Here is a 57671-nt window from a genome sequence, read left to right as displayed (position 1 = left end):
GGCTGGACTCTCTTCCCGCGCTTCGCGTCCGTTACGGAAGACAACGGTCTCAGAGGGGTAGAAGATCAATGATGAATCACACCAAGAAGGGGCTGCTGTCCACTGCTGCCGCAGTGCTGGCCCTGGGACTTGCTCCCGGCACTGCTCTTGCCCATGGCGGATCCGGGCACGGCGGCTCGGACCACAGCGACGACTGGCGGAAGAATGACGATCAGCGCCGGCTGGTCAGGGTCCTCCGTCACGTCACCGACGACTACCGCTGGCTGGAGAACGCGGAGGCGGACGGCTACAAGAAGATCACTGAGTGCATCGACAACCCAGGGGTCGGGGCCATGGGCTTCCACTACGCCAAAGAGGAACTGATCGATGACAAGACCCAGGCCCGCAAGCCTGAGGTGCTGGTGTACATGCCCAATGAGTACGGGCGGTACAAGCTCGTAGCCGCTGAATTCATCTCGACAGCGGCCGAGCGGCCTTCGATCGCCGGCCTGGACTTCGAGGACGGGCCGTTCCCCGGCTCCTTCGCGCTCCACGCCTGGGTGTGGAAGGACAACCCGGACGGCATGTTCGCAGCGTTCAACCCGGACCTGAGCTGCCCGAAGAAGTAACCACTCACGAGTAGGCCTGACGCTCCTGCCTTCGGGCGCAGGAGCGTCTGCGTGCAGCCCGTCGTCGTCATTGTCCGCCCTCCGCTGTACACTCAGTCTATCGAACATAAATTCGAATAAAGGTGTGTTGTGGGCGTTATTATCGGTCCCCGTGTGATAGAGGCGGGCCTGTCGTTGCAGCTGGCGTGGCTGTCCCCGCTGCCGGTGGCGGCCGGCTATCCCTCGCCGGCGCAGGACTACTTTGATGGCCGGATCGACCTGAATGCGCACCTGATCAAGGACATCACCAGCACCTTCGTGGTCCGGGTCACCGGCGATTCCATGGAACGGGCCGGCATCAGCGACGGCGACGAACTCATTGTCAACCGCGCCCTTGAGCCCAGGGACGGCTCGGTGGTGGTGGCCGTCCTGGACGGGGAACTGACCATCAAGCGGTTGCGGATCACCGCCACGGGCGTGGTCCTGCAGGCCGAAAACCCCAAGTATCCGGACATCAGGGTGCCTGCGCTGAGTGAGCTGACCATCTGGGGCGTGGCCACGAGGTGCCTGCACCATGTCTGAGCGGCGGCCATGAGCAAGCCGGCAACCATGCGGCAGATGCCCGAGATCGCGCACGTGGACGTCAACTGCTTCTACGCCAGCGCCGAACGCGTGTTTGACCCGTCGCTGGAGGGAAAGCCGCTGATCGTGCTGTCCAACAACGACGGCTGCGCCGTCGCCCGCTCCCCGGAGGCCAAGGCCCTGGGCATCCAAACCGGGGAGCCGTGGTTCAAGCTTGCACCCCGGGCCAAGGAATGGGGGCTCATTGCCAAGTCCAGCAACTACGAGCTCTACGGGGACATCAGCGCACGTGTGATGGAACTGCTGGGCCGCTACTCCGCCTGGCTGGAGGTCTACAGCATCGACGAGGCCTTCCTGGGCGTCAAAGGCACTCCGGAGCGCCTGCTGGAACTCGGCCGGACCATCAAGGCCGCCGCCGCCCGGAACGTCGGAGTGCCCGTCTGCGTCGGGATTGCGCGCACCAAAACCCTGGCCAAACTCGCCAACAAATGGGCCAAACACAATCCCGCGTTCGGCGGAGTGTGCCGCTGGGACTCGGTGCCGCCCCGTCAGCAGGAGGCCCTGATGGCCAGGCTCTCCGTGATCGAGATCTGGGGTGTGGCTACGCGGATCACCAAGCGTCTGAACGCCATGGGCATCCACTCCATCCTGGACCTCCAGAGGGCGGATCCGGTGAGGATCCGCGAGCGCTTCTCCGTGGTGATGATGCGCACCGTCCTCGAACTGCAGGGGACCCCGTGCATCCCCATGGAGGAAGCCCGGATCGGCCGCGACCAGCTGATCTTCTCCCGCTCGTTCTCCACGCCCATCACGAGCACGCGTGACCTGCGCCAGGTCCTCAGTGTCTACGCCCAGATGGCCAGCGCTCGGCTGGCCAAGCATGAGCTGCAGGCCAAACTGCTCACCGCCTTCGCCGGAACATCGCACTTCAACGCGCGGCAAACGGCGTTCCCGTCCGTCTGCGTCCCGCTTCCCATGCCGACGGCGGACCCCGTCATCCTCACCAAGGCCGCCCACGCGCTCCTGCCCTCCATCGTTGAGGGCACCCGGTACGCCCGCGCCGGCATTATGGTCACGGACCTGCGTCCCAGCGGCAACCAGAAGCCCCTGGAGCACTTCGAAAACCCGCACGAGGAACGGCGCATCGGCACCCTCCTGGAAGACGTCACCAAAAGGTACGGCCGCGGATCCATCGGACTGGGTCATGCAGGGATCCGCGGCGGACCGGACTGGACCATGAAACGCGGCATGCGCTCACCCAGGTACACCACCCACTGGGACGAACTCCCGCGGGTCAAGGCAGCATGAGGAACTAGAGTCCCTCCGCGGCGTCCTCCTCCTCGACCTCCGGCTCCTCAATCAGCAGCGCCGTTCCCTGGTACGCGCCGAGTTCAATAAAGAAGCTGTGCAGGTCATCCACCTGGCCCGCCGTCTCGTCGGTAAACAGGTCCCGCACTTCCGCGCCGGGCACCAAATGCGTGGAGTTGACGCTGCCCATGATGCTCTCACCCGAGAAGTTCAGGACGCTGACCTGGATCTGCCCGGAGGCAAGCCGGTGCACCATCACCAGCAGCCCCCGCTGGGACACCTGCGGGACATCCAGGAGCACGCCGGTGGCAATACCCCATTCCTCCCGCACCTTCAGGATCTTCTGCAGCCGACGGGCGAAGGAGCCCTCGTCCTTGAGCTGTTCCGGCAACGGCCCGTACAGGCTGCGCGCCCGCGGCATACCGGACGCAGAGACGGTGGCCTCGGCGTTGACGCCCATCAGGTCGTGCGCGCCGCGGTTGATCCACCGGGTATCGCCCTGCGACGTCAGCTCGCGGACCTGCGATCTGTCGAGCGTGGTCATGCCCACCATGTCCCAGCCCGACAGGGCAAAGACGCCGGGCTGCAGCGCGTTGTACATGGCCAGCAGCAGGTGGGCCTCACGCACGGTATCGATCTGCTCCGCGGTGAGCGCGGAAATGTCCTTGATCCCCAGCGCCGCGGTAATCACGCTGACCGTGGTGCAGGCGATGCCGTTGGTGGTGAACACGGCGTTGTACGGCCCGTTCTCCCCTGTCAGCGCGTTCCGCAGCGTCTCCTGCACGTGTTCGGTGAGTTCGGTGCCGGTCAGCTCGGCACCTCCCAGCTGGAAGACGTCGTCCTTGTGCCGGGTGGCGAAGTGCACCAGCTCGTATGTCAGTTCGTCGTGGTTCTGCAGGGCGTGGACCAGCGATGCCTGGTCCACGCCGATCTCCATGGCCAGCCGCAGGGTCAGCCGCAGGAACTCGGTATCCTGCGTCACCAGGGCGTAGTGGTAGCCGGGGCGGGTGATGAAGTCGTAGGACAGGTCGGGCCCGGTCTCGGAGGTGGCCTTGATGTCGTCGATGGTGAGGTTCAGTTCCTGGAAGGAAAACCCGCCCACCTTGCGCACCATGCTGCCGATCAGCTGGTTGGCCGCCTCGGAGAGCGGGTGCCCCTCGGACCAGCCGGGCTGTTCCTCGGCGCTCTTTTCCACACCGAGGAAGCCGTTCGCATCCAGCCGGAGGGCACCCGTGCCCAGGTCGAGTAAGGAGTGCAGCGCGTCGCCCACCACCAGGCGCATGCCCGAGAACGTGGGATCCAGCCAGTTGATGGACGGCTGCCCGGCCTTGAAGTAGTGCAGGTAAACCCAGCGGCGCTTCTGGCCGTTGGTGTCCACAATGGCGCGGGTGGCGCTCCAGTTGGTTTCCTTCACGCCCGGTTCGTAGAAAATGACCCGCTGCAGCCGGCCAATGATGTACCCGGCCTTCTGCAGCGCCTGCTCAGCATCGGGGCTGATGTTGACCGAGTCTTCGCCCGGCGGAACGTCCGGCAGCAGGTGCCAGTCCGATTCCGGGATGTCGATCATGTGATAGATGCCGGGGTAGTCGCGGTAGTTCATTTCGGCCAGGCGGAAGTCCGCGCCCTTGCCGGTGTGCCCGGGCACGATGTCGTCGATGATGGTGCCCTCATGGTCGCCGGCCACCTCGCACATCCGGCGGAACTCGTCCTCGGAGCCGAACAGCGGGTCGATGGCCATGCTGATCCGGTCAAAGTGGCCGTCCACGCTGGGGGTTTCCGCCCAGCCCTGCAGGCCGCCGGCCTTCTTGACGGGGCCGGTGTGGATGGCCCGGATGCCGATCTCCCGGAACGTTTTCCACAGTTCCGGATCACCGAGTGCGCCCAGGAACGACTGCCCCGGGGTGGTCATGTAGGAGAGCGGGTAGGCGGTGAACCAGACAGAGGCGCGTTCGACGGCGGCACGCGGGTTGGGGTGCGCGAACGAGTGCTGCCACATACTCGCCTGGCCCGAGAGCTGGCGGGCCAGTACGTTGGCGTCGCCGAGCATGGCCTGGTTCCGCAGCCACTCCACGTAGGTTTTGTTGAGGCCGTCCAGTTCCAGCGATGGAGCGTTGGCGAAGTACTGCCGGCGCCGGGCCACGGGCCGCAGCGCCTTGGGCCGGGCCGGGTAGAACTGCTCGTCGAAGGTGATTTCCGGGACTTCCGGCGCCTCCGTGCCCTCCGTGGGCTCCGCCTCCGTGGATTCCGCGGGTTCGGTAGCCTCGACAAGCTCCGCGCCAGTCGTGCCGCCGGTCCCGCCGGCCTGTTCAACTGCATCGCCCTCAGAGACGCTGGCGGTTGCTTTTCCCAGATCAGACACTGAGTTCCTCCCTCAACTCGACTGCAACCCACTCTGCCACGATTCACGCGCGCGCCGAATGGCGCCGGCCGACGAATTTAGAGGAGGGTGGCGATGCGGCAAATCTATAACGATAGAGAGATGGCTGCCGGCAAAGAACCCGGGAGGCCCGTGCGCGCCGTGGAAGCACCTTGACACCCTCCGTTGTGAGCGCTGACAGTTGAGGAAGCAAAATCCCATTCCCACTGAAAGCTGACTTTTGAAGAACTGGGCAGGAAACCTGGAATACTCCTCAGCGCGTGTTGAACGGCCCGAGTCGGTGGCCGAACTCGCCCGGATCGTGCAGCAGGCGGGGCGCGTCAAGGCCCTCGGGTCCCGGCACTCCTTCAACCGCGTGGGGGACACCGACGGCGTGCATGTCCTGCTCGACGCCCTGCCCCAGCAGATCGAACTCAATCCGGAGCGCGGCACCGTGAAGGTCAGCGGGGGCGTCAGCTACGGAGCCCTGTGCCGCGCGCTCGAGCAGTCCGGCATGGCCATCCACAACCTGGCGTCCCTCCCCCACATTTCGGTGGCCGGTGCGGTCCAGACCGGAACCCACGGCTCGGGGGTGAACAACCCGTCGCTGGCCGGCGCGGTGCAGTCCATCGACCTTGTCCGCCCGTCAGGGGAATCGGTCACCCTGACCCTGGCGGATGGCGACGAGTTCCTCGCAAGCGTGGTGGGCCTGGGCGCCCTGGGCATCGTGACGGGCCTGGAATTGGCAGTCCAGCCGAGCTACCGGATGCGCCAGCGCGTCCTTGAAAACCTGCCGTGGGACCGGGCACTGGACGGCTTTGCCGGGATCGTTTCCAGCGCCTACAGCGTCAGCCTGTTCACCGACTATGCGGGTGAAACCATCAGCCAGGTTTGGCTGAAGGCACTGGACCCGGAACCTGCGCTGGCCGACCTGTTCGGCGCCACGGCGGCCGCCCGCCCCCGCCATCCGCTGCCGGACATGTCCGCGGAGAACTGCACTATCCAGCTGGATGAGCCGGGGCAATGGCTGGACCGGTTGCCGCACTTCAGGCACGAGTTCACCCCCAGCAACGGCAACGAGCTCCAGAGCGAGTTCATCCTGCCACTGGATCATGCACCCGCGGCGCTCCTGGCGGTCCGCGCCGTGGCGGACAAGCTCTCGCCCCTGCTTTTTGTCTCGGAAATCCGCACAGGAGCTGCAGACGAGTTCTGGCTCAGCCCGTTCTACCGGCAGCAAAGCGTGGCCCTGCACTTCACCTGGAAGCCGCTGCAGCCAGAGGTGGAGGCATTCCTGCCGGAACTCGAGGAGGCGCTCCGGCCTTTCGGCGCCCGGCCGCACTGGGGCAAGCTGTTTTCCGCTGCCGGCCACGACTGGGAATCCCTGTACCCGCGGTTTGCGGCTTTCCGGTCGCTGGCCTCCGGGCACGATCCCGAGGGGAAGTTCCGGAACGGTCTGCTGGACACTGTCCTCGGCGTGCCGGCCGCGAGCGGCCGATAGCAGGCAGCTTCAGCGGCTACTGGTCCTGCCAGCCGGGTGGCGGCGCCGCGTCCAGGAACGTGGTGACCACGTCCAGCACCAGCGCCGTCCTGGCCAGGCCGAAGAAGTGTGTTGTGCCGGGAAAGACGGCCAGCTGTGACGCAGGCACTCCCTCGAAGTCGCCGTTCACGTCCCCTCCGCGCAGCTGCAGGAACCGCACGGCATGCTCAAGCTTGACCATGTCGCAATCGCCCACGGTGACCAGCGTCGGGGCGGCGATGCCACGGATCTCCTCATCACTCCAGCCACCCGAGCCGGTATCGTAGCCGCCCAGCTTGTCCAGCAGGCCCTGCAGATGTTCGCGGTCCGCGTGCGGTGAAACAGCCAGGTAGCGCTGTTCCATCGGAGTGCCGGCGATCATGTCCACCGTCATGGAGGCCACCGCCTCCGCGTTGCCGCCGCGGTCACCGTCGGGACGGAATGCCACCGAGGAGACAACGAGCTTGCGCACCAGTTCCGGATGCTTGACGGCCAGGTGCAGCGCAACAGCTCCCCCAACGCTGAAGCCAAAAACGTCCACCTCGCGGACGTCCAGGTGGGCAAGGAGTCCGACGACGTCGGAGGCCAGGTCCGCGGTGCCCAGGGGGCGGTCGGTGTCGTTGGTCCGGCCGTGCCCCTGGAAATCCGTGGCGATGACCGTTCGGCCTTCCGACAATCCCGGGATCAGGGCGCCAAACTGCTGCTCGATATCGAACAGTCCGCCGTGCAGGAGGAGCAGCGGCGTGCCGCCGTCACCGTGCACTTCGTAATACATCTGCAGTCCGTTTACGGGGGCATACCCTGCCTCCCGGGCGGCCGCCGGTCGCTCAGCCATCTGGTGGTCCTTCGTCCGTTGTGGGGCCATCCTAATCCGGCGCCGGCGTCCGCGGGAGGGCGCGCTGCCGCCTCATTGTTAGGGTGGAACCATGAACCGCCGCCTTGCCGCCCTGTCCGCCGCCCCCCTGATGCTGCTGCTCGCCGGCTGCGGTGCGGTGGAGGAAGCCGCCTCGAACGCGGCCAGCGACGCCGCTTCGAAGGTTGCCACGGCCGCAGCTGACGAGGTGAACCGGCAGATTTGCGCCATCGTCCAGGACGGCCTGGTGAGCGTGGAGGACAAGCGTGCCCTGGGCGGACTGGTGTCGGCGGCAAAAACCGCCGGGGTGCCGTCTGAAATTACGACGCCGCTGGGCCAGATCGCCGAAGCCGGAGACCAGGTGCCGTCCGAGTCCGTCCAGGCCCTGAAGGATGCGTGCACGGCTTAGCGACACTGGCCGCACTGCCCTAGCACTGCCCCTTTTGGCCGCCGCGTCCTGGTGCTACGGTGAAGAGACGAACTAGTAAGCCTGTGATACTAAATTCACGGAGCGAAGGAGATCGTCATGGCTGAACGCGGCAACACCAAACACGGCCCGATCCTGGATGACGAGCTGAAGCACGAAACCCAAGGCGCGGTGCATGCGAACCAACCTCCCCATGCGGAGGAATGGCGCGAAACAGAACCTTTCCCGGACGACACGGACCCGGCAGAAATCCAAGAGGCCCTCAACCCCGTGGCCTCCCCCGATTCCATCAGCGATGAAGAGGGGGAACAATGACCGCCAGCTTGAAAGAGCACGCGGACCGGATGCGGCTTCCCGGGCCCTGGTGTACGGCTTACGTGGACGCCGCCACCGGCACCGTGGACACTTTGGAGGCATCGGATGTCCGGCCCGGCAATGTCCGCGCCGCCCTTGAAGCCCAGGGCGCTTCTGCTGCAGACCTGGATGCACTGGAACAGGCCTTGCAGCCGGAAGCAGGGGTCCCGGGCCCGGTATCACGGTTCGTCCTGGTCCATCAGGGAAAAGTCGAAATCAACGAGGTCCTGCCGGGCGCACGAGTACTACCCGAGCGGGTGTCAGTGGACCCCGTCCCCGACCTCCTGCCCTTGGTGAAACACCGTCCGGAGGAGTTTCCTTACCTTGTGGCCGAAGTCAGCCGGGAACATGGGGAAATCAGACTGCACTACGCCGGGGCTGGAAGCCCCGCCAGTGCCGAGGAAGTCCAAGGTGAAACCCAGCACATCAAAAAGTTCCAGGGCGGGGGCTGGGCACACCTCCGCTTCCAGCACCACACCGAAGATGTTTGGCGCCGCAACGCCGACCAGGTGGCTGAGGAGATTGACCGCGTGGTGGCTGGCAGCGGAGCGCGGCTGATTGTCCTGGCGGGGGACATTCACGCCCGCAGACTGGTTCAGGAGCAACTGTCCAAGGCCAGCCAGGCAATAGTATCGGTGGTCGATTCCCACACTCACACCGAGGGTGCCGACGCCAGGCTCCTTGACGACCAGGTGAACCAGAGGGTCGCGGAACAATGGGCCACGGAACAGCAGGACATCATGGACCGCCTGGCCATGCAGGAGGGCCAGGCCAACCCCGAATCTGCAACCGGCGTGGGGGCTGTGGTGCATGCCCTTCAGCAGGCACAGGTGGAGGTACTGATCCTGGACGATGCCGCACTGGCAGAACGCACCCTGCTGGCCCTTGACGCCGAGCCCTGGGTAGCCACCGCGGAGGAGGAGTCCCTGGGGGCGAACGTGCTGGGCAAGGTTCCGGCGCCCGCGGCCCTGTTGCGGGCAGCGGCGCTGACCGACGCACGGGTCCTGCTGGTTCCGGGCCCGGTCCTTCCCGAGGGCACGGACGTGGCAGCCCTGCTGCGCTGGCCCACCGGGCCGACAGTGCCGGCGTCGTAAACCTCCAAGACCATAGCAGCACCGGAGCGGAGACAGGAAGGAACATTATGGCAACCGCACATGACGATGGGGACGTTGCCCCCGGCGGCGTCATCATCCCCGAAGAGGACGCGCTGCCCGCACCTACGCGGACGGGCCACGGCAAGATGCCGGAAAACATCGACGATGAGGCGTACCAGGCCGCGGTTGAGCAGGAGCGTGTTGCGGCCGGCCTCGCCGACTATGCCCCCAGCGACGTCCCGCCGGCAACTGATCCCTTGCCCGAGGAGGCGTCCGACGCCGCTGATCTGGCCCAACGAGGACTGCTGGAGAATAACGAGGCCTCCGGCGACCAGGGAAGCGGGGGACGGGGCGACAGCTGACAAGCAAGTGCAACAGTGAAGGGCAGGGCCGGGCGGCCCCGTCCTTCACTGTTTGCCCTGCTTGCAGTTTGTGGCCCTGCTCGCTTCCCTCGCAGCAGGGCCACGGATTATTCCGGCTGCGGCTGGTCCCGCCCCCGCAGTGGCGGGCCGCGGAAGCCAAGCGCCTTGCGCGCCGTCCTGTGCTCGGGCGCCACAAAAGGAACCACCTCCTGATCCCGGCCCGGCGGCACCGCCCAAATGAACTTGGTGAGTTCATCCTGCAAAATCTTCCAGGAAATGTCGGGATCGTTCGGATAAGCGTCAACTTCGGCCTGCTTGGCCGCCTCCAGCGCGGCCCTGCCGGCTTCCGTGAGCTCCACCTTGAACTGTCTGCGGTCGGTGGAATGGCGCGTCCTGGAGATGTGCCCTGAGCCTTCGAGCCTCGTAAGTACCCTGCCCAGGGTCTGGCTCTGTACCCGGACTACTTCTGCGAGCTGCTCCTGGTTGAGCGGCCCCGCCGTGAGTCCCTCAAGGGCTATGACGGCTGCCCTGGTGAGGCCCAGGGGGGCCAAAGCGTCATCCTGACGTCGTTGGACCAGACGCGCCGCCACCGTAATTAGGCGGTAGCTGTTCCGCGCATCCGGATCGAGGTTGCTGGTCATCGGCCGTGGCCTTCCTGTAGGTGGCGGAGTGCGGGTGTCACCCGTTCATGCGTCGCTACCTACCTACAATAAGCATGCTTAGCATCCGGTTTGCAAGTGGGCTTACTATCGCCCCGCCGGGCCGGCGCCCTCAGCGAGGCTCTCGGCACAACCCCTTGCAATCTAAATGGGAAGTGTGCTTAGTATCTAAGTAGTAACCCTGCTTACTAAAACAGCCAGCACTGCTGGTTCTTGATCGCCAGCTGACCCTTTGCGAAAGAGAGCATGATGACAGAGAACCAATGGCCCCAGACCCCCAACCCTGCTATCCCGGAGCCTTACGCTTCCGAAGTGGGCGTTGACGAGACGTACGCCTCAGCCGCTGCGGGCACCACTGGCACCTCCAAGACCGAGGCCGCCAAGGAACAGGCTTCGAACGTGGCCGGCCAGGCCGCCACGTCAGCCCAGGGCGTAGCGCACACGGCCAAGGAGGAAGCAGCCAACGTTGCGTCCGAGGCCAAGCACAGCGCCCAGGATCTGCTGGCGCAGGCGAAGTCCGGGTTGTCAGACCAGGCGGGCACGCAGCAGCAGAAGGCCGCCGAGGGCATTCGGAACATTTCGAGCCAGCTAGTGAGTATTGTCCGGCCCTGGGCATCGAGAGCGCAGACGCCGACGCTGACCGTGTCCATGACCGTGCCAAGGAGGTGTTCTCGTTCCTCGCTCGCTCTTAGTAGCTCCTGAACCTCGGTTTGCTGCTTTTCCAGCAGACGTTGCTGGAGGGAAAGTACGTTGTGAACCGTATGAACGGTGAGTGCGATGGCCGCCAGGATAACGGGCAGGAGCACTATCCGCACGAAGTCGGCCCGGGTGATTCCACCGCCCAGGATCATCGGGGGCAGGACGGCGCTGAGGAGGGCCGCAAGAATGGCGATGACGACTCCGCTGCGGTGCCTGGTGGCGGACAGCCAGATGACCGGAAAGACGAGGAGGTAGCCCAGCACGGCAAGGTATTGATCCGCCGCCCCGCGGGTGAGTCCAACGGCCAGGCAGTCCAGGACAGGGATGATAAACACTGCCCGTCCCGGCAGCCTTTCCCACGGCACAAGAAAGCAGCCGACGAGTAGAAACAGATGTGCCACCAAGCTGTACCCGAACGGGCCGAACCACTCGAGTCCTGGGTGTAGGAAAGTCACCAGGACGGTGACCAGCAACATCGTTACGGACAACGGAAGCTGGAACAAAACCATCCGCCCACGAGGCCCCCGCCCCCGGAAATACCGCTCCACCGTCACAACAGGCATGGCATTCCTTACCCCAGCTTTCAAACGCTAATTATCAAGCCTACTTACCATTATTAGTGCCCTAATTGTTTGCGCACGAATCATGCTATCTTGTGTTCGGATCCATTCCGGCGGGCCCCACCCCCCAATGCGGGCTCGCCGGGGTGGATCACCTTCATATTGCGCGCAGTCGGAGGCTGGCGTTGGAGCGCTCCGGCGCCTCTCGTGCGGTCGAGCGACCCTGCTCTCGGAATTGAACCTGTCGCGTCCGCGACTCCACGTGATGCTCGGCCTGCAAGTTGCTGCTTCCCCGACATCAGCACCGCATTTCAAGTACCACAGAAGGATGAGAAGAAAGATGATCACGACCCTCCAAGCGGAGAGGACCTACCACGTCACCGGGGACAATCCCCAGTCCATCCAGGAAGACCTGGACTCCGCCGTCGAACTGGTACGTCAGCAGGCCATGGAAGAACGCCGGCACGGGATCCTGGTCACACGCCTCGGCACAGCGTCCTTCATAGTGACACTCAGTGATCAGGTTCCCTACGGAACCACCCAAGAATCGTGCCACATCGAGACCCTGCAGCGGTGATAAAAAGCCAGAAAGCTGCGTCTAGGGAACGCAGCCTTTCCAGCGCACAAGTAAGTTCACCTGTACGGTCAAGACCTCCTGCGCGCCGACGCCCCTCGCCACCGGACAGACAATTGGAAATTGAAGCGGGTATGCATTGTTAGTCATACCCGTCCTCACGCTCCGGCCCTTGGTCCCTTCACTGAACGGCGAAGTCGGTGAGTTTTGAAGACCAGGCCCCGTCCAGCGCAGTTCTGAGCGGGGCACAAAAAGTCGCTGTGGTTCTAATGCAACTGAGTCCATCCAGCGCCGCCTCCGTGTTTGCTCAGTTTTCCGAGTCCGAGGCCGAGGAGATCGCAGCAGAAATCATGCGGCTTCGCAAAGTCCCGCCCCTTGTGGCCAGCACAGTCATCAACGAGTTCCACGAGCACGTCGCCAGCGGCCGACGCGCCGCCCGTGGTGGCCGAGACCTCGCTGCGGGACTTCTGGAAGCCTCCTTTGGCGCCGATAAAGCTGCAGGCCTAATGGAAAAGGTTGCAGGCGCGATGGTTGGAAAATCCTTCGACTTCCTCGAACCCATGTCAGCGGAACAAATCGCGGCACTGCTCGACGGAGAGCTGCCACAAACGACCGCCCTGGTCCTGGCGCATCTGCGCCCAAGCAAGGCCTCAGTTGTTCTGACGACCCTCGATGAGGAGCATGCCGTCGATGTTGCCAGCCGCATCGCCACTATGGGACAAGTGGCACCGGAAGTAATCTCTACCGTGTCCGACATCTTGAAACAACGCGCCGGTGCCGTCCTGATACCAGGGAAATCCAGCGAGAACGTGGGAGGTATACGTCCACTCGTGGAGATCATCACCCGGACCGACGCCAGAACCGAGCGCAACGTCTTGGACGGGCTGGATCGTTTGGACTCCGAACTCGCCAGCGAGATACGCGCCCAAATGTTAACGTTTCAAGACATCGTCAGGCTCGAACGACGTGACCTCCAGCGCATTTTGCGCGGCGTAAGCCCCCAAATTCTGGCGACCGCTCTAAAGGGCGCGACCTCCGTCGTTCTTGAATCCGTCCAAAACAACATCTCGGAGCGAAACAAGGAAATCCTGCTTTTGGAAATGGCTAATTCCGGGCCGCTACGGGCATCGCAAGTCGAGGAAGCCCGGGCGCAAATTGTGCGCTCAATCCGGGAAGAAACCGCTATCGGGACCATCAACATGCGACGGGCTGACGAGGACTACATCCAATAGCACCCCGCCCCGGCAGGCGGGCCAAGGGTTCTTCCGGGCCACGTCCGGCGGCCTGCGACGCCCACGTGGACTGTGCGGGCAGGGCAAGTCGGAATAAGCACCCGGAACGGCCTCCGCCAATCCCAGTTCAGCGCCAAACCGCGACCCTAGAGAAGCTGATCCTTGGAGCCATCCCCGCCCACTTCGGCAGCGTCCTGGCCTGCTTCTATGTGACCAATTTGTGCGGCGTGGGCAAGATTCGACATGGTCTTGTGGAGCTCCTGAGCCTCTTCGCGGCTGAGACCCAGCTTGCCAAGCATAATGCCGGGAACGTCCAGCGCCCTTTTTCGAAGGGCACTTCCGGACGGCGTTAGGCTTACGGCGAGGGAACGCTCGTCATTGGGTACGCGCTTGCGGGTGACGTATCCGGATGCTTCCAGGCGCTTGAGCAACGGCGAAAGGGTTGCCGGGCCGAGTAAAAGCTCCTCGCTTATGTCCTTGACCGAGCGGGGGCTGCGCTCCCAGAGGGCCAGCATCACGAGGTACTGGGGATGGGTAAGGTCAAGCGCCTGTAGTACAGGCCGGTAGGCGCTGATGACCATTCGAGAAGCCAGAGTCAATGCAAAGCACAGTTGCCGCTCAAGCAAAAGATCATCGTCGCTCCCTGCATGAGAAGACATGCAAGACATGATATCGAGATCGTGACCGGTGACGGCCATTGAACGAAAGGCCTCAGCTACCAGCCATGTGAGCGAATTATGTTGAACGTCTCAGCCCGGCACCTCTGCTCATCCTGTACGCCGTTAAAGATGGTGGCCGTGACTACGGTTGAATCATTGGACACCGGTGACGAAGCGGCGACTAGGAGCAGCGCAGCACCCACGCTTGCACACAGGCCTACTGCGACAACGGAGAACGCGAGAACAACTCCGGCCGCGCTGAACACCCAATTAGCAACTATTGTTGGACGGCGGCGGTATGCGAAAGCTGATGGCACGAAGTCAAGCTGCAGCACACCCCAACCTGACGTCAGGCAGCCCTCAAATAGCGTCAGAATAGGGTGCGAAAGCCAGTTTTTGCACATGTCCAGCGTCAAGTCTTAGATTCAAACCTGACCGCAGTCCTTGTGTCGGCGGTGCCTGGCAATTGTGCAACAGCCTGTTGCGCAATTGTCCAGAGGCCGTCTGGACAATTAAGAGTCCGAGCTGTAGGGGCTCCTCTGTCCGAGTCCTGCGTGTCCTCGAATCTGCGCAGTAGTGCCACAAGCTGTAGCCCTTTTATTAGCGGTCCACCATCCCCCCGCGCCCAGCTTCGATACCGGTGCCACAGTTATCGTCTAGCGCCCCACGTGCCCATCATGATCGGCTCCTCACACCTCTGGCATCCAAGGCCTGAGCGTGAGAGCGCACTCACGGTGAGTCATGTCGTCGCTACACGTGCAGCGGATGAACCAGCGTGACCAGCAATGTATGTGAAGAGTGCCGCAGTGTTTTCGAACCCGCACGCAGAAGTCAGCGCTTCTGCTCTACACGCTGCGCCAACAGGAGTCGGAGCCGACGACGTCGGGGCGCGCCGGCCACGGCGCGTGGAACGAGCTTGAGCGCGCCACATCTAAAAGCGCAGTTACAAGCGACTAAGCGTCGGCTGGAGTCAGAAAGGAGCTCCTGCAACCGCCAACGCGCCATGTTTCAGTCCAAGCTCCGCTCCCAGGCGTCTGAGATTGAACGACTTGCTGCCGAGAACTCGGAACAGCGGCAGAGCATCAACCTCCTGCAGTCAGAGGTCGCCCGCCTCAAACGAGCCCAACAGATCAATGTGCAAGACCTCGCACATATCGCAGCCTGGCTCGTCTCAATTTCCCGCGCGAAGGGAATTGCTCTCGACGTTCGCACCTTAGAAATCATGCGGCGCAGAGGATGGGATCCGACGAGGCGCCAAGCAGGAGCCCCACGGCCATGACCATGTCTATCGCGAGGCTTTCGGCACAATCAGGCCTGCGTTACCTGTTCAAGACCACCATGATCGACGACGTCTCGGCTACTCCCCCGGACGCCACGACGTACTACATGAAGGCAGGCACTCCAGAAGGGCGTTGGATCGGCAAGGGGCTCAAGGGAATCAACAAAACGGAAGGTGACGCCGTCACGGAGACCGACGCACGGGCCGTTTTCGACTTAGCAGCCCATCCCGACACCGGCACTCCCCTGGGCCGCCCGCACAACCGACCAACCGTCGTCGAGAATAAGAACGCCCCAACCACCGTGCGTCACGCCGTAGTCGGTTTCGATCTAACCTTTAGCGTGCCAAAGTCCGTGTCCGTGCTCTGGGCGCTTAGCCCGCGGAGCACGCAGGACCGAATACTGCGAACCCACCACGAAGCCGTCGCAAACACACTTGCGTGGCTTGAGGAGAACGTCATCCATACACGGGCCGGACGCAACGGAGTCGCCCACCTCGGCACGCGCGGCGTCCTCGCCGCCTCATTCGACCACTGGGAATCACGCACCGGTGATCCGCAGCTCCACACCCACCTGGTGATCGCCAACCGTATCCAGCGCATCACGGACGGCGCCTGGGTCACCTTGGACTCCCGCACCCTGTACAAAGCCGCCGTCGCCGCTAGCGAACACTACAACGGACTCCTCTTCGACGCCCTTCAACAGGAACTCGGAACCGACACCGACATCCGAAATCCCGTCACCACCACGTACAACCCCAGCCAACAGCTCACCGGCATTGACGAAGAACTCATCCGTGAATTCTCCAACCGGTCCCGCCTCATCAATTTGGAGACAGACCGACTCGTGGCCGAATGGATCACGGAACACGGCCATCCCCCGACAGCCACCACAACCATCAAGCTCCGCCAGCAAGCCACCCTGGCTACACGCGTCCCAAAGACCGAACTCCCCACGCCATTGCAACGGCTCTCCGAACAGTGGCGGGCACGTGCACTCGCGAAGGGATTCCAACCGTCCGAAGTCCTGGTTGCCACCATCAACCGCTCGCAGTCTTCGCCATTCACGACCAGCGACTTCACCTCTGACTGGATACAAGCCGTCGCAACGCTCGCCAGGGAAAGAGTGGCCGCAAGGCGTTCGACCTGGAACCGCTGGAATCTGCTGGCCGAAGCGGAACGGGTCTGCGCCCAGATCCGCTGCCGCACCGCATCGGATCGGGCGAACCTGATGGATGCAGTCGCTACCGCAGCCGAGCAACAGTCCGTCGCCCTCAACGAATACCGCTACACCGTCCCTCCCGACGCGGCGCCAGACCTGAGGCTGGGGCAGCAGAGCTGCTTCGACTTCCAGGGGTCACGGCTCTACACGGACGCGTCGACGCTCGCCTGTGAGGACGCGATCATGGCAGCAAGGAACGACGACGGCGGCCCGGCGGTCCGCGCGGACGTCACCTTGGATGCGCTGGACATTGCCGAGCGCTCGAAGAAGCCAGTACTGCACACCGACCAGCGTGCCGCCGTCGCCGACGTTGTCCTAAGCGGTAACCGCCTCGACGCCATCGTCGGCCCCGCTGGCACGGGAAAAACGACGACACTCGCGGTGGTCAAAACAGTATGGGAAGCCGAGTTCGGCGCCGGAAGCGTCATCGGTTTGGCCCCGGCGGCCGCGAGCGCTGAGGTGCTGGGTCGCGAGCTAGCGATGGCCACAGAGAACGTGTCGAAGTGGCTGCATGAATCGGTGGGTCACGGTGTGGGCACGAGAGCTGGGCGCTTCCTCGACGTCCAGGCCCGTTTGGCCGAGGCTCCTATCGGCGAGCGCCGGAGCATTGCCTACGCTCAGGAAGCGGCCCGCCTTGCTGCCACCCAGCACCGGTGGTCGTTCCATCAGGACCAACTCGTGATCGTCGATGAGGCTGCCATGGTTTCCACGTTTCAGCTCGCGGCGCTTGTTCAGCAGGCCCAGGATGCCGGAGCGAAGATTGTGCTGGTGGGTGATCCCGGCCAGCTGGACGCGATTGACGCCGGCGGTGTCCTCGGCTGGCTGGACTGGCAAGGCAAGACCACTCGGCTCAGCACCATCTGGAGATTCCATGAAGAGTGGGAACGGGCGTCATCCCTCAAGCTGAGGACGGGAGACTACTCTGCGATCGCTGACTATGAGCAGCATCAGCGGATCCGGCACGGCACTTACCTGGACATGGTCGACCAGGCGTACATTGCATGGCAGGCCGACACACGGACGGGCAAGTCGGCCATCCTTATCGCCGCGGATAACGAGACGGTCGGCTTGCTCAACGAACGCGCTCAGGCTGACTTGGTGGCCCAGGGGACGGTGGACGCCGAGCTGACAGTTCAGCTCGCCGATGGCTTGCGTGCCGGTTCGCGCGACAGGATCATCGCCCGCGGCAACAACCGCCGGCTGGTCGACAGCGACGAGGACTTTGTCCGGAACGGAGCGCTGTACGACGTCGAAAGCGTCCGACGTGACGGTTCAGTTCTAGCAGTGCGACGGGTGACAGGCGCACGCGTCGTACTTCCGCGAAGGTACCTAGAGTGCCACGTCGAGTTGGGATATGCGACTACGGCCCACCGCTCTCAGGGCATCACGGTCGATACGGGGCACACGGTAGTGACTCAGAGACGGCTTACCCGGGAACTGCTGTACGTCAGCATGACGCGCGGCCGGTCCGGCAACTTCGCGTACGTCAGTGAAGGCGACGACGTTGACTACCCCGCCGTCGACCCTTCCCTCCAGCTGTCCTGGCGGGACATTCTGGCTGAGGTCCTGGCAGCCGAAGGCGCTGAGCGAACCGCTCATGAAGTGCTCGAAGCGGAGCGAATGAAATCAGACAGCCTTGAGCGGCTCTACGCCGAGTACGACTACTTGGCGCAGATTGCGGCAAGTCACGATCTTCTGCAGTGCCTGAAGAAGCACTCCCCTGATTCGTTACCTAAGCTGGACCAGTCACCTTCGTGGGGCGCTGCTGTAGCGGCTTGGCGCAAAGCCACAGCGGTCAGCCGCCAGTATGCCGAGGCCGTTTTGGCCCGGACTCTCCGAAGCACCGCTACAGCCAAGGATCCCGTTGCTGTCCTCAGCATGCGGCTACGTCAGTCCTCAGGAGGAATGCCGACGGCGGCAGCGGAAGCTTTGCTTGAGGTACTTGAAATCTCTCGCCCCGACTTGGCTGCGCTGGTTGATCAGGTCCGCGACCGGATACGGCAGCGGACGGGAAACGTGATAATGGCCGCCTTGACACAGGAACCGGAGTGGAAGATCTGCTTGGATTCGCTGGTTGGCAGCGGTGGGATGCCCGGCGATCTGATTCGGGAGATTGCCATGTATCGAGACAGATGGGGAGTATCGCAGCCCGACCTTCCGTTGGGACCCAAACCGGCCGACTACGAGTGGGAACAGCACTCTGAATGGGAAAGACTCCAAGTAGCCATCGATGGCGTTCGACAGTCTTCAGAGACGTCTGAACCACCAACAAACGACGTCGACTTTCCCCTTAGCGGCCATGCCCTCCTTACTACTGCCGGCTGGCAGCTCTAAGCTGATCTAAGAGGCAAAGCAATGGCTACGAATCCTGTAGTGAGGCCAGTAGTTGCGACAGCCGGGCTGGTAGCGGCCAGTGCGACTGCCCTCATCCTGCTTGTCGTGACTCTGACATACATTCCTGCCGCAGACCTACCACTCTCGATGAAGATTCTCATCGCTGCAATCCCCCTAGCAGCGTCTCTGTACGTGGGCTGGCTGTGGTGGAGGCGGGCCAATCGACGGCGTACGTGGGAAGCTGCTGCAGCGGAACATTGGCGGTCCTTCTACAACGCGAAGCTGGCCGGCGGCACCACCGCCGAACTAACACTCCTCAGCGTTGACGCTGTCCAACCCACTGGTTCCTGGGTCACCGTCGCGTGGAACCGTTTCAATCACGTCCAGCCGGCATGGCTGGAGTCGCTCCCGGAACCGATCTGGCCTGGATCAGTCCTGCTCATCGCCCCCGACCCAGCGCAGGTGATGCCTGGCGCTCCATGGCCCGACACCTACTTCATCCGTGCCGCCGATTGCTTGGCTTGGGCACCCGCAGAGGGGCGCCCTTCCACACTGGAGCCGCCGTCGGCATTAAGGGCGCGCAACTCTTGAGTCAGGCAGCGCGGTAGCTACGACCCCAAGCAGGTATTCGAACGTATGTTCTATACTTGTCGTCGTGATCAAGTCCGGCTCCCCCGAAGATGTTGAGCGCATGATGGCTCGCATGGATGCCGAGGCGAGCCGTCCTATTGATGATCCCGCTCCGATCCGAGACTTTCCCAAGTATGGTCGGCCATTGGTTTTCGTCGGAGGCATCTATGGCAAGGCTGTTGGATGGACTCAGAAGTACGGCCTCATCGAGTGGCTCGATTCCTCCGGCAAGTACCACATGGGCTGGGCGCACTCATCAAGCATCAAACGTGTGAAACCGGAAGAGTGGAAAGGCAGCAGCCGGCTATAAGTCAGCGGGGAACGGCCCAGCCGGCCGGTCCTGCCAAGACCATCCTCCGTGAACACAAAGCAAGGCCTGGTTCCTCACGAAACCAAGCCCTGCTGTGGGTGAAGCGTGGGCTCGACAACGACGACGATGACTTTGACCTCGACGCCGGAGCGTTGGTCAGAGAATAATTTCAGTCCGTGCCGGGCCGCCAAAAGGGGACGCAGTCACCGGCCCCTTCGTGGTGACGCTGTAGGGGGCCGCGGGCTGGGCTGCCTCAGGGGCGGCCTGCAGACCGGCGCCAACAGTAGCTTCGGGTCCGGCGGCACGTGCTGAGCGCTGGTAAGCAGCTGTCCCGAAACGGAGATCGGGGCCGATCGTCTCAGCGACAATGCGGCGGGCCTCCCTCCGCTCCCCATCCTTTTCGAAGGAACGGAACTCGAGTTCACCCGACACTGTGACAGGGTCCCCCTTCTTCAGAGAGTTTGAGGCATTTTCGGCGAGCGCGCGGAACGCTGACACATTGTGAAAGACAGGCTCGCCGTCGTGCCAGGAACCGTCTGCACTCTGGACCCGCTGATTCACGGCGACCCGCATCTTGGCGTGTGCCACGCCGGACTCCCCATAAGTGAGGTCCGGGTCTGCGACGAGGTTGCCGGCGATGTTGACCGGGATCTTGGTACTCATATCTGTTTCCTTTCTTTCGCAAACGGGGCTCTCCCGTCCAACGCTTGTGAATGCCTTACGGGCCCTCGATCTCTAGTCCGCGCGACGGCCCCGGTTGGTTCATGCCCGCGTAAGAGTCTTGGCTGTCGACTCGCGGAGCGGCTTCAACTGACGGAACCTTTCCGCCGGAGCCCGGAGGATCAGTTGCTTCGAGAATCTCCTTGCTCGCTGCAGTGACGCGCCCAAGCACCGACTTCGCAATGTCCACGCGAGAGGCAGGCGTCTTGCCGGAGGAAGCGTCGGCGGCTGACTGCTCAGCCTCGATCACGGCGTCCGCCCAGCCTGACAAGTAGCTGGCTGACTGGGGACCGCGATCGGTCCCATGAGCTTTCAGCACGGTGTAGGCAACCGACTCGGCCTCGACTTCGGCCAGCCCACGGTGGTCCACGCTGCTTCCGTAGAGCTTGCCCACCTTGTCGTCCGGACCGTGAAGCAGCACATGCCCGAGCTCGTGTGCCAGCACGGCGGTACGTTCCTCGGCGTTCAACCAGCCGCCCACCCGAACCTTGCGCTGGGCAAAGTCGGTAAAGCCGCTGGTCAGCCCATACTGCGCATCGGTCACTTGGACCGAAAAGCCGTGCGCCCGCGCAACTCCAGCCAGTGACTCCCACAGTTGGGGAGCCAGCGCCGAGGAAACCCCGGTCGGCTTCGGGACCAGCAGCGGCGCTCCCTCGGTCTGCGAAACATCAAAGACCGCCTGGCCCCGCCAACCAGTGATGAGCGTCTTCTTTCCTTCATCGATGGCACCAAGAGGAGGCTTGTCACCGACGGGGACGCGCTGTCGCGTGCCATCGGGCAACAGCAGCTGTTGAACGCGGGCCGTCCTGGGTGCGATAACCCACAGAGCATATTCCCCGCGGAGGACCGTACGGCCGTGCCGCTCCCATTCCTTGTAGCCAGCCACCAGCGTCGGCTCCTCAGTGCCGCGCTGTGCCATCTGCATCATCAGCAGGGCGACGTTGCCCCCTGAGTAGCGCCACAGGTTAGCGGAGGCATCGAGCAGAACCTGCCAGCGCAAGGGAGACTCGACGGTCTCTTCGAGGATGGAGTGCAGGCCGTCCATCAACAGCGCAACGCGCTCTTCCGGCCGCAGGCGCCGGGTTTCCAATGCGGAATTTAGGTCCGGCGAGGTGCTCGCGGGAACCTCAGGTACAGCGGCCACGACAGCCACCCTTCTGCTTCTTGGACCGCAGCATTGCTGCGAAGACACCCGTTCATGGCTGCAGGTCCCGTGAGCGACATGATTCAGAACTCGGGAACCAGCTGATGGGCGGCCTTGCACCATTCGAGGAAAGCAGGGTCGTCGTTGGCCAGGAGACGCGGGGAAGGTTCCTTGTGCGACTGCAGCCCGACGCATCCTGCCGTCCTGGTGTGCATCCTCAGGCGTTCGACGGCGTGCGGAAGCCTTTCGTGAAAGGCCAGCGGGCCGAAGCCCGGGTCATCCGGGGTGAAGGAGGCAAGCTCCGCCCGCTGCAGTGCGTATAACTCAGCCACGATCTCTGGGTGCTTCCACCAACAATCCGGCACGACCGACGTCGTGAATTGATAAGTTGCCACGAGCCAGCGGACCCAGGCATAGAGTGACCGCCACACGTCCTGTGCCTGCTCGGCGTTCATGTCCCGCCAGCGGCGGGTCACGCTCTTCGGGGCGGCCGGTGAGGTAAATGCGGATCGAAACAGCTGTGCAGTGATTTCGTCGTCGCCAAAGGAACCTGCGGATGGAACATCGAACTCATCAGTGCTGTCATGGCTGCGCATCCGGCCCCTCCTCAGTCTTCTGCTGGCGCTGCCTGTGGCCGTCCGCCAAAAGTGTCTCCATCTCGGCTTTGAGGCGGCGCAGCTCCCCCGCGTCTTTGCGCTTGTGCCACTCCAGCAGGTCGAGCAGGATGGGACGCGTTCGTCGGCCAAGCATGAGAGCCGTTCCGGCGGGTAAGCGCCGGATCTCGTCGAGGGCGATCACCGGGGTTTCACGTATCTGCTCACCGTCCTGGCGGCCCTGGGACGACCAGGACCGCGTTGTGAGCGTTAGGCTCCGCTCCCCGAGCAACCCGGCGAGGGAGCGAAGATCTCGCTCGTCGGATCCACCGCCGAAGATGACCTTGATGATGGCCGAGTCCCAAATCGTTGACGCCTCATCGATGGACCAGCCGGAACGTGCCTGGGACAGAGACTGCAAAACGACCAAAGTCGAGATGCCGATGCCGCCGCCATCCGACAGCGCGACTGGTAGTCCCGGCCAGGGTGCCAGATTGGCGATTTCATCAAGGATCAGGGATAGCGGTGGCTCCAACCGGCCGCCTGGGGAAACGAAGGCCATTTCGCGTGCTGCGTTGTCTATGTCGTCGATCAGCGCGGACAGGTAGGGGCCCGCAGCGGCCGCTCCCGCACGCGTTCCGATCAAGTAGAGGGTGCCGCGCTCGCGGATAAAGGTCTTGGGATCGAACTCTTCAGACTCATCCTGTGGGTTCAAGGCAGCCAAAACTTTCGGCGAGGACAGCGGTGCGACGGCGGCCGAGACACCGATCCATGAGTTGGACGTATTGCGCGGGTCGTCTTCGAGGATGCCCATCAGGTCGGCCTGCCACCCCATGGCCGCGTCCGGGCGGCCGAGTACCTCGAGCGCCTCGCGAGCCAGCACGGGGCTGGAGGACCAGCGCCTGAATGCTGCCACTCCCTCACCGCACAAGGCAGCAGCGTGAAGCAGGCACTGAAGTACTATCAGCGAGCGCTTCTGCCACGCTGCGTTCTCCCCCTTCATCTCCGTATCCGCCGTAATGACCAGCGCTCGCCGGGTGGCAATGTCCGGGTCCTCGCAGCCCCGGACGGGCGACCAGCGAAGTGAGGATGGAATGCCCGACATGCCCTGCGGGTCAAACACCGTCACGGGCCTGCCATCGGACGCACGCGCTTTCATTGTCACCACCAGGTTGTCTGCCCGCGTTGATGTGGTGACCACGGCTCCGGGCGCATCAAGGATGGCGTTGATTACCACGTAGAGCCCCTTGCCGGACCTCGGGGCGCCCTGAATCACCATCGACTCTTCCGTTGAGACATTAATGGTGACCCCGCGGGAGCGGCCAAGAGTCCATGAGACATCCTGCACCGACGGATTCACGAGACCCGGGCGCGTGAACTTGCCCCGCTTTCGAACAGCCCTTGCCCCGAAGTCATGGAGGATCTCGGCCCGGCGTGCGACGCCGTCACGGTTCAGGATGTCCTGCCGCAGCCAGCCGCCGGACTGCTTCCAACGCCGCCAAGCGACCAGCGCGCCGACAGCGAGCGCGCTGGCCACAACTACAGTGGGCGCGAGAACCCACCAAACACTATCCGTACCAATTGCACAGCCGGGCGGATGGGCGACTATCCAGTCCATCCTGTTGGTCAGGAGTCCGACGGCGGCCGCTGGGTTGAATGGGGACGGCGGCACATTGCCGCATCGCCACGAGACGATCACGTGCGCCGCCGCCTGAATCACTGCACAGAGGCTCACGTAGGCCGCCGCCACGACCAGCCCCGCCGTCACCAGAGGATTGTCGACGACAGCCCGCGAGCTCCCCGGCCTTCTCATAGCATCCTGTCGTCTGTGCCGAAGACGGCAAGCTCGTCAGTGGTCACCCTGTTGGCCACGATGAAGGAGCGGTTGCCTACTTTCCAGAGCCCGACCCCCTTCGGCAGGTTCTCCACATGCTCACACTCGGCTTCAGTCAGGCCGAGCGCTTCCTTAGTGAGGCGCATTGCGTCGTGCTTTTGCCGGTAGATGATCCTGGTGTCAGCCTCAGTCAGCAGGCCAAGGGCTTTCTGCCGGTGTCCGCTGGTGCTGTCGCCGATTTCGTTGAGGTCAGCTACCTTGTGCATGATCAGCAGGTTGGCGATTCCATATGTTCTGGCCAGCCGCCACTGCTCGCTCATCTTTGCCAACATGTACGGGTCGGCGAGCATCCGCCATCCCTCGTCGTACACGACAAGGCGCTTACCGCCGTCGGGATTTGTGATGGCGGCTTCCAGCCAGGTAGCGCCGCAGGCGGCAGCCAACGAAAGGGCCTGCTCGGATGCGCCGATCAAGGCGGAAGTGTCCATGACCATCATCGGGGCGTCCGCGTCGAAAGCTACCGTCGACGGGGCGTCGAACATGCCTTCGAGGTCGCCTGAAACTGTTCGCCGCAGGGAGTGGCTGACGGCGGTTCCACCCTCCGTGCCCACCAAGGCCACCATCTCCTTGGATGGCCTCAGCAGGTGGTCCAGGACCATCGGGAGCGTGGGGTTCGAGTTCTCCGCCATGGTTTCCATGAGGGCGATGTCCAAGGCCGTGTGCTCCACCGGGCGCAGTGGTAAGCCCTGGCGCATGAGGGAGACCAGCGCCACCAGAAGATAGCGACGCCGTTGCCTCACGACAGCTTGCCACTGCGCCTCCGTGAGGGCGACGGAACGCGGTCCTGCATCGAGCGGATTGACCCTTGCAGGACGGCCAGGACCTACCGAGATGACCTTTCCGCCAACAGCGTTGGCGACGGCGACCCACTCGCCTTTTGGATCGGATGCGACGGCGGCCTTCCGCCCTAGGGTGATCGAGCGCGTCACCAGCGACTTCCCGCACATAGACTTCCCGGTGCCAACTGTTCCGATCACGACGATGGAGGGTCCGCTAATAATTCCTTTCTCATAAAGGATCCAGGGATCGTAGGAGAAGGCTCCGGAGCCGAATACGTCGGTGCCGATGTAGGTGCCTTCGTGTCCCAGTCCCGACTCGGTGAGGAAGGGGTACGCGGCGGCGAAGGTCATGGTCGAGGCCCGGTGCGGCGCGGGGCGGAGGCGGTGTGGACCGCCCAACGAGTTTGGCTCGCTGCTCCCCCAATCACCTGCAACGTGAAGCCCTGGAAGTCTTAACTGGTCTTCCCCGGCCTGCGCGTTCGTCCACTGGCCTGCCAATGGCGCGGGCCGCCGTCGTGCTTTCCGCTTCTTGCCCGACGGGATGTACTCGACACGTTTTGTTGTCTGCTTCACCGCAGTCCCCTTCCAAGCGGGAGTCCCCCGGCGACGAATGCGGCCCATTGCTGTCCGTAGAGGAGCCGAAGTTCAACGAAGGCTCCTGCGGCGGCGGACTCAAGTTCCTGGCGGTGCCGCGCCAGATCTTCCAGCGACGTGGCCGTGATGGTGATGTACGCCGCGGGCCGCACGTCACCGTGGCCGGCGACAATCTCTTCCTCGCGCTGGCTGACTTCTTCCTCCTCGGCCTTTTGCTCGCGGGTAAGCGGCCGGTCAAAGCGCGCGTTGATCCGGCGGCGAGTCTCGTGTGCCTCCTGGGCGGAGCGGATGTCCCGCAGCGCTTCCGCGGTGGGCACTGCCCGTATCACTTCAGTGAAGGTGTGGCGGAACTCGCCGACGTAGATGAGCGAATGAAGGAAGCCAGGAAAAACCTTCTGCCGAGGCCACTCGGCAAGCCAAAAGGTCTGGTGGAACCCGGAGTCAGTCTGCAGGTACGTCCAGTGTTCCTCTACGCCCATGGGGCCTGGACCTTGAAGGCGTTCCTGATCCTGGTTTGTGGCGCGGTCCAATGGTGCGGGCGAGTTGGATGGCCTCGGCGGCGGAGGCGCACCGGGATTGAATGCGCTGCGCATGATGCCGAGCAGTTCAGGTTCCCCGATCCACTCCTCGACCTTGACGTTGTGCGTGCCCAGCGAGGTCTTCATCGCCTCGACTTCAAGCCGGAGAACGTGCTCAAGGCCAACCAGTCCCCCGCCGGACTCCCTGATGCGACGCCGAGCCTTGCTGGTATCCAGAACGAATGACACCAGGAGTTCATGGCTCATGGTCGAGCCGGCAGCACCTAGCAAGTCTTCATAGGCGCGTTGTCCCCACGTGGTGGTGTTGTCCGTCTCCGCCCCCGCGGCGTTGTCCCGGTAGTAGTCCCAGAGCGCCGACGATGGGTAGGGCACGGTGTAATCCTGGATGGCGATCCGGGACACGCCTGGCCGTTGAGCCAGGCCTGCTTGAACCCGTGACCATGCTTGCACAGCCCAGGCTTTGTCGTCGGCGTCCAGGAGGGCGAAGGATCTCGTGCTGCACCGCAGAACTGCGATCGCTTCCTTTCCGTAGCTGTCGACCAGGAAGCACGCTCCGCTGGCGGTTGATCGGAGCTCCAGATTGCCCAAATCGCCTGGCAAAGCGAGCCGACCGGTAAGCCGCGGGGATTCCGGCCTGGCGAGGAACTTTGTTTGCCCCGCAGCTGCCCGATAGAAGAACAAGACGATCTGCTTCGCCCATGCGGGGAAAGGGATCCGTGAATACTGGAGGAGCCCGAGGAGGATCAGCCCAAGCCACATGGGGCCCGAGGCGAACAGACCCGCCGGACCGCGACTGGCTGAGGCCACAATGGCGACGGTGACGCCGAGTGCCACGATCAGCAACTGGTACCACTTGAGCCCGAGGAAGAACCCACGGCGCTCGTATCTCGGGAACTTGACGGGTTCAAGGGCCCGCGAATTTTCAGACATTCGGTGTGCCTCCCTTTGGAGGGTCAATCCTTGGTGGTTGAGGTTTCGGAGGCTGGACCCGGGCGGACCCTCCGGGGCTGGCCGGCGGCTGCGCTCGCTGTTCGGCTACAGCCTGCGTGGGTTGCTTTGCAGATGCCGGTGCTGCCCTGCGTTGCTGAGGAGGGCTCATCGGTACGACGCCCTGTGGCTCTGCACCCTGGGCAGCCTCCGTGGACCCGGTGGAGGGCCTCGCGCCCAAGGCCCGTTGTTCTCCGCGGCGACCCATTGAAGATGCCCCTGTCCCTGCCGAGGAGGTCACGGCCTGCGTCGGGAAGACACTTCTGCTTGAGCTGATGGGGCGGGTCATGGTGGAGCGGCCAACCAGGTTCGCGAGTACCAGACGGCCGCCAACCTGACGACTGATCTGCCGGGCGGCCACGCTGCTGCTGCGAGACAGCACGTGACCGCCGCCCGCAGTTTGGGCTGCAGCGGCGAGCTCGCCCCCGGCGAAGCTCACCAGACGCATTGCCATGAGGGGTGCGCCGCAGGCTAGTGCCATTCCAACAGTGCCAGCCGCCAGACCCGCGAATGACTTCGATTCGGCGAAGAGTTTAACCGCGACGGCCAGAACCGTTGCGGCCAAAGGCTTCGCAATGACCAGGGCGATGACTACCTCGCACCAACGGCGAGCCCAGGACTTTGTCTTGTCCCACGGCAGCAGCATGAGGGCAACCGGAGCGACGGCGGCCAGCACCACGAGCGCAAAGGAGCGGAAGATCATCGAGCACATAAGGATGAAAGCAAGAATCCAGACGATAATGACCGCCATTACCGTCACCACCACCGCACCAACCGGGCCCCCGGTCGCCCCAGGCGCCAGCGAGACCAAGTTCCATTCCCGCCCACTTCCTTCCGGTGCGCGTTCGAAGCCGAACAACCTCATGAAAACCAGGTAGGGATCGGAGCCGATCGATTCGAGCAGAGCGGCCGCCGCGAGGTCGGTTGCTCGCGTCAGCTGCCGGACGAGAAAGACTGCTGCCCCAACCATCGGTATCGCAGCCGCTCCTCCGAGCAGGGCGCGCCCAATCCTTCGCGGCTGTTGGCTGATTAGCCCCGAAAGCACCTGGAGAATCATCACGACGACCAGCGGGGTCAGCATGACCACCATCCACCAGCTCGTGAGTCCTTCTATGGATCGCCACTGGGAGTCGTCAACATCCGACACCGTGAAGGCGCCGGTGATGAAGGCCCAGAGCCAGGCCGCCATATTTTGCAGGATGTTGGCGAAGAGCGAAGAGACTGCGCCCATGGCGTTGTCGTTCGCCTGTGAGACCAAACCGCAGCCCGGTGGCCACCAACCATTGAGATCGCACTCAACGGGCATGATCTAGAACCCGAGTGGGAACGCTGTCTGTGACCAGAGGATGTAGCCGTTGATGCCGCCGAGTATCGCGGCAACCGGGCCTGTCCAGAGAAGGATTACTCCGCCGCCGGAGGCAAGGCGGGAAGACTGGCTAAGCTTTCCGGCCAGCAGCATCGCGGCCCCGATGATGGCCACGATGGCAATGATGATGAATGCGCCGACGAGTATGCCGCCGCCAACCTGTTTGAGCGATTCCAAGAAGGGAAAGCTCGCGTTTGGGGTAATTCCAGGGTCTACCGCTGCAAAGTACATGGTTGGTCCGTCCGTCGTATTCCATGGAGTGAGCAGATGAGCTCACGGGTTCATGGAGATAGCGGACAGCAGCGACATGACTTCTTGGCCTAAACCAAGGCAGTTCGAGACCGCCCAAACGCGAATACGACGATACGAGAAAATTCACAGCAGTCTGTAAAGCGCCTTTTAACCCGACATAGTTACTGGTAAATCCGGATCAATCGGCAGGCGTATGGAGCGGGAGGGTCGGGCGAAAGCGCCGCCGCCCGCATTGACGAAGGCTCCTAAACGCTCAGATGTACCGTTTAACTGGAGGCCCAGAAAAGCCTTCAGGGCGAGTACTGCGCACCAAGTCCTCCAGTTGTTCCTATACCCACGCACTACTAGGACGTCGTGCCGCAAAAGTGTTCAGGCAGGTCTTTGATGAAGCCGTTATTTTGATAGGCCGAACCAGAGCAGCAGAAGGGCGACAATCATGCGAGACACATCCATACGTAGGAGTCTGAAATGCTGACCCTAGCTACAAGTGTTCACGAGGCCGCAGGACGGCCAGGCGGGTTTGACCCACTCGCCACTTGCCTGCGAGAAGACATGCTTGTGGACCCATAAATTTTCCAACATCCGTTTATGGGGAGTGGGAGCCACGTGATAACCCCGTGCGGAACCGCGAATATGTCGATGTCGAGCTGGCCACCGGTTCTGACACGCTATAGGCGGGGATTGCTTGCAGCGAAAACAGTCTGACGGGTCTGCGAATCGGTGCCGACGATCATCGGCTGCAGGGGCCCAGTTCTTCAGCGCCTAGTCAGGTCGAAGTAGGCCGCGCCAGAATTCCAGCTCACGGGATGCAGCAGCGTCCCTACCGCAGGGTTCAAAGCGCTCCACATCATTCCGTCGCCCGCGTAGATGCCGACATGGCCCCAGTTGTCCGGTCCCTGCGGATTTTGGACAACGAGATCTCCCGGTTGAGGATCCTCGGTTCGGACACCGACCCGCCACTGTTCTACTCTGGGCAGCTCGATTCCGGCCTGCCTGTAGATCCACTGCACAAAGCCAGAGCAATCCCAGGCTTTGAAAGCAGTGCCTCCCCACACATATCTTCCGCCCAAACCTTCCTGCGTGAACCTCAAAATGTCCTGCCGCAGCTGGCTCAAGTTACGGGAAGATGCCCCAGGCCGCGGTCCGGAGGAGGAATCTGCACAGGAGGCTGGAGCAGTGCCACCCTCAAGCGCAGCAACGATTGCCGTGGCCGCCGGCTCCCAACGCGCATACAGTTCGGGAAAAGCAGACACCTGGACTGCTTGGGCCGCCAGACCTTTGTCCATTCCCTGCCAACCGGGAATGTCCAGGAGCCCTCGAGGACTGCCGCCGTTCGGTCCCGACGGACCGCCAAAGAAGGCACGCGCGTTGTATGAGGCGTCCATCAGCTGCTCAACCGTCCCCCAACCTGCCGCCGGACGTTGCTGGGCTGAACCGATCGAGTCGTGGTCACGTCCAACGCCGTCATTGGGGAACTGTAACGAAGCCGGCACGCTGGGGTTCGCGAGCATGCGCAGGCTGGACTCCTGCAGCGCCATCATGATGGCGATGATCTGCCCGGAGCGTGGTATTCCAAGCTGCTTACCGACCGCGATGTATGTCCGTGCAACGCTCTCCTGCCGAGGCGTCAGCTCGTAGAGCAAGCGCCCAGCGTTCCGAACTTCCAAGCCGGCACCGGTGACGTTAGGGGCAGCGGCCACCTCGGTTCCCCCTGGTGTACAGGCAACTGTGGATTGGCGCGCCATACCAGTTACCTCCGCCACGCTTCCAGCAAATGCCATGGCGCCAACAAGCAGAGCGGGGAAAGCGACCGCCGATACGACCTTCAACAATGCACGGCGCCGCATGAGGTTTGCGACGGCCACCAGTGCAGCCACTAGTAGACGATTCTCTCTGCGGTTGCGTAAAAGGCAACCATGGCGCAGTGCCCAGATGGAGCGGTGGTGGCAGGAGGACAGTTGACCATCACCGTGACGGGTGCCGCATAGGCGATTCTGCCGTTACTAGACTCGTCCACAACTTGCACGATCACCGTGCATACGTGAAGGCCCTCCCACGGGGCCGGATACTCCTGGACTTTGGCCAACTCTAGATCGCAGCGCAGGGACTCGGCGATGCTGCTTCGACGAGCGGACTGGTCTGCCAGGGCGGTGAAGGTCCCGGCTGTCACGCCTGTCCCTTCAAGCTCTCGAACCAGCACAGATAAGGGATTCGATCCATCAGGCAGCAACTCCCACCACGAGCGCACCTTGGCATATACATCCGAGTACGACGACGAGCGGCTGTCCCAGCTATAGATTCCCTTGGCTGCCGCTACAGCGAGCGCCCGGTAATCGAGCGTACGTGGCAAACCATCCTGCATTGTCTCTGGCGTAACCGGCTCGCCAGGAACGCCGAACGTACTGCCCGGTGCAGTGGCAGTGCCTGATGGCTTCACTGTCGAAGGCGCGGTTGCGGAAGTGGTCGGCGGGACCGGTCCGCTGGGGCTACCGGCAGGCCAAAATAGAAAGACTGCACTAATCATGAGCAGGGCGATCAGCCCTGCCGCCAACCATTCCCGGCGGCCAACTCTACGGAACCAATTCATAGCCAACTCCGGTGAACGACAACCACGACCTACACAGCCGGCCTGTTCACTTCGTGCTGAAGCACGCGCCAAGCTGCTAGATACAGCTGCCGAGCAAATCCGATATTCACAGCGATGTACCTCTCGGTGACGCCGAGCTCGCGGGCAAGAGCAGCCATCTGAACGGACCTATCCAGTCCTCGCAGGCCCGGACGGACAATAGTTTCCGCGACGCTCCGCAGGACGTTTGTGGGAAGGCAGTTGGCAGCGCACTGACAGAGTTCGTCGACGCCTAATCCAGGTTCGGGATGGCAGTTCAATGCAGTGTTGATTGTTTTGGCCGTCTGCCGAACGACGGTTACGGCATGCCATCGACGCCGGTCCTTAGGAGACGGAGGGCCGTAGTGTCTCGGCCCTGTGAGGCTGGACACGGCAAGCCTCCAGGTTTCCTCACTGACGCTGCGCTGAATTAGGCCCAGCATGGCGTGTGCCCACGCCTATCGACATAGTTCTCGGCGTCGTTTCCTGCCGCCCCAGCCTGGACGACAGCAAGAAGCTCGGGCGAGCTCTCCGTCGTCGTGAAGTCAACAAGCAAGGGCAACGTTTGATGGCTAAGCTCGCGCCGGATATGGGCAGCGCAGATCTTATTGCAGACACCTTGGACCCACGCTTCAAAGGGGATGCCGGGCAGCTCCCGGTAGCGTCCCCGCGCAACCCCGTCCCAGACGGCGACCCGGATATCTTGCATGACGTCGTCCACGTCGCAGGCTCGCCCGATCCGTGCGAGCCGAGAAACGACGTAACGGTGCACGCCATCAACCGCGACCATAATTCGATCGATCTGGACGACGGGCTCTCCCGGCGGAGGTGCGCTTCGCAATGAGACGTCAACGTCAGCGACCGTCTCTGATCCCTTTGTAGATTGATACGCCCTGGCTTCAATTTCCATGGCTTCACCGCTTTGAGTGTTCAGATCGAGTAGTTCGCAGAGTCGCGCAAACGGCCACCCCAGTTAGTGGATGCGGAGATCCAACAACGACCAGAAGAAGCTACAGGAATTATTGTCGAAGATAATTAAAGTATCGTCAAGAGTGCGGTTCTTACTTTTTGCACCGCCTTCGGGAAGAATGACCTTATGCCGAGAATTACGCAGCCCCACGACGCCGCTTGGTCGGCCGACGTCGAGGCTGCCGTCGCAACCTTCGGCAACCGCGCTCGAAACGAGATTCTTCGATTCCTCACGGCCACTGGGCCGGCGACGCGCGGGGATATCGTCGCTGCTGTCAGCGCGGGCGATCCCAGCGTTGCCAAGCATCTAGCGGCGCTCGAAGAGGCAGGTGTAGTGATGGTCGACGTCGAGCCTGGGCGTAGGCACGGACGGTCACCGCGGTATTCGGCGAACCCTGTCCGGATCAAGGAACTGCTCGACGCTCACCTTAAGTACTTGCTAGAGAAGTAGCCGCGGTGTGTTGGAAAGATGAGCCCGTCGTTTAGTCTGCGCGCTCGGGCGCGTCATCCGCGTCCAACTGCGGACTGGCCTCGGCCCTCTCCCCTTCTGGCCGGCGGCTGATGTCCTTGTTCAGGTACTCCGTGATCGCCCGAAGTGTCTCTGGAGACACGTCACCAAGAGTCCGAGCCGCGAAGGTCTTCACTCTCGCAGCGCGGAGAGACTTCACAAACTCAAGCTGAGAATCAATACGCGCGGGCAGATCTGCGGCGCCGCTGCCCAGCAGATAGGCCGGGTCCACATTGAATATGTCGCACAAGGCGCCTAGTAGCGCCGGGTCGCTCACCAGCCTGCCTGTGCCGTCCTTCATGTAGAACCAGCGGGCTCTGGAAAGCTTAATGCCCTTCTCCGCCAGCTTTTGCTGGACTTCGCGGAACGTAACGGGTTGTCCTCGCTCTGCAACGACGACGTCGAGCAGCAGGTTTAGGCGGCGTGCAAGTTCGGCTTGGGGAGAGAGTTCCGCGCCTTTCAGACCTTCTTCGTCTCCAGACACGATTCACCTCCCAGGCCAGACCTGGCTATCGTCGGCGGGTCACTAATTGTTGCCCAGTATTGCCTTGGCCAACTCCACTTGCAAGAAGCGGGGCTTCTTCCTTCCATCCGTATGTGGATGAGCGTATCGTTTTGCTGTAGACCCGTCTACAGCGGGCCGCACAAGATTCCCTCGTCACCTGATGGTGGTCTCCATGGCGAACATCTTGATGAACCGGACGCGAAGCCGCCTCATTCGCTATTTGATGACCCATGGCCCGGCGACCTACCATGAGGTTACTGCAGCCCTCACCATTTCTGCTTCCTCTGTCCGCAAACACCTCAGTCTTCTATGCGAGGCAGGCGTTGTCATCCTCGATTCGGGAACGTATAAAGCGCGGCCGGATTTGGTGGAAAGGGAACTTGCGGACCTTGCTGCCACGTTTCAGTCAGCGGGCAGCGACTTCAGGAAGCGCGTAACGGACGACTCCCACCTCTCGGTATCGGCGTTCCACTCGAGTGAATGCCCCGGAACATCGAAGCGAACCAACTGAACGAGGTCTGGTCGTAGCTCGGCGAATCGCGCAGAGACTGCCATCGGTGTCGATTTATCGTCGATCCCATGCAATATGAGGGTCGGCGTCTTGAGGTCACCAGCGCGGGTAACCCAGTCCAGCGCGGAGAGGTCAATGGATTGCTTGAGGCCCGTGACCCAGCGGCCGGCATTCGAACCCAACATCATCAGCCCGGCCCTGACTATAACTTCCGGCAACCCAGTGGCGCTCCCGTTAGACGTCAGAGTCTCAGTCCAATCCAGGACGGGAGCCACGAGCACCAGGCCGATGATCCGATGAGAATGGGCTGAGAGGCTTGCTGCACGCAGAGCCATGGAACCGCCGAGAGACCATCCGAACAATACGAGCCGTTCAGCGCCGTGGTCCACGGCGTACCTAATGGCCGCTTCGATGTCTAACCACTCATTCTGGCCCAACGAGTACCGAGAATCGTTCGACGGCGGCGCTTCGCCATCGTTCCGGAATGACACGACCAGCGATGTGATGCCGAGTCTGCTCGGAACAGGAACACCGCGAAGGGCGCCGGCGCGTTTCCCACCCATCCCATGCGCGTGGATGGCCCATGTCGAAGATCCCGGACCGTCGGCCGTGGGCGCGAATCTCCATGCGGGTGCCATACCGCCGTCGACCTGAATTTCCACGTTCTCAAAAGGCAGGCCCAGTTGCTCGGGTTTGGAGTAGGCGTACCCGCTCCAGATGCCGGCGGTAGCAGCGTGTAGGTCACCGGAGTCGACTCGCTCCACGAGCCGAGTCAATGTTCCCTTATGCATCTCTTCGTCTACGACAGGACCGATGCAGGCGTGGCCTTTGCCGTTGCCGAACCACAAGCTGTATCGGCCTGGGGCTCTCGTTAATGGGGTCGCTGGCAGTTCAACCCTCAGGGATCCATCGTCGCCGGACAAGACTTGCCTGATGGAAAGATCCTCCCGACGTGTGGTGCTCGGCACCACCACCCTGCGCGCAAAGTAGGCAGCGCCAAGGAACGTCACTGCTGCTACACCTACGACTCCTAAGGCTAAACGGCCCAGCACGCTAGGAGCTTTCATCTTCGCCATCCCCGGCATGCTTGTCGATTACATCCCGAAGTCGGGCGAGCGTCTCAGGGGACAAGTCCTGGAGTTGCCTGGCCGCAAAGTTCCTAACCCGAGCCTCACGCATGGACTTCAAGAGGCGCAGCTGGGCTTTCACCAGTTCGGGTAACTCTGTTGAGTCATCCAGGAGGTAGCGGCGATCCACCCCGAAGAATGCCGCGAGGTTCTGCAGCAGTTCCTGGTCCATAGCCAGGGAGCTGTCACCGTTTCGCATGTAGGCCCATCTTGACCGCGACAACGGCGTGCCATGCTGAGCCATTGCTTCGCTGACTTCCTTGTAGGACAAGGGACCTGTTCCTCGAGACTCATACAAATCCAGCAAGAGATTGATCTTGCGAGCGAGCCTGGCCTGGGGCGACTCCGAGGGTTCTACGGCATCATCTGCCACTTGAGTTCTTCCCCCTCCCCCATCGCGCAATGCCCAATCGACTACCCTGCGTGTCCCTATGGGAGGCGAGATAATGCTCTGTTCGAGTCAATGTTCGAAAATCAGCTTCATCCAGCAACTTAGCAGCAGCGGGATCCATCAGGAGAGCATCCTCGATTTCGACGAGCATCCGATGGAGCCTCCGCGTCTCTGGGTCTCCCCGCTCGATGACACCAGTGGGCGTCGCCAGGCGTCCATCCTTGCGGGTAACTGTAGCTTTCTCCCAAGTGGATGTGAGGTCCAGGAGCAAGCCTGATTGAGTCCTCTGTTGCGTTCGCTGAACGATCCGGCGCGCTACTGGTGGCAGGGCCAGTCCAGCACACAGGAACAACATCGCCCCGACAAAACTGGTGTCGTATATAGCCGCCAACTGCTGCATGGTCGACTGGTCTCCGAGAAGATGGGCAAGGTCCACTCCCAAGACTGAGAACACTACGACGAGAGCCAGGAGGCAGCCTAGGCCAATGAGGGTGAAGGCGACACGGAAGTAGGAAGCGGCCATCCGCCGTCGGAATCTGAAGCACGTATCCGGTGACGCCGACGACCACCCCGATGTAAACAAACTGGATCGCGGAATAGAGGGCGGCAGCTGGCTGGTCACCGTAATCCGACATGAATTTGGTTGAGGACGCCGGTGCTTCAATGCCGAGGAATGCAAGGACCAGCCCCACGGTGACCAGGCCCAAAATCAGGAGGCCGCGACGGTCTCTGCGCAGAGGTGCATCGGTGAGCTCTGCGGCCCGGAGGATCGCCTGGGAAAGGAAGTAGATTCCCACGACCATCAGAATGTTTGCGAGAAGATCCAGGAGGTTGTGGCTGCCGAGGGCTTGATCACCCGCGAGATAGATTGGATCGACATTCAAGGTTAGGGCGGTTGCAATCGCAACGGCGGCAACGAGGATGCTGTGATCTTTCCTCGTTCGCAGGCCGGGCAACAAGCACAGAACGAGGCCCCAGATGACCGCAGCCGTGACTGCCTGGATCACCCGAAAACCTGTTCAAATGACCTTGGCTCCAAGGTGCTGTCGCGGATAGCGCCGGCAAGTAGATCCGCGAGAGTCTCAGCTGCGGCCTCCAGATCGTCGACGAAGCTGCTCCGCGCCAAAGCTCGTGACACCATCTCCCCGTCAAGATTTGGGAAGAGGCTGCCTGCATAGTCGGAGGAAATCCCCAACTCATCGTGGCGCAGGATCATATGCCCAAGTTCATGAAGGATGAACTGCTGCCTATGGAGTGCTGAGTCCGTGACGGCGTGCAGAATGATTTCCCGAGTATCCGTCGACAACCAGAGACCGCAGACGGACGTGCCGTTGAGGATCGTCGTGGCTTCGATCTCGATTCGACGCCGACGTCGGGCGGCCACGATGGCGATCAGCCTCTCCAGCGTCAGGTGGTTCGGTAGCCGCAGTGATGCGAATGCCTCGGCCGCAACCTGAACTGGCCCCTGTTCTTGCGATTTTTGCTGGTCCATACCGCCCCCTCCTTGCAGCGGACAGCAAGTTGTGACTGCCATTGACGGCGGCCACGGGAGTGCACCAGGCGCCCCAATTTCAATTGAACGCCTCCCCTCTGGACATGTCCAGAGGGGAGGCGTTCTGATGCTCGATTCAAATCCAGCAGGGCTGTCCTAAGAGTTGGCTGGACAGATACCGTCAACCCCAGCGCCTGGGCGCGTCCCCGTGGACATCAGTGCCGCGAAGGTTTGATAGGGCAAGCTTCAGCCGGATGCCCTATTCATGAACCACTTAGCTGACCCCTAAAGCGTAGGTGCGAGGCCGCGAGCCTCGGTCACAAAGCCAGCGCTTCTACGAGTTGATCTGCGGCAGTGCTGTCCTCAAGGTTTATTGTTTGGGCGATTTCTTCCAGTGGGTGCAGCAGCGCATCGATTTTGTCTTCGCTTTCCCTGCCTGTCCATTCGGTTATAGCTATGAATTTCGTTCTAGGATCTCGCAGCTGGACGGCATCTCGCCTGCCTTTGAAGCTGAATACGGGGGTGTCTCTAAGCGGAACTTTCTCAATGATGCCGCCCTGGCCTTGCTGAACGCCGAAGTCAAACCTGATGCGATGGACCGGGCCGCCGGGTGTCCAAAGTCCCTCCATCTCCACGTTCTCCTGCGGCGTGATATTGGCAGCACGGAAGAGCTTCCTTACCCGGCTGTCGAAGTCATCACCCGGCTTTGGAGCAGGATCGGCGACAAGTTCTCCGAAAAGACGAGCTGTGAAAGCTTGCCAATTCGTCTCTGTCTCAAGCTGCACCCCGCCCGTCGATATGGCGAAGTTATGCGGTCGTCGCTGTTGGAGAGTCAGCGCGTCCTCCCACGTGTCTGATTCCGCCGAACGCCGGTAGTACTTCACCCATGATTCGAAGTAATCGCGCTCCAGCTTAAAGCTCTTCAACTTATGACCGTCGAAGCCTCCGTCCGGACGTTCACCGACGAACTGAAGGTGCCATCCCGCCGGAGAGTTAACAGCTATACCGACATTCCGGGGCTCATGGCGCCGCAGATCATGGGTGTACTGAATGAGGAACCATTCTGCGTGCAGGGGAAACACCTCCAACGTTCGTTAGTAAGCTACAGCGTAATCGAACACACGTTCTAATGGAGCGGCTCAGTGTATGCGCCACCCGGAAGCGGAAAAGATTCGGGATGAGCCCTTAGCTCCAAGCTGTGCTCCACTAGCTTCGCTATGTTTTTGGCGCGCCGCTCGAGGAAGTTTAAGTAATGAGCTTTGGCGTCCAGCGTCAGCAACGCTCGAGTGTGGCAGATGTCCAGCGCGTGAGCAGCAATGGCCGCGCCTTGCCGTGAAATAAGCTTCGTCCAAGCCGAGCAATCTTCAGGTTTAAAAGCTATGGCCTTGCGGCCCGGATAGAGGAAACCCTCATCCGCAAGTTCGTTGAGTTCCGCCGGGTCACTCCGATGCTCGCCGAGGAATGCCCCCTCGTGGTCAATGGGCCACAGACCGATGTTGGGGTGCCAGACGAGATTCTCAGAGACCCTATCAGGGTTGTATATCCAGACGTCGAACACTGCTACGCCAGCCATTATGTGGGGTTCTTTCGAGTAGACCTCGCTGAGATCGGGGGGACCATAGAACTTCCCCGTCCGCCCTGCTACGGCGGATGTCCATGCCTCGCGACCGTTCATCACGTCGGACACTTCGCCAAAAGGGACGGGTATACCAAGGGAGTTGGCGAGTCGAGCCGCCAGGAATTCATGCAGGATCAAAGCATGCCCAGCCTTTCGCGGCGCTTTCACAAACACCTGAGCACGGCCCTGCCATAAGTCCTTTGAGCCATGGTCCGAAGTGACCAGATCGAGAACCTTTAGCCCAGGTTTAGCCGCCTTTTTCCCCAACTCATCCCCCTATGCATTGGTCCGAACAATATCATTTAGCTCCCCCTGTTAGCTTGGGAGCCCATCTGCCGCCGGTTCTACGGCTGCCGCGGCCTGAGCGACCCGGGGTTGGCAGCCCGTCTACTACCATCCGTTTACACGCGGACGGGCGGAGGGAACCTTTGATGTTGTCCGACGACACGGTCGAATATCTCGTGATTGTTGGTCGCCTGTGCGCTCATCCTGAGCCCCTATTTGACGGCCGGCGCACCGTTTCATGTCTGTCTTCGGCCCAAGTAAAACAGCCCAACGCTGCCCTCCGCATATGAAAGCAAAGACGCCTGGCCGACTCGCCACCGCCGATGGATTTAGTTGCAGATTTCGAGAATGCCGACAATCGCGTCATGTTCGGCTTTGGTGACCCATAGGCTGTACTTGGCCTTGACCTCAGTTTGGCGGGCCACGTACTCGCATCGAAAAGCTTTGTTCGGCGGAAGCCAAGTAGCTGCATCCTTGTCACCCTTGGCACTATTGGTGGGGCCATCGGTAGCCATGAGGTTCAAGGGGTCGTTGGCGAGTTCCTTGCGCTGGTCGTCGCTGAGTTGCTGTCCGCCCTTCTGCCAGGCGTCGCTGAGCGCGACGATGTGGTCGATCTGGACGTCGGAGCTCGTGTCCTGGCCGCGCGTGAAGGTAATCGTAGTGCCGGTGTACTTATCGGCCAGGGTTCCTGTCATGACCACACAGTTGTTGGTGCCGGGCTTGAACGTCTCATCGGTCACGTCTCGGGCGAGAATGTCATTGCGGGTGTCGCAGCCGTTTCGGTCAACGTCAGCCCATGCCGGTCCAAACTCGTCGCGCGTGTATCCGGTCTTTGGTGCGCGACCCTTCACAGGAATGCTTTCCAATTGGACGAGGGCATCGGCAGCGTCACCCACCAACGCCGGGTCGAGCGGGGCAGGCCCAGCGGCAGCGCTACCTTGAGCAGACTCACTGGCCTCAAGAGCGTTAGCTGCAGCGTCGCAACCTACTAATGACCCCGCCAGCGTCAATGCGGTGACAGCGGTCAGGATTCTGGCCGGAGAACAGGTGGTCTTCATGGTCCTTCGGGATTTCGACGGTCGTTCAACGCTAGCTTCTACCAATGCCTGCCGAGCGTAACCGTGTCCGTGGTGCCTGCCACATTTCGTTTCCTCTGGCCCACGTCGTCCGCTTAGTGTGGCCGCCTCGCCGAAGCGATTGTTTATACCCAGTTGCGACGCGTATTGGTGCCCCGCTCAATTCGCGGTGGCGAGTCTAACTTTGGAGCGGGTACCGATGAGCCGTTCCTTCGTCGCGTGCCCACTCGCGGAGAGCGACGAAGCAGTCTTGGCGGGGAGGACCTCACTCAACTTTGCGATTTCCAGAATGTGTTCGGAAGTGAAAATGATCTTCCCCTTTCCCCAGCATGCGTGCGGAAATCGTCCACTGGTGGCGCCGTCACGGAGCCATGACTCTGTGCAGCGCATCAGTGCGGCGGCTTCAGCAGGTTCAAAGAACTCGATCTCCACGGGATCTCCAATATGGAAGGGGTGCTTTCCCCTTCCATGGACGTATGGAGACCAATCGACATGACGTAAGCGCGAGTCTGGGAATCAACCGGGACAGAGGTCCGAAGCGCCCGGTGCTTGCACTACCGCCGTCATTGAAGAAAGGCCGTAATGGAACGCTCAGTCGCGTCAGCACCAGCCTGAAGCGCCTCCGGCATCAAGTGCCCGTACACCTGCTCAGTAGTCCTGGTAGAGGCGTGGCCGAGCCTGCGCGAGATGGTGAACAAGGGCACGCCGTCCTGGATCAGCCAGGATGCGTGCGTGTGGCGGAGGTCGTGAATCCGGGGATTCTTCGTCAGCCCAATGGCCTGGGCGGTGTGAACGGCAGGCACCCAGTAGTGGTGCCAGTAGAGCTTGTGGATGATGCGCTCACCCTTGGGCGTCGTAAAGACAAGTTCCTTCCCGGGCCTGCTCGCCACCAACGGGATCAGCAATTCCACAAGCGCAGGGTTCAACCCTATGGTTCGCTTGCCGGCCCCTGTCTTCGTCGCCCCAATGTAGAACTGATTCTGGCCGTCCCGTTTCCAGGCCTTGTTGATCCGGGCGGTGGGCGGCTTGGAGAGCAGGTCGACGTCGGCCACGGTAAGGGCGGTGGCCTCCCCAAAGCGGGTACCGGTCATGACCAGGAAGTTGGTGAAGGCCTTGTACCGCTCCCCCATCCCCTCCATGATGAGGCTGAACTCTGCATGGGTGAGGAACATGGCCTCATCCTCGGCCTTTTCAATACCCGGAAGCTGCACGCCACGGCAGGGGTTCCGCGTGATGTAGCCGAGCATCTCCGCCGTATTCATCGCTGCCGAAATCAGGCCATGCACGTTGTGGATGGTCTTCGGCGCCTTGCCCTTGGCCATCATCGACTTCACCCAGTGCGCGATCAGGCGGTAGTCCAGCTTGTCCACCGGCACGTGGCCGACGATGTTCCGGATATGCAGGTCCAGCATGGTCTGGTATGTCTTGGTGGTTCCGCTCGACGGCCGGATCAGCAGGTCGATGTGCTCCTGAATGACTTCAGCAACGGTGGGTGCGCGCTTCTCGTTGGAGAGTATGGCATGCTGCGCGATTTCGAAGGACTGGCCGTTGGCGTCCAGAAGCCTCTTGAGGGTCTCAGCTTCGACGATCGTGGCAACTGTCAGGCCCTGCTGCTCGCGGCTCTTCGGGTCCCGCCACAAGACCATGCAGGACGACGAGCCGTCCTTTTTAGTGCGTTTCCGAATGCTTGCCACACAAAAAACGGTACGCCGCTGTCAACACTTTGGGCGGTTTTGTCAACACCCAAAGAGGAAACAGGCCTCTGACCTGCGGAAACATTGTGCCCGAGGTGGGACTCGAACCCACACACCTTTCGATACCGCATTTTGAGTGCGGCGCGTCTGCCAATTCCGCCACTCGGGCGCGGAATACATGGAGCAAATCAGTACGCCCACAGCTGATTGTGAGCAACGCGATCGCTTCACGTACGCGGAATTACTCTACATGCAGATAGGCTGAATTCCAGAATCGCGCCGCCGTCGCCGCACTAGACCATGCAGATCAAGTACCGGACCGGGCGCACCTAAGATAGTGATGTCCCCGCCGTACCTTTCCAAGGAGATCCCGTGACTGAACAGACGGAGTCAAAACCATCGTCCCAGCCGGCGCGCCGCGTCGTTGTGGCCGAAGATGAAACCCTCATCCGCCTCGACATCATCGAAATCCTGCGCGGCGAAGGCTATGACGTCATCGGCGAAGCAGACAACGGCGAGAAGGCCGTCCAGCTGGCGGAAGAGCTGAAACCGGACCTCGTCCTGATGGACGTCAAGATGCCCGTGATGGACGGCATTTCCGCGGCCGAAAAGATTGTGAAGGCCCGCATCGCCCCCGTGGTGCTGCTGACCGCCTTCAGCCAGAAGGAACTCGTGGAGCGTGCCCGCGACGCCGGCGCCATGGCCTATGTGGTGAAGCCCTTCACCCCCGCCGACCTCATCCCGGCCCTGGAGATCGCCCTCTCCCGCCATGAGGAAATCAAGGCACTCGAAAGCGAAGTCTCCGACCTCCAGGAGCAGTTCGCCACCCGCAAGCTCGTGGAGCGTGCCAAGAGCCTGCTCACCACCAAGATGGGCCTCACTGAGCCGGAAGCGTTCCGCTGGATCCAGAAGACCTCCATGGACCGCCGCCTCAGCATGCGCGAAGTCGCCGAGACCATCATCAACCAGGTCAACTAACGCCGGCAGCCCGGCAGGTAACGCCCGACGGCGGCCTGCCGGGCTCCTGCCGCCCGGCACCACCGGGAACATACAAGAGCACAACGAAAAGGACCCCCGCCAACCGGCAGGGGTCCTTTTCGTTGTCAGAAAGCCTAGGCCTTCTTCTTCTTTTCCGGCCAGGGGCCGAGCTTTTCCTTATTGCTGGTGACCTCACCGGCGCGCGTGGAGTCGGCGAGGTCGCCCACCTTGTGCACCTTCAAGGAGTTGGTCGAACCGGCCTTTCCGGGAGGGGAACCGGCGGCGATGACCACCAGGTCGCCGTCTTCGACGAGTCCCATGTCCGAGAGGCTGCGGTCCACCTGCGCCGTCATGGCGTCAGTGTGGTCCACCATCTGCACCAGCACCGGCTGGATGCCCCAGGTCAGCGCCAGCTGGTTCCAAACCTGCTCCACCGGAGTGAAAGCGAAGACCGGCTTGATCGGGCGCAGGCGCGACAGGCGGCGGGCGGAGTCGCCGGACTGGGTGAAAGCACAGATGTACTTCGCGTCCAACTGGTCGGCGATTTCGACGGCGGCACGGGTGATGGCGCCGCCGCGGGTCTTGGGCTTGGTGCCCAGCGGAGGGACGCGCTCCAGGCCGTGGACCTCTGTGGATTCGATGATCCGGGCCATGGTCTTGACGGTCTCGATCGGGTACTTGCCCACGCTGGTCTCACCGGACAGCATCACCGCGTCAGCACCATCAAGAACAGCGTTGGCGCAGTCGGACGCCTCGGCGCGGGTGGGGCGCGGGTTATCGATCATGGATTCCAGGACCTGCGTGGCCACGATGACCGGCTTGGCCCAGCGGCGCGCCAGCTCGATGGCGCGCTTCTGGACGATCGGCACTTCCTCCAAAGGAAGCTCCACACCAAGGTCGCCACGGGCCACCATAATGGCATCGAACGCGTCGATGATCTCGGGCAGCTGCTCCACGGCCTGCGGCTTTTCGATCTTGGCGATGACCGGAGCGCGCCGGCCTTCCTCGTCCATGATCTCGTGCACGCGGGTGATGTCCGAAGCGTCCCGGACGAAGGACAGTGCCACCAGGTCCACGCCGCGGCGCAGTGCCCAGCGGAGGTCGTCCTCATCCTTTTCGCTCAGTGCGGGCACGTTGACGGCCACACCGGGCAGGTTGATGCCCTTGTTGTTGGACACCATGCCGCCCACCGTTACCTCGGCGACAACCTTGACGTCGTCAACCGCAACGGCACGCAGCGCCACCTTGCCGTCGTCGATCAGCAGCGCATCCCCAACATTGACGTCCTCGGTGAGGCTCTTCAGCGTGGTGGAGGCGATGTCCTTGGTGCCGGGAACGTCCTCGGTGGTGATGGTGAAGGTGTCACCGACGGCGAGGGCGTGAGGGCCGTCAACGAACCGGCCCAGGCGGATCTTCGGACCCTGCAGGTCGGCCATGATGGCCACAGGCTTGCCGAGGTCGGCGGCGGCCTTCCGCACGTTCTCGTAGGTGTTGTCATGCACGGAGTAATCGCCGTGGCTCATGTTCATGCGGGCGACGTCAACACCGGCCTCCAGCACCGCGAGGGTGTTTTCGTAGCTGGCAATTGCCGGGCCGAACGTAGCCACAATTTTTGCGCGTCTCATATACCTACCCTATTGGTCTCTTGCATTGGTTAAGTTGTCGTAGAGGTGAACCCTCGGTGCAGCGCTAGAGGACGGCGATGGCGCGGTCGGTGGGCGCCACGGGTGCGGGCAGGATGGTGCTGCCCATCAGGTACTTGTCCACGGCGGCCGCTGCGGCGCGCCCTTCGGCGATGGCCCACACGATGAGGGACTGTCCGCGGCCGGCGTCGCCCGCCACAAAAACGCCTTCCGTGTTCGTCATGTAGTAACCGTCTCGGGACACGTTGCCGCGTCCGTCGAATTCGGCGTGGACCTGCTCCGTGATCCCGGCAGGCTCTGCGCCGGTGAAGCCCAGGGACAGGAACACCAGGTCGGCGGGGATGATCCGCTCTGTACCCGCCTTGGGCAGGCGCTTACCGTCGACGAATTCCGTCTCGGCAACCTTCACGCCGGTCAGCTGGCCGTTTTCGCCAACGAACTCCACGGTGGAGGCGAGGTAGGTCCGCTCGCCTCCTTCCTCGTGGGCGCTGGCCACTTCGAACAGCGTAGGGAAGGTCGGCCAGGGCTGGTGGCTGGCACGTTCTGCCGGCGGCTGCTTGCCGATGGCCAGGGTGGTTACCGAGGCGGCGCCGTGGCGGTGGGCGGTGCCCAGGCAGTCCGCTCCGGTATCGCCGCCGCCCAGGATCACCACATGTTTGCCCTGCGCGTGGATCTGGTTCTCAATGGACTCCCCCGCCACCACGCGGTTGGCGGGCACCAGGTAATCCATGGCGAAGTGGACACCGTTGAGGTCCCGGCCCGGGATGGGCAGGTCACGCGGAACGGTGGCACCGGTGCAGACTACGACGGCGTCATAGCGCCTGCGCAGCTGCTCCCAGGTCACGTCCGTGCCCACGTTGACGCCGGTGCGGAAGCGGGTACCTTCGGACTTCATCTGTTCGATGCGCCGGTCAACCTGCTCTTTTTCCATCTTGAAGTCGGGGATGCCGTACCGCAGCAGGCCGCCGATCTTGTCGTCGCGCTCATATACGGCCACGGTGTGTCCCACGCGGGTCAGCTGCTGCGCAACGGCCAGTCCGGCGGGGCCGGAGCCGACGACGGCAACGGTCTTACCTGTCAGGCGTGCGGGCGGCAGGGGGCCGACCCAGCCGTTGTCCCAGGCTTCGTCGATGATTGAGACTTCCACCTGCTTGATGGTCACCGCCGGCTGGTTGATTCCCAGCACACAGGATGCCTCACACGGGGCGGGGCACAGGCGGCCGGTGAACTCCGGGAAGTTGTTGGTGGCGTGGAGGCGCTCAATGGCTTCCTCGCCCTTGTCCCGCCAGGTGAGGTCGTTCCACTCGGGAATCAGGTTCCCCAGCGGGCAGCCCTGGTGGCAGAACGGGACGCCACAGTCCATGCATCGGCCCGCCTGGGCCTTCAGCGTGCCCTTTTCCTGTGCCTCGTACACTTCCTTCCAGTCCATGATGCGGACCGGAACGGGACGGCGCGGCTGGGTTTCACGCTGACGTACTTTCAAAAATCCGCGTGGATCAGCCACCGGTTACCTCCAGGATTCGAGACCACACTTCTTCGCCGTCGGGGTCAAGGCCCTCTTCGATGGCGTCGAGGCGGGTTTGCAGCACGGCCGCGTAGTCGCGCGGCAGCACCTTGGTAATGCGGGCGGCGGTGTCATCGAAGTTCTCGAGGAGTCGCGCGGCCAGCTGGGAGTCAGTTTCTTCAACGTGCTTGACCAGCAGGCCGTGCACGATGTCGCGGTCCTCGGCGTCCAGCTCGCGGAGCTGGAGTTCACCGGACTGCAGGGCGTCCTTGTTGACCTTGGCAGTGTCCAGGTCCAGGACGTAGGCGGTGCCGCCGGACATTCCGGCGCCGAAGTTGCGGCCGGTGCGGCCGATGATCAGCGTCTGGCCGCCCGTCATGTACTCGCAGCCATGGTCGCCGATGCCTTCGACGACGGCGGTGGCACCCGAGTTGCGCACCAGGAAGCGTTCGCCCACCTGGCCGCGCAGGAACATCTCACCGCTGGTGGCGCCGTAGCCGATCACGTTGCCGGCAATGACGTTGGTCTCAGCCTTGAACACGTTGGTGCGGTCCGGCCGGACAATGATGCGTCCGCCCGAGAGGCCCTTGCCCACGTAGTCGTTCGAGTCGCCGTACAGCCGCAGGGTAATGCCTGCGGGCAGGAAGGCGCCCAGGGACTGGCCGGCGGTGCCGCTCAGGGTCACGTCGATGGTGTCCGTGGCCAGGACGTCCGTGCCGAACGTCTTGGTGACCACGTGGCCCAGCATGGTGCCCACCGAACGGTCGGTGTTGATCACGTCAACGGAGATCTTGACCGGGCTGCGGTCCGTGAGGGCCTCGGTGGCCATGGTGATGAGCCGCTGGTCGAAGTGCTTGTCCAGCTCGTGGTTCTGGCCGGTCATGTTCCGCAGCGGGGCATCGTCGTCGAACTCCAGCCCGTGCAGGATCGGATCCAGGTCCAGGCCGTCGGCCTTCCAGTGGTCGATCGCTTCCCGGGCGTCGAGGACCTCGGCGTGGCCAATGGCTTCTTCGAGGCTGCGGAAGCCCAGCTCGGCGAGGATCTCGCGGACCTCCTCAGCGAGGAACTCGAAGAAGTTGACCACGAACTCAGGCTTGCCGGTGAAGCGGGCCCGCAGTTCCGGGTTCTGGGTGGCAACGCCCACGGGGCAGGTGTCCAGGTGGCAGACGCGCATCATGATGCAGCCTTCCACCACCAGCGGTGCCGTGGCGAAGCCAAACTCCTCGCCGCCGAGCAGCGCAGCGATCACAACGTCCCGGCCGGTCTTCAGCTGGCCGTCCACCTGCACCACCACGCGGTCGCGCAGGCCGTTGAGCATCAGCGTCTGCTGCGTCTCGGCCAGGCCGAGCTCCCACGGGACACCGGCGTGCTTGAGCGAGTTCAGCGGCGAGGCGCCGGTTCCGCCGTCGTGGCCGGAAACGAGCACGACGTCGGCCTTCGCCTTGGTCACCCCGGACGCCACAGTGCCGATCCCCACCTCGGAGACGAGCTTGACGTGCACGCGGGCCGAGGGGTTGGCGCGCTTGGCATCATAGATCAGCTGCGCCAGGTCCTCGATGGAGTAGATGTCGTGGTGCGGGGGCGGGGAGATGAGTCCGACGCCGGGGGTCGAGTGCCGCGTCCGGGCCACCCACGGGTAGACCTTCTGCGCCATCAGCTGGCCGCCTTCGCCGGGCTTCGCTCCCTGCGCCATCTTGATCTGGATGTCGTCCGCGTTGGTCAGGTAGAGGCTGGTGACGCCGAACCGGCCGGACGCGATCTGCTTGACGGCTGAGCGGCGCTTGGGGTCGAGCAGCCGTTCCACGTCCTCGCCGCCTTCACCGGTGTTGGACTTGCCGCCCAGCTGGTTCATGGCGATGGCCAGCGTCTCGTGGGCCTCCTGGGAGATGGAGCCGTAGCTCATGGCACCCGTGGAGAACCGCTTGACAATGCTGGAGACCGGCTCCACTTCCTCGAGCGGAACAGCGGGACGCTCATTCTTGAATTTGAGCAGGCCGCGCAGGGTCATCAGGTTCTGGGACTGGTCGTCCACACCCTTGGTGTAGGACTTGAAGATGTCATACCGCCGCTCACGCGTGGCATGCTGCAGCCGGAAGACGGTCTCCGGATTGAAGAGGTGCGGCTCGCCGTCGCGGCGCCACTGGTACTCGCCGCCGCCCAGCAGCGGGCGGTGGGGCTGCTCGATGCCGCCCTCGGGGTAAGCCATCTGGTGCCGCGCGGAAACTTCAGCCGCGATCACGTCCAGGCCCACACCGCCGAGCTGGGAGTGGGTGCCGGCGAAGAATTCGTCCACCAGCTCCTGGCCCAGGCCAAGTGCTTCGAACGTCTGGGCGCCGGTGTAGGAAGCCACCGTGGAGATGCCCATCTTGGACATGATCTTCAGGACGCCCTTGCCCAGGCCCTTGATGAGGTTGTAGACGCCGTCCTGCGGGGTGACACCGGTGACGTCGCCGGCAGCAATGAGTTGCTCCACGGATTCCATGGCCAGGTACGGGTTGACGGCGGAGGCGCCGTAGCCGATCAGGACAGCCACGTGGTGTGTCTCGCGGACGTCGCCGGCCTCGACCACCAGGGCGGTCTTGGTGCGGTTGGCGCTGCGCAGCAGGTGGTGGTGGACGGCGCTGACCAGCAGCAGGGACGGGATGGGTGCCCACTGCGCGTTGGAGTCACGGTCGGACAGCACGATGTACTGGACCCCGCGGTTGATCGCGCCGGAAACCTGCTCGCAGATCTCGGTGAGCCGGGCACGGAGCGCGTTCTCGCCGCCTTCGGGGCGGTACAGGCCGCGGACCTTCATGGCCACGCGGTTGCCGTCGGCGTCCTCGATGTTGGCGATCTTGGCCAGCTGGTCGTTGTTGATCACCGGGAAGGGCAGCTGCACCTGGGGCTGGCGGACCTGCTTGGTGTCCAGGAGGTTGCCGTTGGGTCCGATGGCACAGGTCAGCGACGTGACGAGCTCTTCACGGATGGCGTCCAGCGGCGGGTTGGTGACCTGCGCGAAGGACTGCACGAAGTAGTCGAAGAGCAGGCGCGGACGCTTGGACAGCACAGCCACCGGGGTGTCCGAACCCATGGCGCCGAGGGGCTCGGCGCCCGTGCGGGCCATCGGGCCGAGCAGGATCTTGAGCTCTTCTGTGGTGTAGCCGAAGGTCCGCTGCCGGATGTTCACGGACGCGGCCGTGTGGACCACGTGCTCGCGCTCGGGGAGGTCATTGAGGTCGATCAGGTTGTCCTTGACCCACTCCGCCCACGGGTTGGCGGCGGCCACTTCGGCCTTGACCTCTTCGTCGTCGATGATGCGGCCCGACTCGGTGTCCACCAGGAACATCTTGCCCGGGGACACACGGCCCTTCTTGACCACCTTGGAGGGTTCGACGTCGATCACGCCTACCTCGGAGGCGAACACGATCAGGCCGTCTTCGGTGATCCAGAAGCGGCCCGGGCGAAGCCCGTTGCGGTCCAGGGTGGCGCCCACGAGGTTGCCGTCGGTGAAGGACACAGCCGCCGGGCCGTCCCACGGTTCCATCAGCAGGGAGTGGTACTCGTAAAACGCACGCCGTGCCGGATCCATGGTGGCGTGGTTTTCCCAGGCCTCGGGGATCATCATCATGATCGAGTGCGTGATGGGGCGACCGGAGAGCCAGAGCAGCTCGGCAACCTCGTCGAAGGACGCGGAGTCGGACGCACCGGGGGTGCAGATGGGGTACAGCTCTTCCGGGGAGTCCCCCAGCAGCGGGTTGGCGAGCTGCGACTGGCGGGCACGCATCCAGTTCCGGTTGCCCTTGACGGTGTTGATTTCACCGTTGTGGGCGATGGTGCGGAACGGCTGGGCCAGCGGCCAGGACGGGAAGGTGTTGGTGGAGAAGCGCGAGTGGACGATCGCCAGCTTGGTCTTGAACCGCTTGTCCGAGAGGTCCGGGTAGAACGGCTCCAGCTGCGCGGTGGTGAGCATGCCCTTGTAGACGATGGTCCGGGAGGACAGCGACGGGAAGTACACACCGAACTTGTTCTGGGCCCGCTTGCGGATCCGCCAGGCGCGGGAGTCCAGTTCGTTGCGGTCCAGTTCCTCGCCGGTGGCAGATGCCAGGAAGGGCTGGGAGAAGTAGGGCATGCAGGCACGCGCCATGGCACCGACGAGGTCGGCGACAACCGGCACTTCACGCCAGCCGAGGACCTTCAGGCCTTCGTCGGCTGCGAGGCCCTCGATGCCGGCCTTGGCGGCGTCGGCTTCGCGCTGCTCGGCGGGAAGGAAGGCGGTACCGGCAACGTACTGGCCGGGGGCGGGAAGTTCGAACTCCGTGACCGCCCGGAAGAACTCGTCCGGGATCTGCATGAGGAGGCCTGCGCCGTCACCGGTGCCTTCGTCCGCGCCCACGGCACCACGGTGCTCGAGGTTGCGCAGGGCGGTGAGGGCGGCGTCCACGATGTCGTAGCCAGGCTCACCGCGGAGGGTGGCGATAATCGCAAGACCGCAGGCATCCTTCTCCTGCTCCGGGTTGTAGAGCCCGGCTGCCTCCGGCAAGGCCGCGAAGCGCTTGAACGGCGACATGGCAGCCTGAGGCTGATCCGGTTCAGACCAGCTGGGAGTGTGAAGAGTTTGGGTCATGGGAGACGTCCTTCCTCCTGATCGTGCGTATGGAAGGGACACCGTTGGCCCCACTCGTCGGGCGCCGCACATATGGGCACAACAAAGTGTTACTTACTGGAAATTGTAGGTCAGCGTGGCCTGCTGAACTAACAGTTACGCAGGCCCCTGCCCCGGGCAACACCAGCCAGCTGCTCTAAGCTGACCGGGGCGGCCCCGATGCCACGACGCTGTGGTGTTTGTGAGCTTCGAGCGGTGGCTCTGCTGCCCTGCCTGGCCGTGCGCTACTTTGCAGCGCCGGCGTCCGGCGCGGTTCCTGTGGCTGTGCTGCCGGAGCTTCCGGCAGCGGTTGCGTCCCGTTCCGGTTTGGGGCCGGCCGGCGCAGCCTCGGCCTCTTCCGTGGGAACGGGAGCATGCCGGGATCCGCTTTTGTTCTCAGGGAGATTATCACGCGCTTCACTATCTGAGACAACGGGGTCCGTATCACGGACCGAATCTGGCGTGCCTGTGACGTCCTTGCCGGCCTGTTTTTCCGCCGGTTCCCGGCCCGGAAGGTACACCGTGTCCGGCCCGGTCCGCTTCTTCAGCCCCAGCAGGATGAACGCCGTCAGTGCCGCCAGGAAAACGAAGATGCTGGTCCAGACATTCAGCCTGGTGGTGATGCCGAAAAGGGAAATCTGCTCGGCGTCGTCGATGCGCATGGCTTCGATCCAGACACGGCCCAGCGTGTAGTACATGGCGTAGAGCCAGAACAGCCGGCCGCGGCGGAAGTTGAACTTGCGGTCCAGGGCAAGCAGGATGACGACGCCGGCCAGGTTCCAGAGCGATTCATACAGGAACGTGGGGTGGAACAGGGTGTCCGCGGCAACTCCCGCGGGGAAGTTGGGGTTGTCTGCGTCGACCTGCAGCCCCCAGGGCAGGGTGGTGGGCCCGCCGAAGAGTTCCTGGTTGAAATAGTTGCCCCAGCGGCCGACGGCCTGGGCGAGCAGCAGCCCGGGCGCGGCAGCGTCGAGGAAGGCGCTGAGCTTGACGCCGCTGCGGCGGCAGCCGATCCAGGCGCCGACGGCACCGAGGACCACGGCACCCCAGATGCCCAGGCCGCCGCGCTGGATCTGCGGGATCAGCGAGAGGTCGCCGGTGCCGTCGAACCCGGGTCCGAAATAGGCATCCGGGGATGAGACCACGTGGTACAGGCGGCCGCCGATGATGCCAAAGGGAATGGCCCAGACAACAATGTCCCAGACGCTGCCTTCAGGTGCGCCGCGCTTTGCCCAGCGGACGGAGGTCAGCCACAGGCCCACCACAATGCCGGCCAGGATGCACAGGGCGTAAGCGTGGATGCGCAGCGTTCCCCATGGCAGTGGAATGTCGAATCCGGACCAGTCCGGGCTGGGAATGCTGGCGGGCACCAGGGCAGCGGCCTGAAGGAGCGTCTGCATGGATCAGGCTTCTTCCCCGGCCAGGCCGGTTTCCCTGGCCAGGCCAGTGCTGAGGTCCTTGGTGAGGGCGGCGACGCCGTCCACGCCGCCGTCGCCCAGGGTTTTCACCAGGGCGGTGCCCACGATGACGCCTTCGGCGTAGGCAGCGATCTCGCGGACCTGCCCGGCGTTGGAGACGCCGAGCCCCACGCACACGCGCTCGGCGCCGGCAGCATGTGCTGCGGCCACAACATCCTTCGCGGCGGAGCTCACCGATGAGCGGGCACCGGTGACGCCCATGATGGACACTGCGTAGACGAAGCCCCGGCTGGCATCCACGGTGCGCTGCATACGTTCGGTGGTGGAGGACGGGGCCACCAGGAACACCCGGTCCAGGCCGTACTTGTCCGAGGCTTCCAACCACTCGGCTGCCTCGTCGGGGATCAGGTCCGGGGTGATGAGCCCGGCTCCGCCCGCTTCGGACAGACGCCGGGAGAACTCATCCACGCCCATGCGGATGACCGGGTTCCAGTAGGTCATCACCAGGACGGCGGCGTCGGTCTTGCTGGTGATGCCGGCCACCACGTCGAATACCTGGCTGACGCGGAAGCCCTTGGCCAGCGCCTCCGTGGTGGCTGCCTGGATGACCTGGCCGTCCATGACGGGGTCGGAGTACGGGATGCCGATTTCGATCAGGTCGGCGCCGTTGCGGGCCGCTGCGATGCCGGCGGCAATGGATTCCTCCACGCTCGGGTAGCCCGCCGGCAGGTAGGCGATGAGGGCGGCACGGCCTTCAGCGCGGGCCTTGTCGATGGCCGCGGCCGACTTGCTGATGGTCTGTGCAGTGCTCACAGCTGCTCCCCCTCTTTGCCGATCTCCGACTCGGCGGAATTCTTGTCCAACAGGTCGAACCATTCGGCTGCGGTGGCCACGTCCTTGTCGCCGCGGCCGGAAAGGTTCACTATCACGATCTTGTCCTCCGCGGTTTCGCCGGCGGCTGAGGCCTCGTCCGCCAGCCGCTGGCCCACCTTGATGGCCCCGGCCAGGGCGTGCGAGGACTCGATGGCGGGAATGATGCCTTCGGTGCGGCACAGGAGCCGGAAGGCTTCCATGGCTTCGGCATCGGTGATGGGTTCGTAGCTGACCCGTCCGATGTCCGAGAGGTAGGAGTGCTCCGGGCCGACGCCCGGGTAGTCCAGGCCCGCGGAGATGGAATGGGACTCGATGGTCTGGCCGTCGTCGTCCTGCATGAGGTAGGAACGGGCGCCGTGCAGCACGCCGGGCTTGCCGAGCGTGATGGTGGCTGCGTGCCGGCCGGTGTCGACGCCGTCGCCACCGGCTTCGAACCCGTAGATCTTCACTGACGGGTCGTCGAGGAAGCCGTGGAAGATGCCGATGGCGTTGGAGCCGCCGCCGATGCAGGCACACACGGCGTCCGGCAGCCGGCCGGCCTGGTCCAGGATCTGGGCGCGGGCTTCCTCTCCGATGACTTCGTGGAAGTAGCGGACCATCGCCGGGAACGGGTGCGCACCGGCGGCCGTGCCCAGGAGGTAGTGGGTGTTGTGGACGTTCGCCACCCAGTCGCGGAGGGCGTCGTTGATGGCGTCCTTGAGGGTCTGCGAGCCGCTGGTCACGGGGATCACGGTGGCACCCAAAAGTTCCATCCGGGCAACGTTCAGTGCCTGGCGCCGGCAGTCTTCGGCCCCCATGTACACCACGCATTCGAGACCCATCAGGGCGGCTGCGGTGGCGCTGGCCACGCCGTGCTGGCCGGCGCCCGTCTCAGCGATGACACGCGTCTTGCCCATGCGCTTTGCCAGGAGCGCCTGGCCCAGGACGTTGTTGATCTTGTGGGAACCGGTGTGGTTCAGGTCCTCGCGCTTGAGAAAGATGCGGACTCCCCCGGCATGCTCCGAGAAACGCTTCGCTTCGGTGAGCAGCGAGGGCCGGCCGGAGTAGTTCTTGTTCAGGTCCGCGATCTGGGCCCGGAAGTCGGGATCGTCCTTGGCCTTGTCGAACGTCTCTTCCAGCTCGTCCAGGGCGGCAATGAGGGACTCGGGCATCCAGCGCCCCCCGTAGCTGCCGAAGTACGGCCCCGGGGCGTGCTTCAGGGAGCCGCCCTGCAGGAATGCTTCGGCGGCGTTGTTGTCAGCGTTTCCTGAAGGTGCGTCGGCCATCAGTCCCGTCCTGTTCCAGTTGATCGTTCAGTAAGTGTGGTGGTGCGGCCCGTGGGCCGGACCAGTATCCGCCAGGCGGCAGGCAGCCCCCGTCCGCGCTTCCGTGTCCAGGGGCATTGCGTCAGCCTCGGGCGGCGATGGCGGCTGCCCCGGCTGCCGTGAACTCCGCGATCCGCTCGCGCGGGGTGGAGTGGCTGACCAGGGCCTCCCCCACCAGGACGGCGTTGGCGCCGCTGGCGGCGTAGTGCGCCACGTCTTCCACGCCGCGGACGCCGGACTCGGCGACCACGAGCGACTCAGCCGGAATCAAGCCCGCCAGGGACGCGAAAACGGAACGGTCGACGTCGAGCGTCTTGAGGTTTCGCACGTTCACTCCGATGATGCGGGCCTGGGCCGCGACGGCGCGCTCGATTTCCTCTTCGGTGTGCGTTTCCACGAGCACGTTCATGCCCAGCTCCCGGCTCAGCGCCGAGAATTCGCTCAGTTGCGCGTCTGAGAGTGCCGCCACGATCAGCAGGATCAGGTCCGCGCCGTGGGCGCGGGCTTCCCAGATCTGGTATTCGTCGAGCGTGAAATCCTTGCGGAGCAAGGGCACGTCCACGGCGGCGCGCACGGCGTCCAGGTCCGCGAGGGACCCCTTGAAGCGGCGCTGTTCGGTGAGCACGCTGATAACGGAGGCCCCGCCGTCGGCATACTGCCGTGCGAGGGAAGCGGGATCGCCGATGGCTGCGAGGTCACCCTTGGACGGGCTGCGGCGTTTGATCTCCGCTATGACTTTCAGCTGCCCACGCGTCGGTGACGTGCCGCCGAGCGCAGCCCAGGCGTCGCGCGCGGGTGCGGCGCCCTGGGCCAGGTCCTTCAGTTCAGCCAGGGAAACGAGGCGTTTCCGGGCGTCCATATCCTCCCTGACACCGGCGTTGATGTCATCGAGAACAGTTGCCATCAGTGGCCGGAGTTCTTGAGCTTGCTGCCTTCGACGCCGTAGCCTGCCTTGCGCATGATGTAACCGAGGATGAGGCCGATGACCATAACGCCGGCTCCGGCGATGAAGATGGGCGTGCTGGCGATCACGAAGGCGATTGACGCGATGAGTGCGCCCACCAGCATCACGATGACGCAGGTCCAGGCCGCGGGGCTGTTGCCGTGGCCGAGTTCCTGGCTGTGGTCAATGGCGCCGGGGGCCACCGTGCGGGTGCCTGACTTGGAAACGGACGCAGGTGCTTTGCTCATGGAAAATCTCCTCAGGGTGGATACTGCTTACATTCTGCCATTTTTTGGCTGCCAGCCGGGTATCGGCGGTCCCGCCGGGCGGGCCGGGGAAGCCAGTGGCCTGTTTACGTGGGGTCGTCTCCGCGGGAGAGCCGGTCCCAGCTGTCGATTTCGTCAACGGGTCCTGACGTTGCGGCCGCGCCCCCGGCGGCCCGTGCGTCATATTTGGTCCGGGTGTTCCAGTACCGGCTGGCCGGAATGACCAGCAGGGCCGCAAGGGCCAGCAGGCATCCGGCGACGACGGCGAGGACCGGGAAAGCGCTGACGGCCACCTGCGCCTGGCTGCCCGTGATGCCGGTGGCGGCAGCGATGGACCCTTGGGCTGCTGCCAGCGGATCGGCCAGGACGGTAGCGGCGGCGGCCACGATGCCTGCCGAGGCCAGGAGGATAATGCCGGTGATGATCCACCGGGCGATCCGGCCCGCGATGGCTGCTGCCAGTCCGCCGGCGAGGGCCACGAGGGCCAGCGCGGTGACGGCCGTGGCGGCTTTGCTGCCCTGCACCTCCAAAGCTGTCTGGGCGGCACCGGCGTGGCCCACCTGGTTGGGATCCAGTGTCACCGTCATCCATGTTTGGGTGGTGGTGCCGAAAACCGCCAGTGCCAGGACTGCCACCAGCAGGACCAGCGTGGACTTGCGGGCCCACGCCGGGGTGGCCGGCCGCTTCCCCGGCGTCCCCTCCTGCCCGGCTGCCGGTTCGGCGTTCCGGGGGCCACCGGGCATCAGGAGTCGGTCCTGCCGGGAAGTGAGTCCACGGAGATGTCCTGCAGTGAGCCGGCGGTGTGCACGGCGCGGAGCGGGGCGGCGGCCTTGTTCACGGTTTCGAGGGCTTCGGTGGGGTTGACCGAATCAGCCACGATGCCGCCGCCGGCCTGCACGTAGGCCCGGCCTTCGCGCAGCAGCGCGGAGCGGATGGCGATGGCCATGTCCATGTCGCCGGCGAAGTCGAGGTAGCCCACAACGCCGCCGTAAATGCCGCGGCGGTGCGGTTCGAGCTCATCCAGGAGCCGCAGGGCGCGGGGTTTCGGGGCGCCGGACAGGGTGCCGGCCGGGAAGGTGGCCTTCAGCACGTCATAGGCCCTGGCCCGCGGCGAAAGCTGGCCCACCACAGTGGACACCAGGTGCATGATGTGGCTGAAGCGCTCCACTTCCATGAACTGAGTGACGTCCACCGTCCCCGCGACGCACACCTTGGAGAGGTCGTTGCGCGAGAGATCGACGAGCATCAGGTGCTCGGCGCGTTCCTTCTGGTCCGCGAGCAGTTCCTCGGCCAGGGCCTTGTCCGCTTCCACCGTCTTGCCGCGGGGGCGGGAGCCGGCGATGGGGTGCGTGATCACTTCTTCACCGGTGACGGTAACGAGGGCTTCGGGTGAAGAACCCACGATGGAGTATTCCCGGCCGTCTGCGTCTTCGAGGCTGAAGATGTACATGTACGGGCTGGGGTTGGTGTTGCGCAGGACCCGGTAGACGTCCAGCGCTGAGGCGTTGCACTCCATTTCAAAGCGCCGGGAAATGACCACCTGGAACACGTCGCCGTCCACGATGGCCTCCTTGCCCCGGTCCAGGGCGGCCAGGTACTCGGCTTCGTCCCAGCGTTCCCTGACGCTGGAGGCAAAGTCGAGCGCGGCGGGGGCCAGGATTGAGACGGGCTGGGCCACCGGCGTGCTGACCTTGGTGAGCAGTGCCTTGACCCGGGCGACGGCGTCGTGCCAGGCATCGTCCACACGCTCGGAGCTGTCATCGAAGTTGATGGCGTTGGCGATCAACAGCACCGTGCCGTCGACGTTGTCGTGGACGGCCATGTCCGTGACGAGGTTTAGTGCCATCTCCGGCAGCTGCAGGTCATCCTCCGGCGGGCTGACCAGGCGTTCCCAGTGCCGTACCGTTTCCCAGCCGAGGAAACCCACCAGGCCGGACGTAAAGGGCGGCAGGCCATCGAACCTGTCAGTGCGGAGTGCTTCGATGGTGTCGCGGATGGCGTCCACGGGGCTGCCTCCCACCGGCACCCCCACCGGCGGCTCCCCCAGCCAGTGCGCGTTGCCGTCCTTGGTGGTCAAGGTGCCCCGTGAGCGCGCGCCGATGAAGGAGTAGCGGGACCAGGCCCCGCCCACGGCTGCGGACTCCATCAGGAACGTCCCGGGCTGGCCCTGGGCGAGCTTGCGGTACAACCCGATGGGTGTCTCGGCGTCGGCGAGTACTTTGAGCCGGACAGGGATGACGCGGCTGTGGCCGGCCAGTTCCCGGAACTCCTCGAGGCTTGGGCTGATGGTTCCAAGGTCCTGCATGGCTATGCTTCTCCGCCTGTTCTCATAGGGGCTTGTTCTGGTGGAAGCCGGTTCACGTCGACGCCGGTCCGGCCGGTGCCTGCCGGGTTTCAGGGAATGACCTGGCTGCGGTTCGGCAGCAGGCCGGAAGTGGCAGGGAGGAAATCCTCAGACTGCCTGGCCTGTGGTGACGGCCAGGTCCCTGCCGTCAAAGCAGGTGCGGGTGCCGGTGTGACACGCGGCGCCTACCTGGTCCACGCGCACCAGCAGTGCGTCGCCGTCGCAGTCCATGGCGACGGACTTAACCCATTGCACGTGCCCGGAGGTGTCCCCCTTGCGCCAATATTCCTGGCGGGAGCGGGAGTAGAACGTCACGCGGCCGGTGGTCATGGTGCGGTGCAGTGCTTCGTCATCCATCCAGCCCAGCATCAGCACCTCGTTGGTGTCGAACTGCTGTACGACGGCGGCCACCAGGCCTGCGCTGTCACGCTTCAGTGCCTCGGCCAGGCCGGACGGCAGCGGGCTGCCCGCAGGCGCGGCGGCAGGAGTTCCGGCCGGGCCAGGCAAGGGTGTTGCGGGCGGGGCGGAAG

The 57671-nt window shown here is 63.4% G+C and carries 52 protein-coding genes and 1 tRNA gene; 17 read left to right on the top strand and 36 right to left on the bottom strand.

Features of this window, described 5'->3' with window-relative positions:
• The first annotated feature begins 68 nt into the window (after positions 1-68).
• The 3 genes from BACI348_RS09540 (at position 69) to BACI348_RS09530 (ending at position 2477) form a co-directional block, all read left to right on the top strand.
• Positions 69-608: a hypothetical protein gene (locus BACI348_RS09540; protein WP_236557507.1), complete on the top strand. Its 540-nt coding sequence runs from the start codon at positions 69-71 to the stop codon at positions 606-608.
• Between the two features lie 129 nt (positions 609-737).
• The gene (locus BACI348_RS09535) at positions 738-1169 is read left to right on the top strand and encodes a LexA family protein (RefSeq protein WP_159825251.1); all 432 of its coding nucleotides are present in this window, start codon (positions 738-740) and stop codon (positions 1167-1169) included.
• Between the two features lie 9 nt (positions 1170-1178).
• Positions 1179-2477 carry a Y-family DNA polymerase gene (locus BACI348_RS09530; protein WP_201298404.1) on the top strand — a complete coding sequence of 433 codons (1299 nt, stop codon included), beginning with the start codon at positions 1179-1181 and terminating at the stop codon, positions 2475-2477.
• Positions 2478-2481: 4 nt separating this feature from the next.
• On the opposite strand, the gene treS is transcribed toward BACI348_RS09530, so the two are convergent.
• Positions 2482-4668 carry a maltose alpha-D-glucosyltransferase gene (gene treS, locus BACI348_RS09525; protein ID WP_236557688.1) on the bottom strand — a complete coding sequence of 729 codons (2187 nt, stop codon included), beginning with the start codon at positions 4666-4668 and terminating at the stop codon, positions 2482-2484.
• A 406-nt stretch (positions 4669-5074) separates the two neighbouring features.
• Here treS and BACI348_RS09520 point away from each other — a divergent pair, with 406 nt between their 5' ends.
• On the top strand, positions 5075-6331 hold the full coding sequence (locus BACI348_RS09520; RefSeq protein WP_159825247.1) for an FAD-binding protein: 1257 nt from the start codon (positions 5075-5077) through the stop codon (positions 6329-6331).
• A gap of 16 nt (positions 6332-6347) precedes the next feature.
• Here the strand turns inward: BACI348_RS09520 and BACI348_RS09515 are convergent, their stop codons facing one another.
• Positions 6348-7184: an alpha/beta fold hydrolase gene (locus tag BACI348_RS09515; protein WP_159825245.1), complete on the bottom strand. Its 837-nt coding sequence runs from the start codon at positions 7182-7184 to the stop codon at positions 6348-6350.
• Positions 7185-7275: 91 nt separating this feature from the next.
• On the opposite strand from BACI348_RS09515, the gene BACI348_RS09510 reads away from it, so the two are divergent.
• The 4 genes from BACI348_RS09510 to BACI348_RS09495 all read left to right on the top strand — a co-directional run bounded on the left by BACI348_RS09510 (position 7276) and on the right by BACI348_RS09495 (position 9439).
• Complete coding sequence (locus BACI348_RS09510; RefSeq protein WP_159825243.1) at positions 7276-7611, top strand: hypothetical protein; 336 nt, start codon at positions 7276-7278, stop codon at positions 7609-7611.
• A 117-nt stretch (positions 7612-7728) separates the two neighbouring features.
• The gene (locus tag BACI348_RS09505) at positions 7729-7944 is read left to right on the top strand and encodes a hypothetical protein (protein ID WP_159825241.1); all 216 of its coding nucleotides are present in this window, start codon (positions 7729-7731) and stop codon (positions 7942-7944) included.
• Positions 7941-9077 (top strand): baeRF2 domain-containing protein, encoded by a 1137-nt coding sequence (locus BACI348_RS09500; protein ID WP_159825239.1) that lies wholly within the window; start codon positions 7941-7943, stop codon positions 9075-9077. The genes BACI348_RS09505 and BACI348_RS09500 overlap by 4 nt, the downstream gene beginning before the upstream one ends.
• Positions 9078-9124: 47 nt before the next feature.
• Positions 9125-9439 carry a hypothetical protein gene (locus tag BACI348_RS09495; RefSeq protein ID WP_159825237.1) on the top strand — a complete coding sequence of 105 codons (315 nt, stop codon included), beginning with the start codon at positions 9125-9127 and terminating at the stop codon, positions 9437-9439.
• A gap of 107 nt (positions 9440-9546) precedes the next feature.
• On the opposite strand, the gene BACI348_RS09490 is transcribed toward BACI348_RS09495, so the two are convergent.
• Positions 9547-10080 carry a MarR family winged helix-turn-helix transcriptional regulator gene (locus tag BACI348_RS09490; protein WP_159825235.1) on the bottom strand — a complete coding sequence of 178 codons (534 nt, stop codon included), beginning with the start codon at positions 10078-10080 and terminating at the stop codon, positions 9547-9549.
• A gap of 267 nt (positions 10081-10347) precedes the next feature.
• On the opposite strand from BACI348_RS09490, the gene BACI348_RS09485 reads away from it, so the two are divergent.
• From BACI348_RS09485 to fliG, 4 genes are all read left to right on the top strand, one after another.
• Positions 10348-10800, top strand: coding sequence for a hypothetical protein (locus BACI348_RS09485; protein ID WP_328699939.1), 453 nt, complete (start codon positions 10348-10350; stop codon positions 10798-10800).
• 50 nt (positions 10801-10850) lie between these two features.
• The gene (locus BACI348_RS09480) at positions 10851-11183 is read left to right on the top strand and encodes a hypothetical protein (RefSeq protein WP_236557506.1); all 333 of its coding nucleotides are present in this window, start codon (positions 10851-10853) and stop codon (positions 11181-11183) included.
• 514 nt (positions 11184-11697) lie between these two features.
• On the top strand, positions 11698-11934 hold the full coding sequence (locus BACI348_RS09475) for a hypothetical protein (protein WP_159825231.1): 237 nt from the start codon (positions 11698-11700) through the stop codon (positions 11932-11934).
• Between the two features lie 197 nt (positions 11935-12131).
• Entirely contained in the window at positions 12132-13163 is a 1032-nt protein-coding gene (gene fliG / locus BACI348_RS09470) for a flagellar motor switch protein FliG (protein WP_236557505.1), read from the top strand.
• A gap of 146 nt (positions 13164-13309) precedes the next feature.
• On the opposite strand, the gene BACI348_RS09465 is transcribed toward fliG, so the two are convergent.
• Complete coding sequence (locus BACI348_RS09465) at positions 13310-13831, bottom strand: MarR family winged helix-turn-helix transcriptional regulator (RefSeq protein ID WP_442858525.1); 522 nt, start codon at positions 13829-13831, stop codon at positions 13310-13312.
• A 1266-nt stretch (positions 13832-15097) separates the two neighbouring features.
• On the opposite strand from BACI348_RS09465, the gene mobF reads away from it, so the two are divergent.
• Together mobF and BACI348_RS09455 are read left to right on the top strand one after the other, a co-directional pair.
• Positions 15098-18655 carry a MobF family relaxase gene (gene mobF, locus BACI348_RS09460; protein ID WP_159825226.1) on the top strand — a complete coding sequence of 1186 codons (3558 nt, stop codon included), beginning with the start codon at positions 15098-15100 and terminating at the stop codon, positions 18653-18655.
• 655 nt (positions 18656-19310) lie between these two features.
• Positions 19311-19595 carry a hypothetical protein gene (locus tag BACI348_RS09455; RefSeq protein WP_159825224.1) on the top strand — a complete coding sequence of 95 codons (285 nt, stop codon included), beginning with the start codon at positions 19311-19313 and terminating at the stop codon, positions 19593-19595.
• Between the two features lie 156 nt (positions 19596-19751).
• Here BACI348_RS09455 and BACI348_RS09450 read toward each other — a convergent pair whose 3' ends face one another.
• From BACI348_RS09450 to BACI348_RS09400, 11 genes are all read right to left on the bottom strand, one after another.
• Positions 19752-20258 carry a single-stranded DNA-binding protein gene (locus BACI348_RS09450; RefSeq protein ID WP_159825222.1) on the bottom strand — a complete coding sequence of 169 codons (507 nt, stop codon included), beginning with the start codon at positions 20256-20258 and terminating at the stop codon, positions 19752-19754.
• 55 nt (positions 20259-20313) lie between these two features.
• Positions 20314-21459 carry an ArdC-like ssDNA-binding domain-containing protein gene (locus BACI348_RS09445; protein ID WP_159825220.1) on the bottom strand — a complete coding sequence of 382 codons (1146 nt, stop codon included), beginning with the start codon at positions 21457-21459 and terminating at the stop codon, positions 20314-20316.
• Positions 21460-21542: 83 nt separating this feature from the next.
• Positions 21543-22055 carry a hypothetical protein gene (locus BACI348_RS09440; protein ID WP_159825218.1) on the bottom strand — a complete coding sequence of 171 codons (513 nt, stop codon included), beginning with the start codon at positions 22053-22055 and terminating at the stop codon, positions 21543-21545.
• Positions 22042-23820, bottom strand: a complete 1779-nt coding sequence (locus BACI348_RS09435; protein ID WP_159825216.1) for a type IV secretory system conjugative DNA transfer family protein — start codon at positions 23818-23820, stop codon at positions 22042-22044. Before BACI348_RS09435 ends, BACI348_RS09440 begins: the two co-directional genes overlap by 14 nt.
• Before the next feature lie 41 nt (positions 23821-23861).
• The gene (locus BACI348_RS09430; RefSeq protein WP_159825214.1) at positions 23862-25076 is read right to left on the bottom strand and encodes a putative type IV secretion/conjugal transfer ATPase; all 1215 of its coding nucleotides are present in this window, start codon (positions 25074-25076) and stop codon (positions 23862-23864) included.
• Positions 25077-25294: 218 nt separating this feature from the next.
• A complete protein-coding gene (locus BACI348_RS09425; RefSeq protein ID WP_159825212.1) occupies positions 25295-26788 on the bottom strand; it encodes an SCO6880 family protein in 1494 nt (497 codons plus the stop codon).
• Positions 26781-28076, bottom strand: coding sequence for a type IV secretion system protein (locus tag BACI348_RS09420; protein WP_159825210.1), 1296 nt, complete (start codon positions 28074-28076; stop codon positions 26781-26783). The genes BACI348_RS09425 and BACI348_RS09420 overlap by 8 nt, the downstream gene beginning before the upstream one ends.
• 78 nt (positions 28077-28154) lie before the next feature.
• Positions 28155-28388, bottom strand: a complete 234-nt coding sequence (locus BACI348_RS09415) for a hypothetical protein (RefSeq protein ID WP_159825208.1) — start codon at positions 28386-28388, stop codon at positions 28155-28157.
• 830 nt (positions 28389-29218) lie between these two features.
• Positions 29219-30340 (bottom strand): C40 family peptidase, encoded by a 1122-nt coding sequence (locus tag BACI348_RS20670; RefSeq protein ID WP_159825206.1) that lies wholly within the window; start codon positions 30338-30340, stop codon positions 29219-29221.
• Complete coding sequence (locus BACI348_RS09405; protein WP_159825204.1) at positions 30340-30633, bottom strand: hypothetical protein; 294 nt, start codon at positions 30631-30633, stop codon at positions 30340-30342. Before BACI348_RS09405 ends, BACI348_RS20670 begins: the two co-directional genes overlap by 1 nt.
• 865 nt (positions 30634-31498) lie before the next feature.
• Positions 31499-31978, bottom strand: a complete 480-nt coding sequence (locus tag BACI348_RS09400; protein ID WP_159825202.1) for an RNA polymerase sigma factor — start codon at positions 31976-31978, stop codon at positions 31499-31501.
• Positions 31979-32164: 186 nt separating this feature from the next.
• On the opposite strand from BACI348_RS09400, the gene BACI348_RS09395 reads away from it, so the two are divergent.
• On the top strand, positions 32165-32488 hold the full coding sequence (locus tag BACI348_RS09395; protein WP_157238423.1) for an ArsR/SmtB family transcription factor: 324 nt from the start codon (positions 32165-32167) through the stop codon (positions 32486-32488).
• Between the two features lie 31 nt (positions 32489-32519).
• Here the strand turns inward: BACI348_RS09395 and BACI348_RS09390 are convergent, their stop codons facing one another.
• A complete protein-coding gene (locus BACI348_RS09390) occupies positions 32520-33029 on the bottom strand; it encodes a hypothetical protein (RefSeq protein WP_236557504.1) in 510 nt (169 codons plus the stop codon).
• Positions 33030-33210: 181 nt separating this feature from the next.
• On the opposite strand from BACI348_RS09390, the gene BACI348_RS21095 reads away from it, so the two are divergent.
• Positions 33211-33561 (top strand): helix-turn-helix domain-containing protein, encoded by a 351-nt coding sequence (locus BACI348_RS21095; protein ID WP_442858495.1) that lies wholly within the window; start codon positions 33211-33213, stop codon positions 33559-33561.
• Here BACI348_RS21095 and BACI348_RS09380 read toward each other — a convergent pair.
• From BACI348_RS09380 to BACI348_RS09340, 9 genes are all read right to left on the bottom strand, one after another.
• Complete coding sequence (locus BACI348_RS09380; RefSeq protein WP_503487633.1) at positions 33453-34628, bottom strand: alpha/beta hydrolase family protein; 1176 nt, start codon at positions 34626-34628, stop codon at positions 33453-33455. The two genes, BACI348_RS21095 and BACI348_RS09380, sit on opposite strands and share 109 nt — an antisense overlap.
• Positions 34615-35061: a hypothetical protein gene (locus tag BACI348_RS09375; RefSeq protein WP_159825196.1), complete on the bottom strand. Its 447-nt coding sequence runs from the start codon at positions 35059-35061 to the stop codon at positions 34615-34617. The genes BACI348_RS09380 and BACI348_RS09375 overlap by 14 nt, the downstream gene beginning before the upstream one ends.
• A gap of 1021 nt (positions 35062-36082) precedes the next feature.
• Positions 36083-36571, bottom strand: coding sequence for a hypothetical protein (locus BACI348_RS09370; protein WP_159825194.1), 489 nt, complete (start codon positions 36569-36571; stop codon positions 36083-36085).
• Positions 36572-36888: 317 nt separating this feature from the next.
• Positions 36889-37659: a hypothetical protein gene (locus BACI348_RS09365; protein ID WP_159825192.1), complete on the bottom strand. Its 771-nt coding sequence runs from the start codon at positions 37657-37659 to the stop codon at positions 36889-36891.
• A gap of 38 nt (positions 37660-37697) precedes the next feature.
• Complete coding sequence (locus BACI348_RS09360; protein WP_328700009.1) at positions 37698-38357, bottom strand: hypothetical protein; 660 nt, start codon at positions 38355-38357, stop codon at positions 37698-37700.
• Between the two features lie 446 nt (positions 38358-38803).
• Positions 38804-39532 (bottom strand): HNH endonuclease family protein, encoded by a 729-nt coding sequence (locus BACI348_RS09355; RefSeq protein WP_159825188.1) that lies wholly within the window; start codon positions 39530-39532, stop codon positions 38804-38806.
• Positions 39533-39709: 177 nt separating this feature from the next.
• A complete protein-coding gene (locus BACI348_RS09350; protein ID WP_159825186.1) occupies positions 39710-39982 on the bottom strand; it encodes a hypothetical protein in 273 nt (90 codons plus the stop codon).
• Between the two features lie 131 nt (positions 39983-40113).
• On the bottom strand, positions 40114-41244 hold the full coding sequence (locus BACI348_RS09345; RefSeq protein WP_159825184.1) for a tyrosine-type recombinase/integrase: 1131 nt from the start codon (positions 41242-41244) through the stop codon (positions 40114-40116).
• Positions 41245-41331: 87 nt separating this feature from the next.
• A tRNA-Leu gene (locus BACI348_RS09340) sits at positions 41332-41413 on the bottom strand.
• A gap of 203 nt (positions 41414-41616) precedes the next feature.
• Between BACI348_RS09340 and BACI348_RS09335 the strand changes: the two genes are divergently transcribed.
• Complete coding sequence (locus BACI348_RS09335) at positions 41617-42222, top strand: ANTAR domain-containing response regulator (RefSeq protein WP_120691251.1); 606 nt, start codon at positions 41617-41619, stop codon at positions 42220-42222.
• Positions 42223-42356: 134 nt separating this feature from the next.
• Here BACI348_RS09335 and pyk read toward each other — a convergent pair whose 3' ends face one another.
• From pyk to hisI, 11 genes are all read right to left on the bottom strand, one after another.
• The gene (gene pyk, locus BACI348_RS09330; RefSeq protein WP_159825182.1) at positions 42357-43847 is read right to left on the bottom strand and encodes a pyruvate kinase; all 1491 of its coding nucleotides are present in this window, start codon (positions 43845-43847) and stop codon (positions 42357-42359) included.
• 64 nt (positions 43848-43911) lie between these two features.
• Complete coding sequence (locus BACI348_RS09325; RefSeq protein WP_159825180.1) at positions 43912-45369, bottom strand: glutamate synthase subunit beta; 1458 nt, start codon at positions 45367-45369, stop codon at positions 43912-43914.
• Positions 45362-49975, bottom strand: a complete 4614-nt coding sequence (gene gltB / locus BACI348_RS09320; RefSeq protein WP_159825178.1) for a glutamate synthase large subunit — start codon at positions 49973-49975, stop codon at positions 45362-45364. The genes BACI348_RS09325 and gltB overlap by 8 nt, the downstream gene beginning before the upstream one ends.
• A 263-nt stretch (positions 49976-50238) precedes the next feature.
• Positions 50239-51393 carry a prolipoprotein diacylglyceryl transferase gene (gene lgt, locus BACI348_RS09315; protein WP_159825176.1) on the bottom strand — a complete coding sequence of 385 codons (1155 nt, stop codon included), beginning with the start codon at positions 51391-51393 and terminating at the stop codon, positions 50239-50241.
• Between the two features lie 3 nt (positions 51394-51396).
• Entirely contained in the window at positions 51397-52224 is an 828-nt protein-coding gene (gene trpA / locus BACI348_RS09310) for a tryptophan synthase subunit alpha (RefSeq protein WP_159825174.1), read from the bottom strand.
• Positions 52221-53549: a tryptophan synthase subunit beta gene (gene trpB / locus BACI348_RS09305; RefSeq protein ID WP_159825172.1), complete on the bottom strand. Its 1329-nt coding sequence runs from the start codon at positions 53547-53549 to the stop codon at positions 52221-52223. The genes trpA and trpB overlap by 4 nt, the downstream gene beginning before the upstream one ends.
• 121 nt (positions 53550-53670) lie before the next feature.
• Positions 53671-54492, bottom strand: coding sequence for an indole-3-glycerol phosphate synthase TrpC (trpC, locus tag BACI348_RS09300; protein WP_159825170.1), 822 nt, complete (start codon positions 54490-54492; stop codon positions 53671-53673).
• Entirely contained in the window at positions 54492-54779 is a 288-nt protein-coding gene (locus BACI348_RS09295) for an HGxxPAAW family protein (RefSeq protein ID WP_159825168.1), read from the bottom strand. Before BACI348_RS09295 ends, trpC begins: the two co-directional genes overlap by 1 nt.
• A 104-nt stretch (positions 54780-54883) precedes the next feature.
• Positions 54884-55540 (bottom strand): Trp biosynthesis-associated membrane protein, encoded by a 657-nt coding sequence (locus BACI348_RS09290; RefSeq protein ID WP_159825166.1) that lies wholly within the window; start codon positions 55538-55540, stop codon positions 54884-54886.
• Positions 55540-57102 (bottom strand): anthranilate synthase component I, encoded by a 1563-nt coding sequence (locus tag BACI348_RS09285; RefSeq protein ID WP_159825164.1) that lies wholly within the window; start codon positions 57100-57102, stop codon positions 55540-55542. Before BACI348_RS09285 ends, BACI348_RS09290 begins: the two co-directional genes overlap by 1 nt.
• Before the next feature lie 147 nt (positions 57103-57249).
• Positions 57250-57648, bottom strand: coding sequence for a phosphoribosyl-AMP cyclohydrolase (gene hisI / locus BACI348_RS09280; RefSeq protein ID WP_159829960.1), 399 nt, complete (start codon positions 57646-57648; stop codon positions 57250-57252).
• Positions 57649-57671: the final 23 nt, after the last annotated feature.

Origin of the sequence: Arthrobacter sp. 9AX, assembly GCF_902506095.1 — a bacterium.
Taxonomy (GTDB): domain Bacteria; phylum Actinomycetota; class Actinomycetes; order Actinomycetales; family Micrococcaceae; genus Arthrobacter.
This window is presented reverse-complemented; position numbering and strand designations above follow the sequence as displayed.

Coding starts and splice junctions, on each gene's coding strand:
- BACI348_RS09465 (WP_442858525.1), bottom strand. CDS start 13,831: ATGTCTTGCATGTCTTCTCATGCAGGGAGCGACGATGATCTTTTGCTT.
- BACI348_RS09295 (WP_159825168.1), bottom strand. CDS start 54,779: ATGAGCAAAGCACCTGCGTCCGTTTCCAAGTCAGGCACCCGCACGGTG.
- BACI348_RS09355 (WP_159825188.1), bottom strand. CDS start 39,532: ATGAAGACCACCTGTTCTCCGGCCAGAATCCTGACCGCTGTCACCGCA.
- BACI348_RS09380 (WP_503487633.1), bottom strand. CDS start 34,628: ATGAAAGCTCCTAGCGTGCTGGGCCGTTTAGCCTTAGGAGTCGTAGGT.
- trpB (WP_159825172.1), bottom strand. CDS start 53,549: ATGGCCGACGCACCTTCAGGAAACGCTGACAACAACGCCGCCGAAGCA.
- BACI348_RS09510 (WP_159825243.1), top strand. CDS start 7,276: ATGAACCGCCGCCTTGCCGCCCTGTCCGCCGCCCCCCTGATGCTGCTG.
- BACI348_RS09530 (WP_201298404.1), top strand. CDS start 1,179: ATGAGCAAGCCGGCAACCATGCGGCAGATGCCCGAGATCGCGCACGTG.
- BACI348_RS09440 (WP_159825218.1), bottom strand. CDS start 22,055: ATGCGCAGCCATGACAGCACTGATGAGTTCGATGTTCCATCCGCAGGT.
- mobF (WP_159825226.1), top strand. CDS start 15,098: ATGACCATGTCTATCGCGAGGCTTTCGGCACAATCAGGCCTGCGTTAC.
- BACI348_RS09515 (WP_159825245.1), bottom strand. CDS start 7,184: ATGGCTGAGCGACCGGCGGCCGCCCGGGAGGCAGGGTATGCCCCCGTA.
- BACI348_RS09490 (WP_159825235.1), bottom strand. CDS start 10,080: ATGACCAGCAACCTCGATCCGGATGCGCGGAACAGCTACCGCCTAATT.
- trpC (WP_159825170.1), bottom strand. CDS start 54,492: ATGGCAACTGTTCTCGATGACATCAACGCCGGTGTCAGGGAGGATATG.
- BACI348_RS09505 (WP_159825241.1), top strand. CDS start 7,729: ATGGCTGAACGCGGCAACACCAAACACGGCCCGATCCTGGATGACGAG.
- BACI348_RS09500 (WP_159825239.1), top strand. CDS start 7,941: ATGACCGCCAGCTTGAAAGAGCACGCGGACCGGATGCGGCTTCCCGGG.
- BACI348_RS09290 (WP_159825166.1), bottom strand. CDS start 55,540: ATGCCCGGTGGCCCCCGGAACGCCGAACCGGCAGCCGGGCAGGAGGGG.
- BACI348_RS09400 (WP_159825202.1), bottom strand. CDS start 31,978: ATGGAAATTGAAGCCAGGGCGTATCAATCTACAAAGGGATCAGAGACG.
- BACI348_RS09495 (WP_159825237.1), top strand. CDS start 9,125: ATGGCAACCGCACATGACGATGGGGACGTTGCCCCCGGCGGCGTCATC.
- BACI348_RS09540 (WP_236557507.1), top strand. CDS start 69: ATGATGAATCACACCAAGAAGGGGCTGCTGTCCACTGCTGCCGCAGTG.
- BACI348_RS09450 (WP_159825222.1), bottom strand. CDS start 20,258: ATGAGTACCAAGATCCCGGTCAACATCGCCGGCAACCTCGTCGCAGAC.
- BACI348_RS09395 (WP_157238423.1), top strand. CDS start 32,165: ATGCCGAGAATTACGCAGCCCCACGACGCCGCTTGGTCGGCCGACGTC.
- gltB (WP_159825178.1), bottom strand. CDS start 49,975: ATGACCCAAACTCTTCACACTCCCAGCTGGTCTGAACCGGATCAGCCT.
- BACI348_RS09370 (WP_159825194.1), bottom strand. CDS start 36,571: ATGGACCAGCAAAAATCGCAAGAACAGGGGCCAGTTCAGGTTGCGGCC.
- BACI348_RS09485 (WP_328699939.1), top strand. CDS start 10,348: ATGACAGAGAACCAATGGCCCCAGACCCCCAACCCTGCTATCCCGGAG.
- pyk (WP_159825182.1), bottom strand. CDS start 43,847: ATGAGACGCGCAAAAATTGTGGCTACGTTCGGCCCGGCAATTGCCAGC.
- BACI348_RS09425 (WP_159825212.1), bottom strand. CDS start 26,788: ATGTCTGAAAATTCGCGGGCCCTTGAACCCGTCAAGTTCCCGAGATAC.
- BACI348_RS09475 (WP_159825231.1), top strand. CDS start 11,698: ATGATCACGACCCTCCAAGCGGAGAGGACCTACCACGTCACCGGGGAC.
- BACI348_RS21095 (WP_442858495.1), top strand. CDS start 33,211: ATGGTGGTCTCCATGGCGAACATCTTGATGAACCGGACGCGAAGCCGC.
- BACI348_RS09285 (WP_159825164.1), bottom strand. CDS start 57,102: ATGCAGGACCTTGGAACCATCAGCCCAAGCCTCGAGGAGTTCCGGGAA.
- lgt (WP_159825176.1), bottom strand. CDS start 51,393: ATGCAGACGCTCCTTCAGGCCGCTGCCCTGGTGCCCGCCAGCATTCCC.
- BACI348_RS09430 (WP_159825214.1), bottom strand. CDS start 25,076: ATGACCTTCGCCGCCGCGTACCCCTTCCTCACCGAGTCGGGACTGGGA.
- BACI348_RS09420 (WP_159825210.1), bottom strand. CDS start 28,076: ATGGGCGCAGTCTCTTCGCTCTTCGCCAACATCCTGCAAAATATGGCG.